The 52978-nt window shown below is 60.7% G+C and carries 62 protein-coding genes (2 of these 62 only partly in view); 35 read left to right on the top strand and 27 right to left on the bottom strand.

From position 1 onward, the window contains the following. Nucleotides 1–345, top strand: the 3' portion of a protein-coding gene (gene map, locus SynPROS71_RS09855; protein ID WP_186594821.1) for a type I methionyl aminopeptidase. 495 nt of this gene lie to the left of the window's left edge; 345 of the gene's 840 nt are visible here — the last part of the coding sequence; its start codon lies off the left edge, out of view; its stop codon occupies nucleotides 343–345. Here map and SynPROS71_RS09850 read toward each other — a convergent pair. After that, a complete protein-coding gene (locus tag SynPROS71_RS09850) occupies nucleotides 326–1108 on the bottom strand; it encodes an SDR family oxidoreductase (protein ID WP_186594819.1) in 783 nt (260 codons plus the stop codon). The genes map and SynPROS71_RS09850 overlap by 20 nt on opposite strands. A gap of 20 nt (nucleotides 1109–1128) precedes the next feature. Between SynPROS71_RS09850 and ebsA the strand changes: the two genes are divergently transcribed. Genes ebsA through SynPROS71_RS09835 form a run of 3 tightly spaced genes read left to right on the top strand, consistent with a single transcriptional unit; the run spans nucleotide 1129 to nucleotide 3175 of the window. Continuing rightward, on the top strand, nucleotides 1129–1509 hold the full coding sequence (gene ebsA / locus SynPROS71_RS09845; protein ID WP_186594817.1) for a type IV pilus biogenesis protein EbsA: 381 nt from the start codon (nucleotides 1129–1131) through the stop codon (nucleotides 1507–1509). 28 nt (nucleotides 1510–1537) lie between these two features. Then, the gene (locus SynPROS71_RS09840; protein WP_186594816.1) at nucleotides 1538–2626 is read left to right on the top strand and encodes a phosphotransacetylase family protein; all 1089 of its coding nucleotides are present in this window, start codon (nucleotides 1538–1540) and stop codon (nucleotides 2624–2626) included. 36 nt (nucleotides 2627–2662) lie between these two features. Continuing rightward, nucleotides 2663–3175 carry a DNA recombination-mediator protein A gene (locus SynPROS71_RS09835; protein WP_186594815.1) on the top strand — a complete coding sequence of 171 codons (513 nt, stop codon included), beginning with the start codon at nucleotides 2663–2665 and terminating at the stop codon, nucleotides 3173–3175. Between the two features lie 3 nt (nucleotides 3176–3178). Here SynPROS71_RS09835 and SynPROS71_RS09830 read toward each other — a convergent pair whose 3' ends face one another. Beyond that, the gene (locus SynPROS71_RS09830) at nucleotides 3179–3622 is read right to left on the bottom strand and encodes an NfeD family protein (protein WP_186594814.1); all 444 of its coding nucleotides are present in this window, start codon (nucleotides 3620–3622) and stop codon (nucleotides 3179–3181) included. A 57-nt stretch (nucleotides 3623–3679) separates the two neighbouring features. Between SynPROS71_RS09830 and SynPROS71_RS09825 the strand changes: the two genes are divergently transcribed. After that, nucleotides 3680–4594, top strand: coding sequence for an SPFH domain-containing protein (locus SynPROS71_RS09825; RefSeq protein WP_186594813.1), 915 nt, complete (start codon nucleotides 3680–3682; stop codon nucleotides 4592–4594). Here SynPROS71_RS09825 and SynPROS71_RS09820 read toward each other — a convergent pair. Beyond that, on the bottom strand, nucleotides 4591–5094 hold the full coding sequence (locus SynPROS71_RS09820; RefSeq protein ID WP_370586818.1) for an MAPEG family protein: 504 nt from the start codon (nucleotides 5092–5094) through the stop codon (nucleotides 4591–4593). The two genes, SynPROS71_RS09825 and SynPROS71_RS09820, sit on opposite strands and share 4 nt — an antisense overlap. On the opposite strand from SynPROS71_RS09820, the gene SynPROS71_RS09815 reads away from it, so the two are divergent. Both SynPROS71_RS09815 and SynPROS71_RS09810 read left to right on the top strand, forming a co-directional pair. After that, complete coding sequence (locus tag SynPROS71_RS09815; RefSeq protein ID WP_186594812.1) at nucleotides 5093–5659, top strand: CHRD domain-containing protein; 567 nt, start codon at nucleotides 5093–5095, stop codon at nucleotides 5657–5659. The genes SynPROS71_RS09820 and SynPROS71_RS09815 overlap by 2 nt on opposite strands. 25 nt (nucleotides 5660–5684) lie before the next feature. Further along, nucleotides 5685–6179 (top strand): YajQ family cyclic di-GMP-binding protein, encoded by a 495-nt coding sequence (locus SynPROS71_RS09810; protein ID WP_186594811.1) that lies wholly within the window; start codon nucleotides 5685–5687, stop codon nucleotides 6177–6179. A gap of 1 nt (nucleotide 6180) precedes the next feature. Here the strand turns inward: SynPROS71_RS09810 and SynPROS71_RS09805 are convergent, their stop codons facing one another. Together SynPROS71_RS09805 and hemL are read right to left on the bottom strand one after the other, a co-directional pair. After that, nucleotides 6181–7386 carry a carbohydrate porin gene (locus SynPROS71_RS09805; RefSeq protein WP_255442513.1) on the bottom strand — a complete coding sequence of 402 codons (1206 nt, stop codon included), beginning with the start codon at nucleotides 7384–7386 and terminating at the stop codon, nucleotides 6181–6183. A 47-nt stretch (nucleotides 7387–7433) separates the two neighbouring features. Beyond that, nucleotides 7434–8735, bottom strand: coding sequence for a glutamate-1-semialdehyde 2,1-aminomutase (gene hemL, locus SynPROS71_RS09800; RefSeq protein ID WP_186598032.1), 1302 nt, complete (start codon nucleotides 8733–8735; stop codon nucleotides 7434–7436). Nucleotides 8736–8870: 135 nt separating this feature from the next. Here hemL and SynPROS71_RS09795 point away from each other — a divergent pair, with 135 nt between their 5' ends. Next, the gene (locus SynPROS71_RS09795; protein WP_186594809.1) at nucleotides 8871–10343 is read left to right on the top strand and encodes an FAD-linked oxidase C-terminal domain-containing protein; all 1473 of its coding nucleotides are present in this window, start codon (nucleotides 8871–8873) and stop codon (nucleotides 10341–10343) included. Here SynPROS71_RS09795 and xth read toward each other — a convergent pair. After that, nucleotides 10340–11170 (bottom strand): exodeoxyribonuclease III, encoded by an 831-nt coding sequence (gene xth / locus SynPROS71_RS09790; protein ID WP_186594808.1) that lies wholly within the window; start codon nucleotides 11168–11170, stop codon nucleotides 10340–10342. The two genes, SynPROS71_RS09795 and xth, sit on opposite strands and share 4 nt — an antisense overlap. Before the next feature lie 60 nt (nucleotides 11171–11230). Between xth and SynPROS71_RS09785 the strand changes: the two genes are divergently transcribed. Beyond that, complete coding sequence (locus SynPROS71_RS09785) at nucleotides 11231–11557, top strand: hypothetical protein (RefSeq protein WP_186594807.1); 327 nt, start codon at nucleotides 11231–11233, stop codon at nucleotides 11555–11557. On the opposite strand, the gene SynPROS71_RS09780 is transcribed toward SynPROS71_RS09785, so the two are convergent. Beyond that, nucleotides 11502–12260 carry a tetratricopeptide repeat protein gene (locus tag SynPROS71_RS09780; RefSeq protein ID WP_186594806.1) on the bottom strand — a complete coding sequence of 253 codons (759 nt, stop codon included), beginning with the start codon at nucleotides 12258–12260 and terminating at the stop codon, nucleotides 11502–11504. The genes SynPROS71_RS09785 and SynPROS71_RS09780 overlap by 56 nt on opposite strands. Before the next feature lie 85 nt (nucleotides 12261–12345). On the opposite strand from SynPROS71_RS09780, the gene SynPROS71_RS09775 reads away from it, so the two are divergent. The 7 genes from SynPROS71_RS09775 to SynPROS71_RS09745 are packed head-to-tail and all read left to right on the top strand — an operon-like array spanning nucleotide 12346 to nucleotide 20495. After that, nucleotides 12346–12996 (top strand): hypothetical protein, encoded by a 651-nt coding sequence (locus SynPROS71_RS09775; RefSeq protein WP_186594805.1) that lies wholly within the window; start codon nucleotides 12346–12348, stop codon nucleotides 12994–12996. Then, complete coding sequence (locus tag SynPROS71_RS09770) at nucleotides 12996–13634, top strand: hypothetical protein (protein ID WP_186594804.1); 639 nt, start codon at nucleotides 12996–12998, stop codon at nucleotides 13632–13634. The genes SynPROS71_RS09775 and SynPROS71_RS09770 overlap by 1 nt, the downstream gene beginning before the upstream one ends. Then, nucleotides 13631–14851 carry a nickel pincer cofactor biosynthesis protein LarC gene (gene larC, locus SynPROS71_RS09765; protein WP_186594802.1) on the top strand — a complete coding sequence of 407 codons (1221 nt, stop codon included), beginning with the start codon at nucleotides 13631–13633 and terminating at the stop codon, nucleotides 14849–14851. The genes SynPROS71_RS09770 and larC overlap by 4 nt, the downstream gene beginning before the upstream one ends. After that, nucleotides 14845–15810, top strand: coding sequence for a lysylphosphatidylglycerol synthase domain-containing protein (locus tag SynPROS71_RS09760; protein ID WP_186594800.1), 966 nt, complete (start codon nucleotides 14845–14847; stop codon nucleotides 15808–15810). Before larC ends, SynPROS71_RS09760 begins: the two co-directional genes overlap by 7 nt. A gap of 59 nt (nucleotides 15811–15869) precedes the next feature. After that, nucleotides 15870–17297, top strand: coding sequence for an MFS transporter (locus SynPROS71_RS09755; RefSeq protein ID WP_186594794.1), 1428 nt, complete (start codon nucleotides 15870–15872; stop codon nucleotides 17295–17297). A 1-nt stretch (nucleotide 17298) separates the two neighbouring features. Further along, nucleotides 17299–18312, top strand: a complete 1014-nt coding sequence (locus SynPROS71_RS09750; RefSeq protein ID WP_186594793.1) for an esterase-like activity of phytase family protein — start codon at nucleotides 17299–17301, stop codon at nucleotides 18310–18312. A gap of 2 nt (nucleotides 18313–18314) precedes the next feature. Then, nucleotides 18315–20495 (top strand): PhoX family phosphatase, encoded by a 2181-nt coding sequence (locus SynPROS71_RS09745; protein WP_186594792.1) that lies wholly within the window; start codon nucleotides 18315–18317, stop codon nucleotides 20493–20495. Here SynPROS71_RS09745 and SynPROS71_RS09740 read toward each other — a convergent pair. From SynPROS71_RS09740 to SynPROS71_RS09720, 5 genes are all read right to left on the bottom strand, one after another. Further along, on the bottom strand, nucleotides 20474–21949 hold the full coding sequence (locus tag SynPROS71_RS09740) for an iron ABC transporter permease (RefSeq protein ID WP_255442510.1): 1476 nt from the start codon (nucleotides 21947–21949) through the stop codon (nucleotides 20474–20476). The two genes, SynPROS71_RS09745 and SynPROS71_RS09740, sit on opposite strands and share 22 nt — an antisense overlap. Before the next feature lie 124 nt (nucleotides 21950–22073). Next, nucleotides 22074–23117, bottom strand: a complete 1044-nt coding sequence (locus SynPROS71_RS09735) for an extracellular solute-binding protein (RefSeq protein WP_186594791.1) — start codon at nucleotides 23115–23117, stop codon at nucleotides 22074–22076. Between the two features lie 132 nt (nucleotides 23118–23249). After that, the gene (locus SynPROS71_RS09730; protein ID WP_186594790.1) at nucleotides 23250–23396 is read right to left on the bottom strand and encodes a hypothetical protein; all 147 of its coding nucleotides are present in this window, start codon (nucleotides 23394–23396) and stop codon (nucleotides 23250–23252) included. A 52-nt stretch (nucleotides 23397–23448) separates the two neighbouring features. After that, the gene (locus SynPROS71_RS09725; RefSeq protein ID WP_186594788.1) at nucleotides 23449–24510 is read right to left on the bottom strand and encodes a GTP-binding protein; all 1062 of its coding nucleotides are present in this window, start codon (nucleotides 24508–24510) and stop codon (nucleotides 23449–23451) included. 37 nt (nucleotides 24511–24547) lie between these two features. After that, entirely contained in the window at nucleotides 24548–24829 is a 282-nt protein-coding gene (locus tag SynPROS71_RS09720; protein WP_186594786.1) for a 4a-hydroxytetrahydrobiopterin dehydratase, read from the bottom strand. On the opposite strand from SynPROS71_RS09720, the gene SynPROS71_RS09715 reads away from it, so the two are divergent. The 3 genes from SynPROS71_RS09715 to lepA all read left to right on the top strand — a co-directional run bounded on the left by SynPROS71_RS09715 (nucleotide 24806) and on the right by lepA (nucleotide 28567). Beyond that, nucleotides 24806–25144, top strand: coding sequence for a hypothetical protein (locus SynPROS71_RS09715; RefSeq protein WP_370586817.1), 339 nt, complete (start codon nucleotides 24806–24808; stop codon nucleotides 25142–25144). The genes SynPROS71_RS09720 and SynPROS71_RS09715 overlap by 24 nt on opposite strands. Before the next feature lie 7 nt (nucleotides 25145–25151). Beyond that, complete coding sequence (locus SynPROS71_RS09710; protein ID WP_186594784.1) at nucleotides 25152–26684, top strand: carboxypeptidase M32; 1533 nt, start codon at nucleotides 25152–25154, stop codon at nucleotides 26682–26684. Nucleotides 26685–26752: 68 nt separating this feature from the next. Further along, nucleotides 26753–28567: a translation elongation factor 4 gene (lepA, locus tag SynPROS71_RS09705; protein ID WP_186594783.1), complete on the top strand. Its 1815-nt coding sequence runs from the start codon at nucleotides 26753–26755 to the stop codon at nucleotides 28565–28567. A gap of 35 nt (nucleotides 28568–28602) precedes the next feature. Here the strand turns inward: lepA and SynPROS71_RS09700 are convergent, their stop codons facing one another. From SynPROS71_RS09700 to SynPROS71_RS13975, 7 genes are all read right to left on the bottom strand, one after another. Then, nucleotides 28603–30411 (bottom strand): vWA domain-containing protein, encoded by a 1809-nt coding sequence (locus SynPROS71_RS09700; protein WP_255442103.1) that lies wholly within the window; start codon nucleotides 30409–30411, stop codon nucleotides 28603–28605. Next, entirely contained in the window at nucleotides 30341–30988 is a 648-nt protein-coding gene (locus tag SynPROS71_RS09695) for a Tfp pilus assembly protein FimT/FimU (RefSeq protein ID WP_186594782.1), read from the bottom strand. Before SynPROS71_RS09695 ends, SynPROS71_RS09700 begins: the two co-directional genes overlap by 71 nt. Next, nucleotides 30985–31419: a hypothetical protein gene (locus tag SynPROS71_RS09690; protein WP_186594781.1), complete on the bottom strand. Its 435-nt coding sequence runs from the start codon at nucleotides 31417–31419 to the stop codon at nucleotides 30985–30987. Before SynPROS71_RS09690 ends, SynPROS71_RS09695 begins: the two co-directional genes overlap by 4 nt. A 153-nt stretch (nucleotides 31420–31572) precedes the next feature. After that, nucleotides 31573–33207, bottom strand: a complete 1635-nt coding sequence (locus tag SynPROS71_RS09685) for a hypothetical protein (RefSeq protein ID WP_255442102.1) — start codon at nucleotides 33205–33207, stop codon at nucleotides 31573–31575. 72 nt (nucleotides 33208–33279) lie between these two features. Next, nucleotides 33280–33759 (bottom strand): type IV pilin protein, encoded by a 480-nt coding sequence (locus SynPROS71_RS09680; RefSeq protein ID WP_186594779.1) that lies wholly within the window; start codon nucleotides 33757–33759, stop codon nucleotides 33280–33282. A gap of 103 nt (nucleotides 33760–33862) precedes the next feature. Beyond that, entirely contained in the window at nucleotides 33863–34270 is a 408-nt protein-coding gene (locus SynPROS71_RS09675) for a type II secretion system protein (protein ID WP_186594778.1), read from the bottom strand. A 79-nt stretch (nucleotides 34271–34349) separates the two neighbouring features. Beyond that, nucleotides 34350–34838, bottom strand: coding sequence for a type IV pilin protein (locus SynPROS71_RS13975; protein WP_186594777.1), 489 nt, complete (start codon nucleotides 34836–34838; stop codon nucleotides 34350–34352). A 133-nt stretch (nucleotides 34839–34971) separates the two neighbouring features. Here SynPROS71_RS13975 and SynPROS71_RS09665 point away from each other — a divergent pair, with 133 nt between their 5' ends. After that, entirely contained in the window at nucleotides 34972–36258 is a 1287-nt protein-coding gene (locus SynPROS71_RS09665) for a sensor histidine kinase KdpD (RefSeq protein WP_186594775.1), read from the top strand. Here the strand turns inward: SynPROS71_RS09665 and SynPROS71_RS09660 are convergent. Next, complete coding sequence (locus SynPROS71_RS09660; RefSeq protein ID WP_186594774.1) at nucleotides 36233–36940, bottom strand: response regulator transcription factor; 708 nt, start codon at nucleotides 36938–36940, stop codon at nucleotides 36233–36235. The genes SynPROS71_RS09665 and SynPROS71_RS09660 overlap by 26 nt on opposite strands. 76 nt (nucleotides 36941–37016) lie before the next feature. Here SynPROS71_RS09660 and SynPROS71_RS09655 point away from each other — a divergent pair, with 76 nt between their 5' ends. The 5 genes from SynPROS71_RS09655 (at nucleotide 37017) to SynPROS71_RS09635 (ending at nucleotide 40594) form a co-directional block, all read left to right on the top strand. Further along, on the top strand, nucleotides 37017–37514 hold the full coding sequence (locus tag SynPROS71_RS09655) for a hypothetical protein (protein ID WP_186594773.1): 498 nt from the start codon (nucleotides 37017–37019) through the stop codon (nucleotides 37512–37514). Continuing rightward, entirely contained in the window at nucleotides 37514–37918 is a 405-nt protein-coding gene (locus tag SynPROS71_RS09650; protein WP_186594772.1) for a hypothetical protein, read from the top strand. The genes SynPROS71_RS09655 and SynPROS71_RS09650 overlap by 1 nt, the downstream gene beginning before the upstream one ends. Continuing rightward, nucleotides 37915–38442 (top strand): GspH/FimT family protein, encoded by a 528-nt coding sequence (locus tag SynPROS71_RS09645; protein ID WP_186594771.1) that lies wholly within the window; start codon nucleotides 37915–37917, stop codon nucleotides 38440–38442. The genes SynPROS71_RS09650 and SynPROS71_RS09645 overlap by 4 nt, the downstream gene beginning before the upstream one ends. Before the next feature lie 7 nt (nucleotides 38443–38449). Next, nucleotides 38450–39037, top strand: a complete 588-nt coding sequence (locus tag SynPROS71_RS09640; RefSeq protein WP_186594770.1) for a prepilin-type N-terminal cleavage/methylation domain-containing protein — start codon at nucleotides 38450–38452, stop codon at nucleotides 39035–39037. A gap of 66 nt (nucleotides 39038–39103) precedes the next feature. Further along, nucleotides 39104–40594, top strand: a complete 1491-nt coding sequence (locus tag SynPROS71_RS09635) for a HAMP domain-containing sensor histidine kinase (protein ID WP_255442100.1) — start codon at nucleotides 39104–39106, stop codon at nucleotides 40592–40594. Here the strand turns inward: SynPROS71_RS09635 and SynPROS71_RS09630 are convergent. Further along, complete coding sequence (locus SynPROS71_RS09630; protein ID WP_186594767.1) at nucleotides 40542–40913, bottom strand: hypothetical protein; 372 nt, start codon at nucleotides 40911–40913, stop codon at nucleotides 40542–40544. The two genes, SynPROS71_RS09635 and SynPROS71_RS09630, sit on opposite strands and share 53 nt — an antisense overlap. Beyond that, the gene (locus SynPROS71_RS09625; RefSeq protein WP_186594766.1) at nucleotides 40913–42322 is read right to left on the bottom strand and encodes a HAMP domain-containing sensor histidine kinase; all 1410 of its coding nucleotides are present in this window, start codon (nucleotides 42320–42322) and stop codon (nucleotides 40913–40915) included. Before SynPROS71_RS09625 ends, SynPROS71_RS09630 begins: the two co-directional genes overlap by 1 nt. A gap of 119 nt (nucleotides 42323–42441) precedes the next feature. On the opposite strand from SynPROS71_RS09625, the gene SynPROS71_RS09620 reads away from it, so the two are divergent. After that, nucleotides 42442–43260 (top strand): ABC transporter permease, encoded by an 819-nt coding sequence (locus tag SynPROS71_RS09620; protein ID WP_255442509.1) that lies wholly within the window; start codon nucleotides 42442–42444, stop codon nucleotides 43258–43260. A 20-nt stretch (nucleotides 43261–43280) separates the two neighbouring features. After that, on the top strand, nucleotides 43281–43541 hold the full coding sequence (locus SynPROS71_RS09615) for a hypothetical protein (protein ID WP_186594764.1): 261 nt from the start codon (nucleotides 43281–43283) through the stop codon (nucleotides 43539–43541). A gap of 34 nt (nucleotides 43542–43575) precedes the next feature. Here SynPROS71_RS09615 and SynPROS71_RS09610 read toward each other — a convergent pair whose 3' ends face one another. Beyond that, a complete protein-coding gene (locus tag SynPROS71_RS09610) occupies nucleotides 43576–44295 on the bottom strand; it encodes a MauE/DoxX family redox-associated membrane protein (RefSeq protein WP_186594763.1) in 720 nt (239 codons plus the stop codon). Between the two features lie 50 nt (nucleotides 44296–44345). Continuing rightward, nucleotides 44346–45035, bottom strand: a complete 690-nt coding sequence (gene trmH / locus SynPROS71_RS09605; RefSeq protein WP_186594762.1) for a tRNA (guanosine(18)-2'-O)-methyltransferase TrmH — start codon at nucleotides 45033–45035, stop codon at nucleotides 44346–44348. A gap of 142 nt (nucleotides 45036–45177) precedes the next feature. Between trmH and SynPROS71_RS09600 the strand changes: the two genes are divergently transcribed. Genes SynPROS71_RS09600 through SynPROS71_RS09590 form a run of 3 tightly spaced genes read left to right on the top strand, consistent with a single transcriptional unit; the run spans nucleotide 45178 to nucleotide 47235 of the window. Then, nucleotides 45178–45510 (top strand): glycine zipper 2TM domain-containing protein, encoded by a 333-nt coding sequence (locus SynPROS71_RS09600; RefSeq protein ID WP_186594761.1) that lies wholly within the window; start codon nucleotides 45178–45180, stop codon nucleotides 45508–45510. After that, complete coding sequence (locus SynPROS71_RS09595) at nucleotides 45510–45899, top strand: MGMT family protein (protein WP_186594760.1); 390 nt, start codon at nucleotides 45510–45512, stop codon at nucleotides 45897–45899. The genes SynPROS71_RS09600 and SynPROS71_RS09595 overlap by 1 nt, the downstream gene beginning before the upstream one ends. Beyond that, nucleotides 45871–47235 carry a 16S rRNA (cytosine(967)-C(5))-methyltransferase gene (locus SynPROS71_RS09590; protein ID WP_186594758.1) on the top strand — a complete coding sequence of 455 codons (1365 nt, stop codon included), beginning with the start codon at nucleotides 45871–45873 and terminating at the stop codon, nucleotides 47233–47235. The genes SynPROS71_RS09595 and SynPROS71_RS09590 overlap by 29 nt, the downstream gene beginning before the upstream one ends. On the opposite strand, the gene SynPROS71_RS09585 is transcribed toward SynPROS71_RS09590, so the two are convergent. The 3 genes from SynPROS71_RS09585 to SynPROS71_RS09575 are packed head-to-tail and all read right to left on the bottom strand — an operon-like array spanning nucleotide 47213 to nucleotide 50435. Beyond that, nucleotides 47213–49255, bottom strand: a complete 2043-nt coding sequence (locus tag SynPROS71_RS09585; protein WP_186594756.1) for a transglycosylase domain-containing protein — start codon at nucleotides 49253–49255, stop codon at nucleotides 47213–47215. The two genes, SynPROS71_RS09590 and SynPROS71_RS09585, sit on opposite strands and share 23 nt — an antisense overlap. Continuing rightward, nucleotides 49252–50205 (bottom strand): chlorophyll synthase ChlG, encoded by a 954-nt coding sequence (chlG, locus tag SynPROS71_RS09580; RefSeq protein ID WP_186594754.1) that lies wholly within the window; start codon nucleotides 50203–50205, stop codon nucleotides 49252–49254. The genes SynPROS71_RS09585 and chlG overlap by 4 nt, the downstream gene beginning before the upstream one ends. Before the next feature lie 11 nt (nucleotides 50206–50216). Then, entirely contained in the window at nucleotides 50217–50435 is a 219-nt protein-coding gene (locus SynPROS71_RS09575) for a DUF2862 domain-containing protein (RefSeq protein ID WP_186594752.1), read from the bottom strand. 54 nt (nucleotides 50436–50489) lie between these two features. Between SynPROS71_RS09575 and hisF the strand changes: the two genes are divergently transcribed. From hisF to glyQ, 5 genes are all read left to right on the top strand, one after another. Beyond that, nucleotides 50490–51281 carry an imidazole glycerol phosphate synthase subunit HisF gene (gene hisF / locus SynPROS71_RS09570; protein ID WP_186594750.1) on the top strand — a complete coding sequence of 264 codons (792 nt, stop codon included), beginning with the start codon at nucleotides 50490–50492 and terminating at the stop codon, nucleotides 51279–51281. A gap of 21 nt (nucleotides 51282–51302) precedes the next feature. Next, entirely contained in the window at nucleotides 51303–51572 is a 270-nt protein-coding gene (locus tag SynPROS71_RS09565) for a hypothetical protein (RefSeq protein WP_255442098.1), read from the top strand. Beyond that, nucleotides 51569–52270, top strand: coding sequence for a bifunctional demethylmenaquinone methyltransferase/2-methoxy-6-polyprenyl-1,4-benzoquinol methylase UbiE (ubiE, locus tag SynPROS71_RS09560; RefSeq protein ID WP_186598026.1), 702 nt, complete (start codon nucleotides 51569–51571; stop codon nucleotides 52268–52270). Before SynPROS71_RS09565 ends, ubiE begins: the two co-directional genes overlap by 4 nt. Nucleotides 52271–52358: 88 nt before the next feature. After that, nucleotides 52359–52706 (top strand): hypothetical protein, encoded by a 348-nt coding sequence (locus SynPROS71_RS09555; protein ID WP_186594748.1) that lies wholly within the window; start codon nucleotides 52359–52361, stop codon nucleotides 52704–52706. Nucleotides 52707–52755: 49 nt separating this feature from the next. Continuing rightward, nucleotides 52756–52978, top strand: partial view of a glycine--tRNA ligase subunit alpha gene (glyQ, locus tag SynPROS71_RS09550; protein ID WP_186594746.1) — the beginning only. 668 nt of this gene lie beyond the right edge of the window; only the first 223 of its 891 coding nucleotides appear in the window; its start codon is at nucleotides 52756–52758; its stop codon lies beyond the right edge, outside the window.

Genomic DNA, 52978 nt, shown 5'->3' with positions numbered 1-52978 from the left:
CGTGCCGGCAACACCCTGCTCGACATCGCCGGTGCGGTGGAAGATCGCGTGCGCGAGGGTGGTTTCAGCGTGGTGGAGGACTACACGGGCCATGGCGTTGGCCGCAATCTCCACGAAGAGCCCTCCGTGTTCAATTTCCGCACCGACGCTCTGCCCAATGTGACGCTCAGGCCGGGTATGACTCTCGCCGTGGAACCGATCCTCAATGCCGGTAGCAAGGCTTGCCGCACCCTGAAGGATCGCTGGACCGTGGTGACGCGAGATGGCTCGATGTCGGCCCAGTGGGAGCACACCATCGTGGTGACATCGGATGGCTGTGAAATCCTTACGGATCGGGGCGATTGAGCCTGAAACTACGGTTGTAAATCCAGCGGCCAAGCTCTGTTAAAGGCATTAAGAGGAAGGTCAGTGGATTCGGTGTGACCACGATCAGTGGCAGCCCGAGGTTCGCTTGAACGAGAACCTGCTTTGCGACAAAGTCCGCAGACATCACACCGATGGGATTGAGGCTCGAGCGAAATGGCCCAAGCACCAATTTGCGCAGGCGAGGCAGACCTGCGCGATGGCGTTCGGGGACACTCCAGCGCAGGCTGACCAATTGGCCGATCAGCCGTTTGCTCAGCTCGTAGCCGGGGCTGAGAGCCGGTTGAATTTCAGCCTCTGAGGTGTTCACCCAAAGTTCCCTTGGCCGCAGGGGTGCTTCGACGCAAATCTGCTCGAAACGCTGGATCAGGCGCCAGTGGCTTAGTGCATTGATCTCCATCGCCTTGGTCAAGGCTTCAGGAGCCTGATCTCCACCAGGATTCACCCCATGGTTGAGCACCAGGACATCCAGATCTCTCAGAATCGGATCGAGAGCCTCTTCCTCACCACTGCACCAGCACACCCAATCCTGCGCGGCTTGCAGTGGCGACGGTGTCTCCACTCTGGCGCGGTGACTGATACCAACGACCCAGGCACCGCGCTCCCTTAACTCTGCTGTGAGGGCGCGCCCCAGTTCACCATTCGCTCCAGTGATTCCCACCCGTTGCCCCTGCCACCCCTTGGGTTCCACACCGGTCTGGGGAGAGGTGCTTCTGGTCTGTGCCATCGCGATGAACTGGGGCATGCTTGAGGCACACCGACGGTATGACCTTGTCTGGCCTTTCCTGGGAGGCTCAGTTGGCGCTCTTCGCTCCCTACTGCGGGGGGCGTGAAAGGGAACCCCTCCTCCGGCAGGCGCTGGTCATGCTGCCTTCGGGGGAGTACGCCGGTGAACGGACGTTGGTCGATGCCCCTGCGCATCGTTTTTTTCTGCATTGGGATCCAGTGCAGGCCCCGCTCGAACCCTGTCGCTGTGTTCTGCGGTTTGAGAGTCGTCCCGGGGTTGATTACCGCTTCGAATGTCCAGCTCACCAGTTGCTGAGCTGGTTCATGGAGGGGCCAGTGCAGGGCCGCGGCAACGATCTTCCTGACAGCTTTTGGCAATGGCTCCTGCTCAGCCGGTTCGCCGACGACCGACCCCTTTAAATTGCAGCAAGAACCACCAAATTCCCGCATGGGCTCCACGCTGCTGATCGGATCCTGTGAACCCTTCAGTGGCAAATCAGCCCTTGTGTTGGGCCTGGCACGCCATCTGCTCTCGTCCGGTCAACGCGTTCGGTTTGGGAAACCCCTGGCCACCAGTTTCGATTGGGCGCCTGATCAGGGTGCCTTGCCTGATCCGCTGATCGATGACGATGTTCGTTTCGTTGGTGAAACCCTTGGTCTTGATGATCAGGAGTTGATTTCATCGCTGCATCTCCTCTCGCCATCCACCGCTGAGAACCGTTTAGCGGAGGGCCTGTTAACGGCAGGAGATGGTTTGGATCATCTCAGGAAGCAACTCCTCGGGTTTGACGGTGGGGTGACTCTTCTTGAGGCTGCCGGCAATCTCAACGAAGGCTTGCTCTATGGCTTGAGCCTGGTGCAGCTGGCGAATGATCTCGATGCCCCCGTTGTACTGGTGCACCTCTGGCAAGACAGCTGCAGTGTGGACGCTCTGCTGGCGGCGAAGACGCAACTCGGGGATCGCTTGCGTGGTGTAGTGCTGAATGCGGTCACCCCTGATGAGGTTGAAGGGCTCGAACGAGAGGTGGTCCCAGCCCTGCAGAGGCTTGGACTCACGGTGTTCGGGGTGATGCCTCGCTCTCCCCTGCTGCGTAGCGTCACGGTGGGTGAGCTGGTGCGGCGATTGGATGCACGGGTGATCTGCTGCCCCGAGAAGCTGGAGTTGCTGGTGGAAACCCTCAGCATCGGTGCCATGAATGTGAACTCGGCGATGGAGTTCTTCAGGCGTCGCCGCAACATGGCCGTGGTGACTGGCGCCGACCGAACTGACATCCAGTTGGCTGCTCTGGAGGCTTCCACCCAGTGCCTCATTCTTACGGGTGCCGGCGAACCTCTGCCGCAGCTGATCAACCGAGCTGATGAGCTGGAAGTTCCATTGCTGAAAGTGGATCACGACACTTTGGCCACGGTCGAAGTGATCGAGCAGGCTTTTGGCCATGTGCGCTTGCATGAGGCGGTCAAAGCCACCTACGCCTTCCGCCTGGTGGAGGAGCATTGCCGTTTGAACGACCTCATCAAGGCCGTTGGTCTCGCTTAATCGCTGCTAGTTTCAAGAGACGCATGCGCGTCGTCATTGAGCCGATCCCTCGATCTTCCTGCGCTGGACAAGGTCGACACCCTTGCTCAGGAACTGGCCTTGCTGCAGGACAAGGGTCAACGGCGCATCGCCATTCTTGGTAGCCGTCACGTTCCTGTGGTGGCGATCCACCTCATTGAACTGATTGCACGCTCCCTGGCACAGGAAGGTCATTCCCTGGTCACCTCTGGAGCACAGGGCGTCAATGCTGCGGTGATCAGGGGTGTTCTGGCCGTTGATGCTTCGAAGCTCACTGTGCTTCTTCCCCAAAGCCTCAGCCGCCAGGGACCTGAGATCCAGGATCAGCTCGAACAAGTCCTGCATCTCATTGAAAAGCCTGAGCACGACGACCTTCCGTTGCCGATGGCCAGCAGTCTCTGCAATCAGGACATCATCACCCGCTGTGATCAACTGATCTGTCTGGCATTTCATGACAGCGAAACCCTGCTCGCGAGCTGCCGCAACGCTGAGGACATGGGCAAAGTGGTCAGCCTGCTGTACTTCGACTGAAGGTCAGCGCAGCGCGTTGATCGGAAGAATTTGAAGATGGGTTCCGTCCCGCCCCATCACCAGCACCTGGTCTCCGGCCTCCAGGGGCTGCTCCAGGTCGAGGGAACTTGCGGCCCAGCTCTGGCCATGCCAACGCACCCGGCCCTCTCCACCTGGAGTGATGGTGCCGAGAACCTCCGCGGTGTCTTCCTTCAGCCTGCGGCGACTTGATGATGGTGTGCGCCTGGCGGACCAGCTGCTGAGCCAGAGGGTTCCCGCCACGGTGATCAAGATAAAAAGGCCGATCTGCAGCCAGAGCGGCAGAGGGAGGAGGGCCGTCAGCACGGAGAGACTCAGTGCCCCCAACACGGCAACCATCAGGCCGTCAAAGCCTGGAAGTGATAACTCGATGGCCAACAGAAGCCCTGCCAGCAGTAGCCAAACCAGAGGAACTGCAAGAAGAGGCATTGCAAGCGACTGACTTCTCTCACTCTGGTCTCTAGGGTCTTGAAAAACAGGAAATTCATGGAAGCTTTCTTCGGTTTACCTGCCCTTGTTCTCCTGGCGCTTCTGGGCACCGGCAGCGTCAAAGTCACCAGCGGTGGTCGATCGCGATTGGTAGAGCGTCTTGGCAAATTCGATCGAGAGCTTCAGCCAGGGCTGTCGATTGTGATTCCTGTGGTGGAAAAAGTTGTGAGCCACGAATCACTGAAAGAACGAGTGCTGGATATTCCACCTCAGCTCTGCATCACGCGAGATAATGTCTCCATCGAGGTGGATGCGGTGGTGTATTGGCAACTTCTCGAACATTCCCAGGCTTATTACGCCGTTGACAATCTTCAGGCAGCAATGGTGAATCTGGTGCTGACCCAGATCCGTGCCGAAATGGGCAAACTTGACCTCGATCAAACCTTCACGACACGCAGTGAGGTGAATGAATTACTTCTCAGGGAACTTGATGAGGCAACGGATCCATGGGGCGTGAAGGTGACCCGGGTGGAGATGCGCGATATCAATCCTTCCCCAGGGGTGAAGCAGGCAATGGAGGCTCAGATGACGGCTGAACGGGAAAAACGGGCTGCGATTCTGCGTTCCGAAGGAGAAAAGGAAGCGCAGCTCAACGAAGCACGGGGGCGGGCTGAAGCCCTTGTGCTTGATGCACGAGCACAGAAAGAGGCTCTGATGCTTGAGGCCGAAGCCCAGGCCAATCAGCAGAGCGTTTTGGCTGAAGCGAAATCCCAGGCTGCTCTCGTAGTGGCGAAAGCTCTCGCAGACAATCCGCAAACGGAGGAGGCGATCCGTTTGATGCTTGCCGAGAATTGGATGGAGATGGGACAGCGCATGGCTGATTCACCAGCCGGCAGCGTGTTGATGGTGGATCCCCAGTCCCCGGCATCACTGTTGGCGGCGTTGAAACAGTTCCAGCAGGGAGATCGCTAAGCCCCTGCAATCAGGGCCCGCAGTCCCTCCAAATACAGAATCCCCGTGCAGGACAGCCCCCCTGCCCAGCACAGGCCTCTTAGAGGTGGCACGTTGGCGACATAGGCCGGCAAGTACACCAGTCTGAGCACGGGTTGAAGGAGCGCCGCTGGAATCGCGAGTCCACCCAGCGGCCCCATTTGCAGCACAGCCAGCAGTGCCAGTAGTGCAGCCGGGGCGTGCAGGGTGAAGGCTTCGAAACTGTTCTGATGGGCCCAGCTAGCCCGCTGTCCCCAAGCGGGAAGGCGCTCGAACATGGCGCGGGGCGCTTTCATGTCACTCATGGTGAAATTGGCTTGGGAACGGGCCGCGCCGAGGGGCACGATGCTGGCGATCACCACACCACCCGACAGCACCAGCGACCAGGCGTACGGGGCAGCGGGTGTTTGGGTCAGAAGATCAATCAAGTTCACAAGGAACAGCGCGATGGCTATGACGATAGGAATCGCTTGAATCGCCATGCGCCGTGGCCTTCTGCTGTCAGGTGTTGTCGCGTTGGGCGCTGTCGCCACAGCGATGCCCGCCGTCGCTGACGTCACTGTCTTTCGTCTCACCGGAGAGCAAGGCAATGGCCTGTTGCCTGGCAACGGAGATTCCGGTAAAGGCTTTGCAGACAAAAAGGATTCATCTGCAACCGGTGGGCTGATTGATCCCAAAAGTCTTTATTACGACGCCAAGACCCGCAGGCTGTATTTCGATTTCGCCTTTCAGGATCTTTCCAGTGGCGGTCTGTTTCTCCCCGCAGTGCATGGGGGGATTCACATTCATGGCCCCACACCCCAAGGGAAGCCCGGCGCCAATGTGGGCGTGCTTTATAAGCTCAACACAACAGACACGTTTCAGCCCACCCTCAAGCTCAGCCGCGGACCCCTGCCTGAAGGGGTTCGCGCTGGTCGCCTCACAGGATCCGTGCAGATCGAGGCCAAAGATCTCAAGGCTTTGTTGGGATCCCAGACGTATATCAATATTCACTCCAAGAAATATCCCAATGGAGAAATCAGAGGAACGTTGGTGCCCCAGCGCTAGGGTGGTCGAAGTGAAGATCTGAACGATGGCAACGTATTCATTCGACGTCGTCTCCGATTTTGATCGTCAGGAGTTGGTCAACACCCTCGATCAGGTGCGCCGCGATGTTGGCCAGCGCTACGACCTGAAGGACTCCAATACTGAGATTGAGCTGGAAGACGCAGCGGTGGTGATAACAACCGCCAGTGATATGACGTTGCAAGCCGTTGAAGATGTTCTTCGTGCGAAAGCGACTAAGCGCAATCTGTCGTTGAAGATTTTTGATTTTCAAACGCCTGAGGCCGTGGGAGGTAATCGCGTCAAGCAGGTGGTTCAGTTGAAGAAAGGCCTTAGTCAGGAGCTGGCCAAGAAAATGAGCAAGATCGTGCGTGATGAGCTGAAAAAGGTCACGGTTGCGATTCAGGGCGAAAGCCTACGGGTGACCGGAAAGAGTAAAGATGATCTACAACAGGTGATTCAGTTGTTGCGTTCCAAGGAGGATGAACTGGATGTACCTCTGCAGTTTGAGAACTATCGCTGACTTAGAGATTCAGATTTAATTGAATTCCTCCGGCCCAAATGCCTTTAATTTGGCCTTCTCCGCCGGGATTGATCACCCACTGCATGACAGGTTGTAATTGTACTGTCTCAGACAAATGAATTGAATAATTGAGTTCAATCACGCCTTCATAGGTCGCGCCTGGGGACAGGGTCGGGCTGAAACTCGTGCGGCTGACCCCAAGAGCGAGAACATCGAGTGGACGGTTGGGCAGAACCCCTTGAGACAGCCAACCCCCTCCCAGAAAGGTTGGAAACGGGTTGTTGTCGGGATCGAGGCTGAAGCTTCCTGCAGCCCAGAGTCGGTTGTCCATTCCCAGAGGAACGTCCAATGGCCAGGTGAGTGAGCCGTAAATTCCACGATTCAGGCCTGATCCCACGCCTGCTGGTTCCATTGATGGAAGCTTGGTGGAAGCGAGGTAGCTTCCGAGTTGCGCCTCCGGTGCAGGCAGCATGCGCTCCACGGTGGCGTGACTGTTGTTGAGGCGAATCGGTTCAAGAAGATCCCGGCGAGACCTCAGTGGATTGGTGCTCCACTGCAGTGCCTGGACGCTTCCTTGCACCTGCGGCTGCTCAGGGTTCACGCCCAGGCTGGCAGCGATCGAAGTTTCCGGATCGAGATAGAAATATCCATAGCTCAGTGAGCCCATCGTTTCTGAGTGCGCTGCCACTTTCACGCCAGGGGTGACAAAGGGATTGATCGGCAGGCCAACCACCAGCAGGTTGAGGGTGTTGTTGAGGGTTGAGTTGATATAGGAATTCATCGCCGGTGTGACCAGAAAGTCTGGATCCATCGACAGCAAACCTGCCGATGCGCTCCACCAACTTTCGCCGCGATTGCGCTCCACACTGGCGGCGGTGATCCAGGTGCCAACCGGGTTCACCAAGGTTTGAAGCGTGAAAACTGAGCCGAGCTCTGTGTTGAGGTTGGGGTTCCCTGCCTGATTGGTGAGTTCAAGATTCACCTGCCAGTGATCCAGTTCCTTCCAGGTTGTTTCCGGCTTGTTGAGGCCGCTGCCCAGGCTCAGTCCCACAACCGTGTTTTGAAACCAGCTGCTCGCCGATGGATTGAGCCCTCCTTGGATGCCCCCCATCGGTTCAGAGGTGAACTGAATGCTGAAGTCAACCCAGTCCGGAAGACCGAGCAACGTCTGAACAGGACCTGCCTCAACAGGTGCGCCTAGCACCACAGACAACGTGGCAGCGCCGATGCACCTGATCGCAGAACGCACTGGCTTTAGGCGATTTCAGCGAATGATTCGCGGAACGCCTGAAGCGTGGCTTCGACATCGCCATCGGAATGCGCCAAGGAGGTGAATCCTGCTTCGAATGCTGAGGGGGCAAGGTAGACGCCGCGCTGAAGCATCGCCCGATGCAGCTTGCCGAAGCGCTCGGCATCGGTGGCTTTCGCTTCTTCGAAATTGCGAACCGGACCCTCACAGAGAAAGAATCCGAACATTGCGCTGACGCTGGCCCCAGTAATCGGTATGCCTGCGGTTGATGCCGCTTCCTTGATTCCAGCGATGAGTTTTTCGGTGGTCGCGGTGAGCTTTTCGTAGCTGCCTGGCTGACGGAGCAGTTCCAGCGTCTTGATGCCAGCGGTCATGGCCAGAGGGTTGCCGCTCAGGGTGCCCGCCTGGTACATCGGGCCAGCGGGAGCCACCATCTCCATAATGTCGCGCCGTCCGCCGTAGGCACCCACGGGCAGGCCGCCACCGATCACCTTGCCCATGGTGGTGAGGTCCGGTGTGACTCCGAAATGGGCCTGGGCTCCCCCGTAGCTGATCCGGAAACCGGTCATTACTTCGTCGAAAACCAGCAGGGCTCCATGCTCCTTCGTGAGCTCCCTTAGACCTTCGAGAAAGCCTGGCTCCGGTTGGATGAAACCGGCGTTGCCCACAATGGGCTCAAGGATCACGCCTGAAATGGCGTCTGGATTTTCAGCGAAGAGTTGCTTGACCGCTTCCAGGTCGTTGTAAGGAGCGGTGAGCGTGTTGGCTGTGGTGCTTCTGGGAACGCCAGGAGAGTCGGGGAGTCCGAGGGTGGCCACTCCAGAACCAGCCTTCACGAGGAACATGTCCGCATGCCCGTGGTAGCAGCCCTCAAACTTGATCACCTTGTCGCGACCGGTGAAGGCGCGCATCAGACGCAGCACCGCCATGCAGGCCTCTGTGCCGCTGTTCACAAAGCGCACCATCTCCACGCTGGGAACGGCGTCGATCACCATCTCCGCGAGGGTGTTTTCGAGTGCACAGGGAGCGCCGAAGCTCGTGCCTTTTTCGATCGCTTCCTGAAGAGCGCTAATCACCTCAGGGTGGGCATGGCCGCAGATGGCGGGTCCCCAACTGCCGATGTAGTCGATGTATTTATTTCCATCCACATCCCAGGCATACGGACCCTTGACCCGATCAAAAACGATCGGTTGCCCTCCCACGGAACGGAATGCCCTCACCGGAGAGCTCACGCCACCGGGCATCAGGGCCTGTGCGGCACTGAACAACTCCTGGGAGCGGGTGGTGTTGAGGGTGGGTGCAGTCACGGGGGCGGAAGCCAATGGGCCGATGCAAACCGTGCCACATCCTGACCCAAGAACGGCCCGAATCGCCTGAACTGTGTCGGAAGGCAGGGTTTGACAGTGTCGCTGACTAGGTTATGGGCGTCTTGCAGACCGGGAGTGGTTCACGACTGGGCAGCACTTGAGCGAGATCTGAAGCGGTTTCTAGATCCCAAAGCTGTGGTCTCGCGCCGGGAAGAACTTCTCGTTTACGACTGCGACGGGCTCACCATGGATCGCCATGCGCCGCCACTTGCTGTGCTTCCCAGAAGCACCGATGAGGTTGCAGCCATCGTGTCTGCCTGTCATCAGCATTCCATCCCCTTCGTTGCCAGGGGCAGCGGGACCGGACTCTCTGGAGGCGCCCTGGTGGAAGAGGAGGCGCTTTTGATTGTGACCAGCCGGATGCGCAGAATTCTCGAGGTGGATCTCAACAACCAGACGATCACCGTGGAACCCGGCGTGATCAACAGCTGGGTGACCCGTGCGGTGGCTGGTGATGGCTTTTATTACGCGCCCGATCCCTCCAGCCAAGTGGTCTGCAGCATCGGCGGGAATGTTGCTGAGAACTCCGGCGGCGTGCACTGTCTCAAATACGGAGTCACGAGCAATCACGTGTTGGCGATGCAGGTGGTGTTGCCTGATGGCCAGGTCACCCAACTGGGGGGAGAGCTCTCGGAGACCTGCGCCATCGATCTGCGCGGCGCATTCATCGGCAGCGAAGGCACGCTTGGCATCGCCACGGAGATCACGTTGCGTTTGTTGCCCGCCCCCCAGGAGGTTGCCGTCCTGCTGGCTGACTTCCCCTCCATGGCGGCGGCGGGTGAGGCCGTACGACGGATCACATCAGCGGGAGTGCTGCCTGCCGGTCTGGAGATCATGGATCACACCTGTATTGCAGCGGTCAATGCCGCCTTCGGCGAGGAGGAATATCCCCCAGACGCTGGTGCTGTACTTCTCATTGAGCTGGATGGCCAGGCCCTTGAAGTGAAGGAGGCTGTAACGCTGGCTATCAGCCTCTGCCGCGAGGCAGGAGCAGGGAGGGTGCGAGAGGCTTGGGATGAGACTGAGCGCGCCAGGCTGTGGAAGGGCCGTAAAAGTGCGATCTCGGCTCTGGGGCGTCAGTGCCCCAGCTACTACCTGCAGGATGGCGTCGTTCCTCGAACGGCCCTTCCGTCCGTTCTGGCTGCTATCGACCGCCTCAGTGCTGAGCATGGTCTGGTGGTGGCCAATGTGTTTCACGCCGGTGATGGCAACCTTCACCCCCTCATTCTTTACCGGGCCTCGGATCCGGGTGTGAACGAGAAGGTGAAGACCCTTGGTGCCGCCATCATGGAGCTCTGCCTTGCGGCAGGAGGAAGCATCAGTGGAGAACACGGCGTGGGCAGCGACAAGCGTTGTTTCCTTGATCGCATGTTCAGCGAGGACGATCTCGCAACGATGAAGCGACTGCGCTTGGCCTTTGATCCTGTTGGTTTGGCCAATCCCGGCAAGATCTTTCCCACCCCGAAAAGCTGTGGTGAATCGCAGCGGCGCTTCGTCGCTTTGGAGCGCTCCGGTCGGCACTTGCCCGACGAGGCCCTGGTTTATTAATCAAGCTCAGTGTCTTCGCCTTCATCGCTGAAGTCCCAGGCCAGATCCACCACCACCGGAGCATGGTCGCTCGGTTGCTCCCGGCCCCGCTCTTCTTTGTCGATGCTGCAGCTTCGGGCCAGTTCCTGCAGATCACTGCTCAGATAGATGTGGTCGATCCGCCAACCGCTGTCGCGGTTCCAGGCTCCGCTGCGGTAATCCCACCAGCTCCAGTGTCCGCTGCCCGATTCAAACAGGCGAAAGGCGTCGCCCAGATTGGAGCCGAGTATCTGCCGGAGAGCCTCCCGCTCCGCCTCGGAGGCCATGATGCCTCCGGTGAGTCGATCGGGGTCGTGGAGATCCCTCGCTTCCGGCCCGATATTGAAGTCACCCACCACACAGAGGGGTTCATCCCTGGTTTCGGCAGCGCGTAGATAGCGCTCCAGGCAGCCCATCCAGTTGAGCTTGTAGCTGTACTTCTCTGAACGCAGGCTCGAACCGTTGGGCACGTAGAGATTCACCACCCGAATGCCATCCGCCAGAGCGCTGATCACGCGCTTTTGTGCACCGAGCTCTTCGGCGTCCGCGTCGCCGGGCAATTCGCCGGTGAAGCCAAGGCGTACATCCTCGAGGGGCTGGCGACTGATCAGAGCAACGCCGTTGTAGGCCTTCTGCCCGTGGATGCTGACGTGGTACCCCCTTTCCTGGAATGGTTCCAACGGAAACAGAGGATCGTCAACTTTGGTTTCCTGAAGGGCGAGCACATCGACGCTGTTCCGATCCAGCCAGCTCAGAACATGCCCTAGACGGGTCCGCACGGAGTTGACGTTCCAGCTGGCGATCTGCACAGAACCTGTTCTTCATGGCGAATGACCCTTAGCATCGCAGTCTTGATGCGGAGTCGACCCATGCCCTCTCTGTTCAAATCCGGAGCGCTGTTGGTGGCATGGTCCGCTCTGCTGCTGGCTCCAATGCCAGCAGCAGCCCAGACGTCTCTCTCCGAGACAGGCCCGAGTTTTGAGACGAATAGCGACCGGGGAATCCTGGATACAACATCGGGCAACAACAGCGAAGGATCGGTGATCGATGCCACCAATCCAATGCAGTTGATGCAGCGCCTTCGTCAGGCCACGTCTCTCAACGATGCCACCGACCCTGTGGATGCGATCGATGCGGCACTCAAGGCTCTTGAACAGCCTGCACCTTCTGCTGGGACGGCTGGGACCCTTCCTTGATCGCTTGACGACGGTCGGTCGACTTGTTGCGCGCTGCTTCCAATGCCCAATTCAGCTTGGTGGATGCCAACTTGCGCTGATCGAGACCGCCTCTGCCTTTCAGGCTTTCAGCCTTGCGCAAGAGGGTCAACGCCTGGTCGCCCTCACCCTGATCGCGCTTTAACAGTGCCAATGCCAGCAATGGTTCGGCGCGGTCTGGGTTTTCTTTGACCAGCAGCTCATAGGTGGATCGTGCAGCTGTCAGCTCTCCTGCCTGACGCTGCAGATCTGCTAGCACTAGGCCCAATTTCAGCCGCTGCTTCGGCGTGGATTGCTGGAAGATCTTGTTCACCTGGTCCAGCGCCGGTTGCAGCTGTCCCCCCTTCAGGGCCAAAAAGCTGCTGAGTGCGATCACATCCGGGTGGTTGGGATGAAGCGCCCGCAGGCGTTTCAATGTGAGCGCTGCAGCCTCTTGATTGCCTCGGCTGAGCTGAGTTTTTGCCAGCAGAACCGACCATCGCCAATCGCGCGGATGCGCCGCAACCTGTTCGTTGATCAGCTCCAAGCTTGCGCTGGCTGGTGCAGTCCTGTTCTGATTCTTGCGATGGCTTTGGTTCGGCTGTAATCCGTTGTTGGCCACAACCCATCCGCTCAGCAGACTGAAGCCGATCCCCAGCAGCAGCAGAAGGACGTTCCGGATGCGTGTGTTGCGGAGCCCTGCCACGGGAATGCGTGATCAGGTCACAGTCTGAGGGGAATCCCCGGCGCTGGCTAGAGTCCTTTTGGGCTAGTGAATGCCCTTAATACCGATGCGCGACCATCCCATTCCCGCGGTGACTGAGCCGCTTCAGTACAGGGCCATCGGTGTGGTGCGCGGAGAATTCCGTGCTGACTCCGACGACAAGTCCACGCGCGGACAGCTCATCGATGCCGATGGCCAGGCCCTGGAGTGTGTGGTGCTCGGACGGATGCTCACGTTGATGCGTCGACATCTGGATATGAGTCAGCCCCATCTGTGGGTTGTGTACCCCCGCTGCCGAGAACAGGACCATCTGCATCTTCAAATCGCCGGGATTTGGGAACCCAGTACGTTGTCGCGCTCGGATGACACCGAGGCCAGCGCTCCCGCCGAGGACACATTGCCTGAAGGTGATGACTACTTTTCCATTCGTGGGGAGCTCGTTTACACCAAGGCCGAGACAGCTGATGTGGTGGTGAAGGTGCGTCAGCAACCCCGAGCCGATGGCTTTCGGCCTCTTCCCTTCAAGCTTCAGCTCAAGGGCGAGCTGGCTTTGGAGCATCTGCGCCATTTCGTCAGCCTTGATGTGCGCCGAAAGGGCCAGTTGCTTCAGATCGAATCTTCGGAAGTGATTGCTCCGATGCCCACACGCGGCGGTAAGGGTGGCCGAGGTGGTTCAGCCCGCCGCGGTGCCCCCAGCACGCGACCGGTCAGCAGCTGATGGAATCGTCGCCTGTGTCGACCACCACGGCGGGTCTTGCCGTTGCTGGCTGCACCGCTTTGGCTGTGTTCGGGCCGCTCGTTGGCTTGTCTCCGGCGTGGATCGCTCTTCTGATCGGTGGTGGGCTGCTTGGACTCACGGTGGATGCTTCCCAGCTTGAAGGGATGGGCGGGCACCTGGTGGCCGAAGCGCTTCCGGGGGGGAAAGCCCGGTTGCGCCGGGTGGCACGTCATGAAGCCGGTCATTGGCTCGTGGCCCGCGAGGAGCAGATGGGTGTGAAACGGGTGCTGGTTGGAACGCGGGCTTGCCTGGAGGCCGGTTTGCGTTGCAACGGGGCGACCGAGTTCGCGCTTCCAGACCATGCCCGCTTGCCTCTCGAAGAGCTGCGCCGCTGGAGTCGGATACTGCAGGCGGGCATGGTGGCTGAGGTGTTGCTCGAGGGGGCAGCGCGGGGAGGCGAGGACGACCGGGCTTTGCTCGGACGGATCTGGGGCCTTTCCGGGCAAGACGTGGAGACTGCTCAGCGGGAGCAACGCCGGGCGCGGCGAGAGGTGGAGCAATTTCTGCGCCGTCATCGCGATGATCTTGAAGCTGTGGCAGAACGGCTGCTGGAGGGCCTGGAACCGGAGCCAGCATGACCTCCTTGTTTGTGGACTGTCCCACCGGTCTCGCCGGAGACATGCTGCTGGCGGCCTTTCTGGATCTCGGCATTCCTGAGGAGGTGATCCACGAGCCCTTGCGGCAGCTTGGATTCGCGGATTCCTACCGCCTCAGGGTTGGGGAGGCGTCCAGCTGCGGCCTCCGTGGTTTGCGCCTTGTTGTTGAGAGTACGGAAGTGGAACCGCCGCATCGGCACTGGCGTGAGCTGCGGGAGCGCATCAACGGCTCCCCCCTAGCTGCACCGTTGCGCCAGCGGGTTCTTGCGGTGTTTGAAGCCCTTGCTCAGGCCGAAGCAGTGGTGCATGGAACCGACCCCGAGGTGGTCCATTTCCATGAAGTGGGGGCGATCGACAGCCTTGTCGATGTGGTGGGTGTGTGTGCTGCCCTTGAGCATCTGCAGGTCAGTTCCTTGCTTTGCCAGCCCCCACCAGCCGGTCGGGGCACGGTGACCACGGCCCATGGCGTGTTGCCTGTTCCTGCTCCTGCGGTGCTGGAGTTGGCTCGTCGCCACGGGCTGACCCTGCGCTGCGGCATGGAGTGGCCTGAAGCTGAACTCACCACACCCACAGGATTGGCACTCATGGCCGTGCAAGCGGATGCATTTGGTTGGCCAACGGCGCTTGCGCCGGTCGCGACAGGGATTGGACTGGGGCATCGCCAACTGGATCGTCCCAATCTGTTGCGTCTGATCCAGCTGCAGGCTGCTCCGCGTTCTGCGTCTGATCAACCCCAGTGGCAGGACCTGGTGGTGCAGGAGGCCTGGATTGACGATGCCTCAGCGGAAGCCATCGCTTGGTTGGTTGAGCAGCTCCGCAGCGGTGGGGCGCTGGATGTGGCCTGTGCTCCCATTCAGATGAAGAAAGGTCGGGCTGGTACGGCCGTGACCGCTTTGGTGCGAGCGGATTGTGCCGAGGTGCTGCGCAAGATCTGGTGGAGGGAGAGTCCGACTTTGGGGCTAAGGGAACGGCACCAGGGGCGCTGGGTGCTTCCCCGGCGCAGGGGAACGCTCTCCACGTCCTGGGGGGACCTGGCGGCCAAGCAGACCCGGCGTCCGGATGGATGTCTCGAGGTCAAGCCGGAACGCGATGCTCTGCAGCAGCTGGCCGACCACAAGGGTTTGCCCCCTGCGCGGCTGCTCAGTCAGCTGCAGCTGGACGGTGAGGGGTTCGAGCCCTGTGAGGACTGGCGATGCTGAAGCTGCGACGCTTGCCATGGTCTGTCTCCCTGCCCGGTGGCCTGAAGCTGTGGGTGACGCTGCTGACCCTCTCGTTTGTCGCGTGGGCGCTGAAGGGGCACCTGGCAGGTTTGCGCAGCCTCACGATTTCGGCCCTTGGCTGGTGGTGGCTGATGCTGGCCCTCGGGCTCAGTTGGCTCAGCCTCGTGGTGAATGCTGTCAGTTGGAGAGTTCTTGTGCTCTGGCTGGGACATGGCACTGGCCCGACCCCCTTGTTGCCGCTCTATCTCAGCAGCAATCTTTTCAAGTACCTCCCCGGTGGGATCTGGCATTTCGTGAAGCGCGTGAGGGCACTTGCCCCCTCCATCGGGACGGGGCCGGCTCTGGTTTCCGTGTTGCTTGAGCCCATGGTGATGGCTGTCGCCGCCCTGCTCTGGGTTCCCTTTGGAGGGTTCCAGGGGGGGCTCGCGCTCCTGGCTCCCCTGCCGGCCTTGCTTCTCTTACCTCGCTGGCGGGAGCCGCTGTTGCGTCGCCTTGAGCGTCAGCGGCTGCGCCAGCTCAATCGGGTGCAGGACGATTCGTCAGGTGTTTTGGCTGAACCCGAGCAGTACGGAAGCGGCCGTGATGGCTACCCGTGGCCCCCCTTGCTGGCTGAGCTGCTGTTTGTGGCCTGCCGTTTTTCAGGATTCTGGGCCTGCTTGCAGGTTTTCGGCCTCAATCAGGTGCTGCCGATCACCGCTTGGCTGGCGGCCTTCGCCCTGGCCTGGACGGCTGGATTGGTGGTGCCGGCCGCCCCGGGAGGCTTGGGTGTCTTCGAGGCGGTGCTTCTGCTGAGGCTGGGTCAGTCAGTCCCTGAGGCGCCGCTTTTGGCTGTGGCCTTGAGTTACCGCCTGGTGGTCACCCTGGCGGATGTTTTGGCTGCCGGGGGCGTGTGGGCGGATAGGGCTCTGTCGGCGCGTTGGCTGGTGGCCAAGTCTTAATCGGTTCCTAGTGCGGACTTGTTGCGCCCTTCGCAAGGTGGGGACGTTTGGGGTTGGGTATGTCGAAACGCTCCGTTCAAGCGCATATCGAGGACATTCCCCGCTGGGAGGATGGGGCGCCTCTGGCCAGCCCGCCACTTTCCAGCATGCAATGGCTGGTTTGGTCTCTGGCCACGGCAGGGAAGTTTTTCGAGGGCATGATCGTGTTCATGCAGGGGGTGGGCTTGCCTTTGATCTCCAGAGACTTTGATCTCAGTGATCTCGACAAGGGCTTCGTGACGGCCGCCACCTTGGCCGGCATCCTGTTTGGCGCACTGCTGCTCGGCGGACTGGCGGATCGCCTCGGTCGCAAGCCCGTCTTCATCGGGGAGATGGTGCTGCTGCTTGTGGCGTTGATCGCTGCTGCGACGGCACCGTCCAAGGAGATCCTCATTGGCAGCCTGTTTGTGATCGGTCTGGCGTTGGGCGCCGACTACCCAACGGCGCACCTCGTGATTTCAGAGAGCATCCCCTCCGCCATCCGCGGGCGACTGGTGCTGGGTGCGTTCAGCTTTCAGGCGATCGGCGCGGTATTGGGCACAGCGATCGCGGCGATCATCCTCAGTGCGATGCCCAGCGTGAACGACTGGAGACTCTTTTTTCTGGTGCCGGTCGTTCCTGTGGCGGCGGTGGTGTGGGGGAGGTTTTTCCTGCCGGAAAGCAGTCACTGGTTGGTGAGTCGCGGGTTGCCAGAGAAAGCGGAAAAACAGTTGCGCAAGTTGCTGAACCGTCAGAACCTCTCCCTCGCCAGCGTGGATCGTCTTGAGGAGGTCGCCCCAGAGCAGCGCAGTCGCGATTGGATGAAGTTGTTCCGCGGTAAGTACGTTCGCGCCACCATCCTCACGTCCGTTCCCTGGTTCCTCCAGGATCTCTCCACCTATGGGATCGGCATCTTCACGCCCGTGATCATCGCCATGGCCTTCGGGGAGATGAACCAGGCAACCACCGTGGGTGACCTGATCCAGAACGACATGATCGGGGCCAAGGGCACGGCCTTGATCGATGTGGGCTTCCTCGTGGGGATTGCGGCCGCCATCGTCCTCGCCGACCGTTGGGGGCGTATTCCGCTTCAGATCACTGGCTTTATCGGTTGTGCGGTTGGCTTGATCCTCGCGTCTCTCGGTGGTGCGGGTGGCCACACCAACCTCACCCTCACTGTGGCTGGATTCCTGCTGTTCCAGTTCATGACCAATCTCGGCCCGAATGCCACCACCTATCTGATGGCCGGGGAGGTGTTTCCCACCAAGATCCGTGGGCTCGGCGCCGGTTTTGCTGCGGCATCCGGCAAGGTGGGAGCGGTGCTAACGGCGTTTTTCTTTCCCACACTGATTCAGGCCTGGGGAACAGAGAAGGTGTTGTCCGTTCTGGTGATCACGTCCCTGCTGGGCGCAGTGATCACCTGGCTGTACCGCATCGAACCCAAGGGCCTGGATATGGAGAGCCTCTGAGATGGAGACACCGCCCACGGCTGCTCAGGTGTTGCCTTGTCCACTGGCCGCTGGTTGGGAGCTGCTGCGCACGATTCCACTGCCGCGTACGGGCTCTGATGGACAGCCAATGGGGGGCTTCTCAGCAGCGGCTTATGACCAGAACGATGATCGGCTCTGGCTTCTCAGTGATGCTCCCCGAGGGCATCTGGTGCCGTTCAGCGGTTTGCGGGCCCAGGTGACAGGGAGAGGTGCTCTGCGAGCCGGCCCCCGCTTGCTGCTGAAGGACGGTGCCGGCGAGCTGCTGCCTGAAGGGTTTGATGGTGAAGGCCTGGTGCTCGCCGGAACTGGGGCCTGGATCGTCAGTGAAGGCCGCCGCACCCCAGAGCGGCGCGCGAGGCTGCAGCGTCATTCTTTGCGCAACGGTCGTCTTCTGGAGGAGCGTTCGCTTCCCGCAGCCTGGCAGGAGCGGCCTGGGCAGGGATTGAGGGCCAACAAAGGGCCTGAATCGCTCATGCGCACACCGGCCGGTGATCTGGTTCTGGCTGCCGAAGCTCCTCTGGTTCAGGACAGCCCTCTGGCGGACCAAGACCTTGTGCCACTGGCGGTTCAGGCAACCGATGAGCCGCCGCGCACCCTGGGGCGGATCGCGCTTGGCCCCGCTGGGGCCGCGGCATCCCGCTCACTGGGCCTTACGGAGCTTCTGGCCTTGGATGCTCCACCGGCTTTGCTGGCTCTTCTGCGCAGTTACGCGCCGCCCCAGCGTTGGACTGCGGAGCTGCAAGTGCTGCCCCTGCCCGCGTCCCCTCGGGAGGAAGCGCCGCCCTTGGTCCCGTCCCAAGGCTGGGATTTGCTGGAGGCCGGGTTGCCTGCCGATAACTGGGAAGGGATGGCCTGGGGGCCCCAACTTGATGACGGCCGGGTTGTGCTTGTGCTGGTGAGTGACGACAATTTCAATCCGCTTCAGCGAAGCTGGGTGTCGCTGCTTGCGCCGCGTCGCGGTTCAGGCTGCCCGTCCGGTCGCTTTCAGTTTTGATCATGACCCTGCCTCGCCGTTCCGTTCTTGCGTTGCTGGGTCTTGGAGCTGCCGGTCTGGTGGGATCCCGGCCCCGGGGCCAAACCGCTGCGGCCGCTGATTCGGCACTGCCGGTTTCGTCTGCATGGCCTTTCAAACCGGTGCCGACTCCCCTGCCGGTGGACAGTGATGGGCTGACGGCTGCACAGCAGCAGCAGGTGTACCGGCGCATTGCGGTGGAGGACCGCTTGGTGGTTCCCGAGGGGTATCGCGCCGATTTGATCGCTGCCTGGGGAGATCCGATGCCCCAGGGGCGCTTCGGCTTCAACAACGACTACCTCGGCTTTGTGTCCCGCGGACCGGACGAGGCCTTGCTCACGGTGAATTTCGAATACATCAGTGCCTTGCCCTGGACCGAGGGCTTCCGCGAGGTGGTCGGCCGCCCGCTTCCCTGGCAGCAATTGGTCGCAGCTCTCGCCCCTCGCGATGGGGTGATCGATTGCACCGCCTTGCAGGGCAATGAGCGGTTGCTGGCTCTGATTCGCTCCGTCAGCGATGAAGCCATGGCGGACCTCGGGCTGGGGGTGATCGCCATCAGCCGCAATGGCGAGGGCCAGTGGGTCCGCCGCAGCGATCCAGTGGAGCGCCGGGTGGACGGTCTGGCTGGCTGGACTGAACCCTCCCAGCGCCTGCAAAGCACCGGGCCAGCGGCCGCGGTGTTCCGCCGCGCAGAGCGGATGGGCTACGACGACGGTCTCGGTGATCAGGTGATCGGCACCTTCGCGAACTGTGCCGGTGGCACCACGCCCTGGGGCACGGTGCTCAGTGCGGAGGAGAACTTCCAGTCCCAGGTGCCGGAGCCGGTGTACGCCGATGGCAGCGCGGTGTCTCCCTCTGAACGCCCCTTCGTCTGCCGGCAGACCCGCCTGGGGGGACTGGGCAATGTGTATGGCTTAGCTGGCAACAAGTACGGCTGGATGGTGGAGATCGATCCTGCAGCCCCCGACACGCCCGTGCGCAAACACACGGCGCTGGGGCGTTTCCGCCATGAGGCTGTAGCGCTTCGCGCTGAAGCCGGTGCTCCGCTGCGGGTTTACTCCGGTTGTGATCGCCGGGGCGGCCACCTCTACCGTTTTGTTAGTGCCGATCCGGTCACAAGCCCTGGAGATCGAGGCAATTCGCGGCTGCTTGAGAACGGTGAGTTGCAGGTGGCCCACTTCCATGCGGATGGCACTGGTGAATGGCTTCCTCTGCGTGCGGATGCACCCGTGCGGCCCTTCCTGCCCAGCCGCTTCACCCAGGCTGGCCTGAGTTGCCCGGTGGAGCTTCCCCATTCCGATCGCCGGCGCGCCGGTGCGGAGTTCTTTCGCGAGGACGCCGCGGTGCAGGCTTACGCGAAGCGTTTTCCAACCCTTGGCAGTCTTTATGCGGGGGAGGGAGAACTCCTGCAGGGAGCGATCCTGGTGGATGCCCACCTGGCGGCCCGAGCGGCAGGGGGAACACCCACGGCCCGCCCTGAAGACACGGAGATCGATCCGTTAACGGGAGACCTTCTGGTGGCCTTCACCTCCGGCTACCCCAGCACCACCGGTGGGCCGGACCCCGCCATCTTCCGCGGGCCCAATGGGGAAGCGATCTGGGGCCATGGCTGGGTGATGCGTCTGTCGGATGATTCGGCCCGCAGCGGCGAGGCCAGCGGTGGTGCATTCCGTTGGCGCATGGCGGCCACCGGCGGGGAACCCTGGGCTGGCGGTCTGGGGTTCACCAATCCCGACAACCTGGCGCTTGATGGCCAAGGCAACCTCTGGATCGTGACCGACCGCTCGGCCAAATCTTCAGCGAGCGATCAGTTCGGCAACAACAGCTGCTGGTTTGTGCCCCGAACCGGCGATACCGAGGCCGAACGGGCCGCCTGCTTCGCGACCGGGCCGATGGAGTGTGAGCTCTGCGGCCTGAGTCTGGATGACCAGGAACGGGCCCTGTTTCTGGCCATTCAGCACCCTGGTGAAGTCCACGGTGCCCGTGGGCCCAGGGACCAGGAAATGCAAGTGCACACGTTGCGTGACCGCGATGGAGGGGTGATCGAACAGTTGCGCACGGTGGCGATGGGCTCGAACTGGCCGGCCCAGGCACCTGGACGTCCCCCCCGCCCTGGTGTGGTGGCGGTGCAGCGACGCAACGGTCAGCCGCTGCTGGAGGGCTGATCTGTTTCCCGACTGAGCTTGGGAATCAACGCCGTTGCCGCCAGCAATCCCAGGGTGAGGATCATCAGGGCCGGCCAGAGGGCGGCGGCGAGGCGTTCATCACTGGCGTACTGAAACACCCGGATGGAGAGGGTGTCGAAGTCGAACGGACGCACCGCCAGGGTGAGGGGGAGTTCCTTCACGGTGTCGACGAAAACCAGGAGGCTTCCCACCAGCAGCGGCCCGCGCAGCAGGGGTAAGTGCACGCGGCGGAGCACGGCCGGCCAGCGCAGACCCAGGCCCGTGGCCGCTTCATCCAAATTGGGCGAGAGCCTCTCCAGGGCCGCGTCCAGCCCCCCTTTGCCCACGGCGAGGAAGCGATCGCTGTATCCCCAGAGCAGCAGCAGGATCGGCGAGAGTTGCCAGGGGCCGCCCAGCAACAGCAACGCCAGGGCCAGAACGGCTCCTGGAATGGCGTAGCCCATTCCGGCGAGGAAAGTCACGCTTCCCAGCCATCGGGAGCGACTCCAACGCTTGGCGATCGCGAGCAGTAAGGCCGCCAGGCCCGTGAGCACCGCGGCAGCGAGGCCAAGGGAAAGGCTGCGCGCCGTCAGAAGCAGCAGTTCCGGTTGCCAACCAGCGGCCAATTGCCCCAGGTTGTGGCACGCCCAGACCAGGGGAATCCCCAGGCTCAGCAGCGGTGGGATGCCCCCGAGCACCTGAGCCAGCACAGCCCGTAGCCCCTCCAGTGGCCAGGCGGGGGATTCACCGCCGGCGACGCCCTCGGCCCAACGGCGGCTGCGCCGGCGCAAGCGCCGTTCTCCGAACACCAGCAGCATCACGATGCAGAGGGTGATCAGTGCCAGCCCGACGGCACCCGCGGGATTGCCATCCATCTGCCAGGCCTGAAGGATGCCGGCCGAGAGGCTGGGAATCCCCAGCAGCTGAACGGCTCCGTAGTCGTTCACCACTTCCATCCCCATCAGGGCAATCCCGGCGCCGATGGCCGGCAGGGCCAGGGGCAGTGCAATACGGCGGAAGCTGTTCCAGGGCCCGACACCGAGGCATCGACAGGCTTCGAGTTGCCGACGCCCGCAAATGGTGAAGCTTTCAGTGCTCAGCAAGAACACGTAGGGGTAGGTGCTGAGGGCCATTACGGCCACACCCCAGCTCAAGCCATGGATGCGTAGGCCATGCAGGCTTCCTAGATCCACCAGCGTGGCGGCCAGCAAATAGGAGGGGCTGGCCAGGGGCAGCAACTGGGCGATCCGCAGCCAGTGCCGACCAGGGAAGCGGCAGTTCGCCAGAAGCCAACCATTCACGGTTCCGAGCAGACCTCCGGCTAAGCCGGTTCCCACCAGAAGCACAAGGGTGCCGCGCAACTGGCTGACGCCGTCGGAGCCGAGGCTGGCGTTGCCGTTTCTGAGCCCCTGCAGGCCTTCCCCCACCAGTCCGAGCACCGGTAGCAACGCCATCACTGCAATCAGCAGGGCACCGGCCACCAGCAAGCGCCGGCCCGGCACCCATCGGCTGCCCTGTGGGCTTGTGCCCTGGGGCAGGGGGCAGGGAATGGAGGGACTGACGCTCTTCACCCGTTGATCATTGCCAACCGTTGGCACTCATCAGTTCCAGAGCCTTGCTGTTCAGTTCACCAAGGCGTGCGGCAGACACATCAGCCTGGCGGAAGGGGCCCCAGGCCTTGAGCACGGGATCGTCCCCCATGCCCTTGATGGGGTACTCGTGGTTGGCCGCGGCATAGCCCCCCTGGTTTTCGCTGGCGACCAGGAAGGCCAGGAAGCGGGTGGCTGCTTCGGGATTGCGACTTGAACGGGTCACGCCGCCGCCGGTGATGTTCACATGAACCGGTTCGGGCCAAACCACGGTCACCGCTTCACTGAGCTTGCGGTCCGCTTCGCCTTTGTCGCCAGCCTGCAGACGTCCGAGGTAGTAGCTGTTGGCGAGCGCCACACCGCAATTGTTCTGTGCCACGGCCCGAATCATTGGGGTGTCACTGCTGAAGACCGGCTGGGAGAGATTGGCGACCATGCCGCGGATCCACTTGGCTGTTGCCTCTTCTCCTTCCCGGTCGAGCATGAAAGCCACCAGCGACTGGTTGTACACGCTGCGGCGGTTGCGCAGGCAGAGGCGACCTTTCAAGGCCGGAGCAGCCAGCTTCTGGTACTGATCCACCTCTTCGGCTTGCACCGAGGCGGTGTTGATCATGGGGGTGCGCAGCCTGCGGGTGAGTCCGAACCAGCGTTGCTTGGGATCGCGCAGCGCTTCAGGGACCGCCGCATCCAGTTGGTTGGAACGCACAGGTTGGAAGAGATCGAGATCGGCCGCCTGATCCAGGCGTGCGGCATCAGCAAGAATCAGCACGTCGGCGGGTGAGGTGTCGCCTTCGGTGCGCAGTCGCTGAATCAAGGCGTCATCTTTGGCCTCCAGCAGCTTCACCTTGATGCCTGTTTCGGCGGTGAAGCGGTCGTAGAGCTGTTGGTCAGTGTTGTAGTGACGGCCGGAATACACGCCGATCTCAGACTGCTGGCCTTGCTGGCTGCAGGCGGCCAGGAGGGTTGTTGCTGCCAGGAGCAGGGGCAGGCCAGCGGCTCGGCCGCGGTTCAAGCCCCGGGGAAGCTTGCGCATGGAGAAGCGACTAATGAATTTGAGAATCGTACTCAATAAGGGTGCGGTTGTTGCCTGTTGGCTTCCGGGCCCGTGCCTAGCCATAAAAAAACCCCGACCATGGTCGGGGTTGCTCAAGCTTTTGATTGGCGATCAGCGGTCACTGCGCCGAACAGGGATGGGCACAAGGGTGGGCTCCATCAGGCCGCCGCCGCCGTTGTCATCGTCGGAATCAAGGAGAAGCCAGAAGGCAAGCCCTAAAGCAATCAGCAAGCCGCCAGCTGCAAGAAGTTCCACCATTCCTTCTCCACGTTGGTTGTCAGCCTAATCACATTGTTTGAAAGTGGTGCATTTAGCCGAAGCCCTGACCAGCGTCCTTGGCGACGCAGGCCTGGAGTTGTTTGCGCAGGGTGTCGTGGTCGAGATCGCGACCGATGAGCACCAGTTGATTCTTTCGCTCCCCAGTCCAGTCGCTGTCGTCGATGGAAAAGCGCTTGCCAGCCAGGTGGAAGACATGCCGCCGCTCACTTTCGTTGAACCAGAGAATGCCCTTGGCCCGAAACACGCTTTCCGGAAGCTGGTTGTCGAGAAAATTCTGGAACTTGCGCAAACCAAAGGGGCCGTCACTGCGGAAGGACAGGGAAGTGAAGCCTTCGATCGCGAGGTGATCTGCCGATTGATGGGCGTGGCTGGGGTCATGCTCGTGGTCATGGCTGTGCCCGTGGTCATGGTCATGGGCGTGATCGTGGCTGTGCCCGTGGTCATGAACCTCAGCAGCGCTCACAACGCGATCCGATTCGAACAGGCCCACGCTCAGGAGCAGCGGTAGGGGAACCTCCCCCTTCTGTGAGCGCAGAATCCGCGCGTCGCTCTTCACCTCCCGGAGCGTGCTCTCAATGGCCTCAAGGCGCGCTTCGTCGACCAGGTCGGTTTTATTGAGGAGAAGGATGTCTCCATAAATCACCTGGGAGCGCCCCACTTCGCTGGCGAGAATCTCCTCGCCGAAATTTTCCGCGTCGATCAGGGTGATGATCGAATCCAGGCGCGTCTGATCCCGCAGTTCGCTGCCAAGGAATGTCATGGCAACGGGGAGGGGATCAGCCAGCCCGGTGGTTTCCACCACCAGATAATCCAGATCTTTGGATTGTTCGAGGATGCGATCAACGGTCTCCAGCAGCTCGCCGTTAATCGAGCAGCAGATGCAGCCGTTGCTGAGCTCCACGATGTCGTCGCCGGTGCTCACCACCAGATCGTTATCAATCCCGATCTCTCCGAATTCATTCACCAGAACGGCTGTCTTGAGGCCGTCCTGGTTGTTGAGAATGTGGTTGAGCAGCGTGGTTTTTCCAGCTCCGAGAAAGCCTGTGAGGATGGTTACTGGCACGGTGCTGGCCTGCTGAGCTGTGCCTGTCATTCAGGGGTCTCTGCGCGTCACACCATCGTGGCAGCTGTCAGCTGAGGGCGTCGATGGACCGGGCCAGCTGAACATCCAGATCACTCAGCCCGCCCAGGTCGTGGGTGGTGAGTTCGATCGACACCCGGTTGTAGACGTTGCTCCAGTTGGGGTGGTGCTGCATCGTCTCGGCCAGAAGGGCTACCCGCGTCATGAAGCTAAACGCTTCGCTGAAATCCTTGAATCGCCAGTCTCGCTTGAGGCGATCAGCCTCAAGCTGCCAGTGAGGCAGGGTGCTGTTGAGGTTGTCCCGTTCGTGCTGCGGCAGCAGGGAGGCCATGAACTCGATGTGATCCTGACGTCACCCCTAGCGTGGCTGCCGAGGAGTGCGTTGGGACGTCGGGTGAACAACATGATGCAGAGGCTGTTGATCGCACTGCTGATTCCGGCGGCTTTCGTGGCCGCGGCTCCCCGCGGGCAGGCCCAGAGGGTCGTGAAGCGCATCGCCAGCGAGTGCCCGATGGGTTACATCGATATGGGAAATGGCAAGTGCAGTGCCCTTGGGTTGATGACCTACACCCTCAGGCCAGCGATGGGGGAGGACTGTCCGGCAGGCTGGACGGATGTGGGTGGTGGCTACTGCCGCCGGGACTGATGGCTGAATGACGCGCGACGTTCCTTCCTCGGCCTGGACTTCGCTGGGTGATTACCTCCGGGAAACCCAGCTGCTTGGGTCGATTCAGAGCACGCTCTACTGGGATCAGAACACACGCATGCCTAGTGGCGGTGCGGCCTGGCGCGGAGAACAGCTCGCTCTTCTGGCCCGTCAATTGCATGCGCGGCAAAGCTGTGAGCGTTACGCGGCCTTGATCGGGGAGGCTCGGCAGGCCTGGCAGGCGTCGCCATCAGCTACTTCTGCAGCAGACCGAGCAGCCCAGGCCAGAAATCTGGATCTGTTGGAGCAGGAGCTGCGCAGGCAGCAGGCCCTCGACCCCGATCTGGTGTCGGCGATTGCTGTGGCCAAGTCGGAGGGCTACGAGTGCTGGCAGCAGGCCAAGGCTGCCTCAGCGTTCGGCCAATTTGCCCCTGCCTTGAAGCGCATGGTGGCTCTCCGCCAGGAGCAGGCGCGCCAGCTGGTGGAACCCCGCTCCTGCTGGGAAACCCTGGCCCAGCCGTTTGAGCCCGACCTCACCCTGGCCCGGCTGCAGGAGCTGTTCGCACCGTTGCGCCAGCGCCTGCCTGAGCTGCTCGGCCAGCTGCAGGGCGGGCCTCGGCCCACCTCGTTGAGCTGGGATCTGGAGGCCTCCACCCAGCAGGATCTCTGTGATCAGTTGCTCAAGTGTTGGGGACGGGACGAATCAATCACCTGCGTGGCGGCTTCGCCCCATCCGTTTTCGATCACTCTGGGGCCACGGGACTTCCGGATCACAACCCGGGTGGTTGCCGGTCAGCCCCTCTCCTGCTTTTTGGCCACCGCTCATGAGTGGGGGCATTCCCTCTATGAACAGGGCCTTCCCCCCTCCAGCCACCAGTGGTTTGCCTGGCCCCTTGGCCAGGCCACCTCAATGGCGGTGCATGAAAGCCAGTCGTTGTTCTGGGAAAACCGGGTGGCTCGCAGCCAGCCGTTTGCTGAGCACTGGTGGCCACGTTTCGCCGCTGCGGGAGCGCCGATCGCGAACGCCATGGATCTCTGGCGCGCCATGAATCCGATGGCACCCGGCTGCAACCGGGTGGAAGCGGATGAGCTCAGCTATGGCCTGCATATCCTGATCCGCACGGATCTGGAACTGGCCTTGCTTGAGCAGGGGCTGGAGGTGGAAGCGCTTCCGAGCGAGTGGAACCGCCGTTACGGCGAACTGCTGGGGGTGACACCAGCGGACGACGCTGAAGGCTGCCTGCAGGATGTGCACTGGAGCGAGGGCTTGTTCGGCTATTTCCCGTCGTATCTGCTGGGCCATCTGATCAGTGCCCAGATCAGTGAGGCGATGGAGACGGCGATCGGGGCACCGGAAGAGCATGTGCGCCGGGATGATCTCCAGCCTGTGCTCAGCTGGCTGCGGGAGGCGGTGCATCCAATCGGCCGGGCGCTCAACGCCGAGCAGCTGGTGGCCAGCGTCACAGGACGCCCTCTCTCGAGTGATCCGTTTCTGCGCTATTTGGAATCCAAGATCGAGCGTCTGGTGACGTCGCCTTGATCAGCGGAACGGCTCTCTAGGATTGGGTTATTGACAAGAACAGCCCGAGCCGGGATTCCGCCAACCGCATGACCGACGCCCCCGTCTCACGGATCCGCAATTTCTGCATCATTGCCCACATCGACCACGGCAAGTCGACCCTGGCCGATCGCTTGCTGCAGGACACGGGCACGGTGGCCAACCGGGACATGCAGGAGCAGTTTCTCGACAACATGGAGCTGGAGCGGGAGCGGGGGATCACGATCAAGCTTCAGGCGGCGCGGATGAATTACACGGCGGCCGATGGGGAGGAGTACGTGCTCAACCTGATCGACACCCCCGGCCACGTGGACTTCTCCTATGAGGTGAGCCGCAGCCTGCAGGCCTGTGAAGGCGCGCTGCTGGTGGTGGATGCAAGCCAGGGGGTGGAGGCTCAGACCCTGGCCAATGTGTATCTGGCGCTGGAGAACGACCTCGAGATCATTCCCGTGCTCAACAAGATCGATCTGCCGGGTGCCGACCCCGAGCGCATCAAGGAAGAGGTGGAGGCGATCATCGGGCTTGATTGCAGCAAGGCCATTCCCTGTTCGGCCAAAACAGGGTTGGGTGTGCCCGAGATTCTTCAGGCCGTGGTGGACCGGGTGCCGGCTCCCAAGGATGCGGTCGACGAGCCCACCAAAGCACTGATCTTTGATTCCTATTACGACCCCTACCGGGGGGTGATTGTGTATTTCCGGGTGATGAGCGGCCGGATCAGCTGCAAAGACAAGGTGTTGCTGATGGCCAGCAAGAAAACCTATGAGCTCGACGAAATCGGGATCATGGCGCCGGATCAAAAGAAGGTGGATGAGCTGCATGCCGGCGAGGTGGGGTACCTGGCGGCCTCGATCAAGGCCGTGGCCGATGCCCGCGTGGGCGACACGATCACCCTGCTCAATGCTCCGGCGGATGAGGCCTTACCCGGTTACACCGAGGCCAAGCCGATGGTGTTCTGTGGCCTGTTCCCCACCGAGGCCGACCAGTATCCGGATCTGCGCGAAGCGCTCAACAAGCTGCAGCTCTCCGATGCAGCTCTGCAGTTCGAACCGGAAACCAGCAGCGCGATGGGCTTTGGCTTCCGCTGCGGCTTCCTGGGCCTGCTGCATATGGAAATCGTGCAGGAGCGGCTGGAGCGGGAGTACGACCTCGATCTGATCGTCACCGCACCATCGGTGATCTACAAGGTGAACATGATCGATGGCACGGAAGTGATGGTGGACAACCCCGCCACCCTTCCCGATCCGCAGAAGCGTGAGTCGATTGAAGAGCCCTACGTGAAGATGGAGATCTATGCGCCGAATGAATACAACGGTGCGCTGATGGGCCTGTGCCAGGAACGACGCGGTGAGTATCTCGACATGAAATACATCACCACCGATCGGGTGACCTTGATCTATGAATTACCACTGGCGGAAGTGGTGACCGACTTCTTCGATCAGATGAAGACGCGCACCCAGGGCTATGCGTCGATGGAATACCACCTGATTGGTTACCGCAAAAATGAATTGGTGCGCCTGGATGTGCTGATCAATGGAGAGCGGGCTGATCCCCTCACCACGATCGTGCACAGGGATAAGGCCTACAACGTGGGCAAGGCCCTGGTGGAGAAACTGAAGGAACTGATTCCCCGCCAGCAGTTCAAGATTCCTTTGCAGGCCTCGATCGGCAGCCGCATCATTGCCTCCACCAGCATCAGCGCCATCCGCAAGGATGTGCTGGCGAAGTGCTATGGCGGTGATATCTCCCGGAAGAAGAAACTATTGAAGAAGCAGGCCAAGGGCAAAAAGCGGATGAAGGCCATGGGCAAGGTGGATGTGCCCCAGGAGGCCTTCATGGCGGTGCTGAAGTTGAACGATGGGGGTTGAGCTGCGAGCGGCTCAACCCCTTGCTTTTAGGACGATCAACTGATCTCCTCTTGTCCCTCTTGCAGGGAATCCTTGTCAATCTGGTTGTAGTAACCCTGGGTCAGCTCGGAGAGTTGTTCCAGCCAAGGAGACTCCAGGCCGAGTGAGGTTGCATTCACAATCAGGGCGCGGTCTTCACCGTCATGCTTGCGATTGTTGTTTTCCCCGGCGTAGTAATTCGCTGTGTCTTGGTGATCCCAGCTTGACCATTGACCACCCCTGCGATCACGGTTGGGTCGACCGTCTGACATTAAATAGAGCGTATCGGTTTCCGTGTCGTCAAAGGCTGATTGAATTGCATTCCAGGGATCGGTCCCTCCCCACCGGGTCACTTTGGCGTTGTCGAGAGTGTTGACAAACTGAATGGCAGAGTCGCGCTTGCCTTCATCCCCCAAACGCACTAGCCCACTTGTCGATTCACTCCACTCTTTGTGGTTTCCGTAACCACTGGAGCTGAAGGAGGTGAGCCCAACTTTTGTGTTGTTTGGCAGTTGCTCAAGAATCATGGTCATTTCGCTTATTAGGGCTTCCATGCGGGTCAGCGCGCAAATCCGGCGGGTGTCCCGGTAGCGCCCTTGATTCGGATCGTAGAAGGTGCGCCAGGAGCCGTAGCCGTCGCCCCACATCACGCAGGCACTCATTGAGCCTGATCCATCGATCACAAAGCGCACATTGCTGCTGGTGATGTTCTGGAAGAAGGCTCCGTTGAGTGGCCCTCCCTGGCCCTCACTGCCGAAGTTGTCGAGACGTTTATCGGCACGCGCGAAGGCGGTGAAATAGAGGGGTTGGGAGGTGACCTGCCTGTCCCCTACCCCCAGCTTGTTGATGAAGCTATGGGTGATGGTGTCTTCATCCTGCCCGTCTCCTGCTGCGGTCGGGCCGATGAATTTCACCAATTTGTAGTTGGTGTCGGTTTCAACCCGCAGTGCGGGTTGACGTTCCGTTCGGCTCGGTGTTTTTCCTGCCGTGAAGGTGAAATCCGTGGTGTTCAGAATCTCGGCCTTGGTCGGGCCATCCTCTTCACATACTGTTGCCAGACTTTCGCCTTCCTTGAGTTCGCTTTCCTTGCGGCAGGGGATGGCGCCGATATCCTCGATGACCGTATTCAGAAAGACATTTGTTGTTTCACTGTATTTACCTTCTGGATTGAGTGGTGCACCGCACCTCACGATCGAGTAACTGGTGCCTCCTTCTTTCTTGCTATCATCGTAAATCTTGGCTGCTCCTAAACTCATTCCATAGACAATTGGCTGATTTAATTCAATCATCTTTACGCCAAAAATTGGCTTAAATTGTCTGCTTCCAGCCAATGACTTGCATTCGTCAATGATCGAAGCATAACGACTATCACCCATGTCAATGTGAGACTTACTGCTGTCAAGTCCTTCTGCGCTATTGATAATGAGGTGCATGCTCCTTTCGACTTCTGCACGCAGCAGTCGAAGCCCATTGGTTGTATTTTGGCGCAGTCTTGTCTTCACTTCAGTGTCTTTGATCAGACTGCCTGTGGATTGCAGCGCTACCCCAGAGGCCAAAATCAATAATGTTCCCGCCCCCGCCGCAACCACCAGCTCGGTCATTCCAGCAAAACCATTCTGTTCCGTGGTGTGTGTTTTTTTAAGCAGCTTGATTCTTGGGCTCATGAACATAAAGCTGATCTTTTTATTATTGATTGCTTTGTCGCGGTTAAGCTTAGGCTTGCTTGTTGATTGGATGAGTGCTCGGTGAGAGTATTTATTTCTCACAGCTGGAGTCCAAAGGGTTCCAGCTTCCTCGAAAAAGGTATCCAGTGCTCGAAAGCACAACGCATCGGGTGCGCAGTCTTTCTTCCTGGGTGTTGGTAGATCGGATCAGGAAAATCAAGTCGTCCGGCATGGTGCTGGTGCCTGGAGGCGTGAGCTCATACTTGGCCAGATTCACGCTCATGACCACGACCTCTGATTCTGGTGTCCCTTCACGATCAAGTAGACGCAGCGAACGGTCGCGGATGATTTTGTCTTTTTCCGCTCCGCTGGAATCTCCAGCTAGCAACGTCCCAATCTCAGGCCCATAGGCGCAGCCGCTGGGTCGGCCTGCAGCTTCAATATCGCTGTTGCAGCATTCGATCCGCTCAGGATGGTCTTTCATCTCCACCACATCGGCGGGTGCGGCGAAATTGTTGAGCCCACTGATGTCGAAGTTCAATGTGCAACTGGTTTTCTGCTGGCCGAGCTTGGCGCGCAGGCCAAAAAATCCGGCTTCCAATTGTTGGGTGTAGCGGTCGACTTCTCCCTGTCGCATGTTGCGCAGATAGGACGGAATTGCTGCCGATAGGCCGATGGTGACGATCACCATCCCCACAAGGAGTTCAAGGAGTGAAAAACCTGCTGATTTGGTTTTCATCGTGTGCTGTAACACTTGGCTGCAAAGTTTGGGGTCATCTCAATAACTCGTTGTTCTGCTTTGACCTGTTGTTCGGGGCCTTCAAAGCTATAGACAATGCGCAGAATTCCAGGAATTGAATCAATGTCAAATGTGCGTGTGATGGCTGCGAGACGAGGCTCTGGTGCAACCGTTTGGAGGTGATTACTCAGTTTTTCTGGAGGGTTTGTGCAAGCACTTTTTAGGGCTTCTTCTCCTCCATTGTCGATAATCCGCTCAGCGGTGTAGTAGGAATCTTCTTTTTGCATGGCTTGAATATTGTCATTAATGGCGGCTTCAATCCTTGCCCGCTCCGAAAGGTTGGCACTACCACTTAAAGCTGCTACCGAAATTCGACTCACCGCTGCTAAGGCAGAGGCGAGAAGAATTCCTGCGATCAGCACCTCGACCATAGAAAAACCATCATCTGGATTTCTTGGTCGCTTGTGTCGATAGCGATGTCTATGCTTCACTCGATGGTGTTACTCAATCACAATTGAAGTGCTTTAAATAGCAATCTTGATCGATTTGTGTTGTCTGGAACTGAGTGGTGGATGAGCATTGAGTTACCAACGCCTGAACGTATCGAGGCCTGTGCCGCGGATCCCACGGGTCACCATCTGGCCATAACCCGGAAAGTTCTGGCTTTCCCAATCCCACTGTTCATTGAGATCACGCACAACAGTGCTGTCGCCACTGGTTCCGGTGATTAAGTCGAAGGGTCCTGCATCGGTGCAGACGCCATCGGCCCAGATCAGCCCATTCAGGCTGGTGCTGCTGGTGCCTGTTTTCACAATGCCAGGAATCAGATGCACGCTGGCAGCAGGCAGACTGTCGCCATCAAAGGCGAGCACATACTTATCGCTTACGGGTGATACCCCGCAACTGCGCACGCCGCTGGGTTTTGGTGCAGCAGACAAAATGATCAATTGTTCCGGCTTGCCATTGCAGGTATTGCTGCCGGCGTTGACGCCGCAGAGCTGAGCGCCACTGCCAAGGTTGATGCTGCCGGTGATGCCCGGTTCTGAGGGGGCCACGGTGGAAGTGCCGGGGTATTCCAAATGCAGAACAACAGGGCGGTTGGCACTGGTTTCAATCAGCAGTCGCGTGCTGGTGAGGTTGATGTGTTCCACAAAGACATGGCAATCGTCTCCCGTGCCCTTGCAGAGTTCGCTCGTACTCAGACGGATGACAGAACCGCTACTTTCTTCCAGGTCACCACGTTCGACGGCGTCTGCAGAAGTGGACTCACGGCTGCAGGCAATGGCATCACAGTCTGCCAATGAGTTGGTGTCGTCAAAGCTCCAAATCCGCACCTTGTCTGAGTTACTTGCCTGGTCTTGGGTTAGGCCAAGGTTCCATAAATTGCTGGTTGGCAAACCTTTCTCGAAGATAGGCACAATTCTGTTTTCGAGATTGTCGTTGGTGTTGCTGGCTCCCACATCCTCGAGCAGGTTGGAGGGCAAGCATCCGTTGGCCGTGAGATAGCGATCGGCCGAGTTGACGTTTAGCAGCACTTTGCCCTCACCTGTGTTTCCATTTTTGTCGAGAATTTCGGTGTCTCCCAGCGAGAGTGTTTGGCCCGCCAATACCGCCCAATCCCCTTCTCCGGCAACAATCGAGTTCACATAGAGCGAACGCAGCAGCAGGGTTCTGGCGAGGTATCCCTTGCCTGGATCATCTCCATTACGTGCAACAAGGCCTTCGATTTGAAAGCGTCCTTCCCCTGAACCATTGTTGCTGGCCGTTGCCGTAGTGGTGTATCCCCGTAATCGATAGTGAAGCTGAATGTTGGCTTTTCCATCATCCCGTTGGCTGGATGTGCTTTCCGTCAGTGCTACGTGGGGAGGTTCTCCCGTGCTTGCGCTGGCTGGCACGGCCTCTGGCAATTGGCTGCGGTTGGTGCACAGTTCTCTCAAAGGAAAATCAGCTTGATTGGAGGCGTTCCAACCCCATTTCTCGCTTCCAGAACTGTCAATATCCCCGCCGTGGTGGTCGAGGGTGAACAGGTAGCCCTTGTAGGCCGTGTTGTCATCGTTATTGAGTTCTCCGAGGATCCTGTTGAATCCGTTCAAGGCAGCCGTTTCGGCCATCTGTTGATAACTTTCCGCGCCGCCCAGCTTGCGGCTCATCAGTTGCCGAAGCAGTAATCCAGTCACGCCCGCCATCAGCACCATCCCCATCATCAGGGCAATCAACATCGAAAGACCCTGCTCCTGCTTGGGGATCTTTCTTGATGGATGCTTCTTGTGGGAGGAGCGGGGGAATTTCATTTATCCGCAGTCAGGGGCTGATGCTTTAGCAGCTTTTGTGCCTTGGTTGATGCCGCTGGCGCCGTTGGTGAGATTCACACAAGCAATGATATTGAGATTGGAGTTGTCATCACTTGTTGCTGTTGCTGTGATCGTGAACCGGTTGTCTTTGTTGCTGATAGCAACGTCGTAATACCCTCCTGCCAGCGTGATTGCTTGAAAGTTGTCTTGGGTGGCTGGTCCATCGTCGGTCATTATGGCGCTAGTGTCGTTGAGCTCGGCCCAGCTTGTTGGTAATACGCCAAATTCATCGGCATAGGATGCGATGGTGGTTTGGATTTGAGCGATTGTTGAGGCTGCTTCGTTCTGGCGAGATCGATTGACTTGGTTGAGGTAGTTCGGCAACGCCGTTGCTCCCATTATTCCAAGAATCGCAACAGCAATGAGAAGCTCCGTAAGAGTGAATCCAGTTTTTTGGATTGGTCTATTTAGGCTATCCATCTTTTCATTTTAGGTCTTTTGTGCGTAAATTTATTAGGGGATTCTAAGATCTTGCTAATAATTGGCTGAGGTTTTTACTTTTTATTCTATTGACGTTGAATTTTTATAGTCCAGTGGCTACGCCTTGAGTTATGGATCCATTGGTTCGGTTGAGGCTCCAGGTTCCAGTTGAAAGGGTTGTTGGGATGTTGGGATTTGAGCCTTTGCCTGATGCTTTGATTGTGAATATTTCTCCCTCAAAGTCGCAGGTTATAATCCAGTCGTTTAAGCCTTTGCTGTCAATAGCAGGAACATTGCAGTCGTTTGTTGGTGTATATCCAGGCTTTTGACTTTCGATGCCGGCTATTTTTAGGCCGGTAGCGATGAGTGTTGTTGCTTCTGCTAGATGAGCTCTTTTTGTTTGTTTTGAGATTGTTGTAAGTGATAGGCTGATTAGGATGCTTGTAATGGCTACGCTTGCCATCAGCTCGGTCAGTGTGAATCCTTTCTCTTTTTTTTGGGTTAAAAGCATTTGACTTGCTGATCATTTGGTCAAAAAAAACTGGCTGCGAGCCAGTTTTGAAGTCAGAGTATTTGATTGGGTTTTGTAATCACCCATCATCCCCCTCTTCTGCTGCGCAGTTAGCGGCAACATCAAATGCTGTTTGAACATCGCGTTTGCCAGTCGTCGTGTTCACGCACGCAGCAAGCGTTTTTCCGTCTAGATCTTTGTCAGGTGCACCTGTCGCTAGGGCATTGAAAATATCGTCGGTGACGCTTGTTTCGTATGTGCATTCCCCATCGGCATTATTCGCGGTCGTGACGGATCCAGCGTCGAGCTCCGTCTTGACTTGTGCAATTGTGGTCCCTTGTGAGAGCGCATATCCTTCTTTCGTAATCGCCCCAAGTTGTTGCACGCACTCAGAGGCTTTCGCTTTCTGTGTTTGGCTGAGGAAGTTTGGAAGCGCGACTGCCGACAGAACGCCAACAATCACAATCACGATCATCAGCTCCACAAGGGTGAAGCCCTTCTCGAGCAGATTGCGTGATTTCTTGCGGTTGAGCATGGCCAGCTGTAGCCGGCTGTTGAGAGTGGTCATGGCTGGTCCGTGGATTGGGTGAAGGTCTTGGCACCTGTGGTGCTCACGGATTCACCATCTCCTTTTCTCATGGTTCGTACAGGAAGGAACGGCTAAAGCTTCCTAAGAAGGTTCTTAGGGTTGCTCTCAGCTTTTGCGGCGCACCGTTCTGCCATCACTGCGCGGTTGGCTTCAGTCCACCGCTCTGCTCTCGGTGATCGCCGGCTATTTGCTGCTGCTGGTGGTGAATGCGGCTTTGGGGGACCTGCAGCGCAAACAGCAGCACCTGAAGCTGGCGGCATCCCTGCTGCAGGAGGCTTCCTCCGGTTCCTTGGATGCTGGCCCACTCCTCTCCCTGGGTCTGGAGGCGCGTGTTGTTGATGATGGTGACTTGCTGGTGCCCACGCTCCAATCAGGGCCATCCGGTCAGCAGTGGTTGCTGAGCCGCTCCAGCTTTCAGCTACCCAATAGCGAGCGCCGTCTTCTTGAGCTGCGCCAAGACGTGACGGCCTCCCTGCAGCAGCAGCAGTTCTCACAAATGCTGTTGGTGGCCGCCGCTGGTGCCTCCATCCTGTTCACCTCCCTGCTCCTGCGGCCCGTGTTGAAGCGCGGGCTGGTACTTCCCCTCAATGATCTCGATCAGGAGCTCCAGGCTCTCGAGGCCGACACCCTCGGTGAGCACCTGCTCGATCCCAGCCGTCAGCCCCAGGAACTGCGTGCGATCGCTGAGGCCTTCAACAATCTCCAGCAACGCCTAGCTGCGGCCTGGCAACGGGAGCGCTCGTTTGTGGATGGCGTGGCCCATGAGCTGCGCACGCCGATCACGGTGATCTCCGGCCACAGCCAACGGTTGCAGCGCCAGCTGCTCTCCGATCCGGCCCAGGACTCGGTGAATTCCATCTCCGCGGAAGCTAGGCGGATGGGCCACTTGCTCACCTCCCTGCGTGAACTGGCCCGCTGCGACGGCGGCCGGCTGCAACTGCAGCCGGACCTTCTTGATGCTGATGAACAGCTGCTTCTGGCCTTTGAGCAGGCCTGTGCCCATGCGGGGGAGCGCCTGCTGTTGCCGCTTCCCTCCGCGCAACGGCTGCCCCAGTTTTCTGCTGATGCCACCCGTCTGCAGCAGAGCCTGCAGTTGTTGATCAGCAATGCGCTCAGCTTCAGCACCGGTTCTGTGCGTTTGCTGGCTGAGGTGGTGGCTGATCAGCTGGTGTTGCATGTGCAGGATTCCGGCCCGGGTATTGCCGAAGCCGAGCGGGCGCTGGTGTTGCAGCGCTTTCAGCGCGGATCCACAGCCGCCGGGCAACGGGGGCCCGGCATCGGCCTGGCGCTGGTGGATGAACTCACGCGGGCGATGAACGGCGAGGTGGTAATTGCTGAGGCACCCGGCGGTGGGGCCGATCTGCAGCTGCGCTTCAAGGTTGCGCCAGCCGCGCCATGAAGCCAACCCCGCGCACGGTGTGCAGCAGCCGGGGACGATCGGGGCCTTCCAACTTGCGGCGCAGATAGCCCATGTACACATCCAGAGTGTTGGGGTCACCCACAAACGGCGCCCCCCACACGCTGTCGAGGATGTGTTGGCGGGCCTGCACTTCGCCGTGGTGCTTCACCAGAAAGGCGAGCAGATCAAATTCCCGCTGGGAGAGGGCCAACTCCCGTTCGCCCTGCTGCACTTTGCGGCTCATCAGGTCCAGCTGCAGATCGCCGAGGGTCAACGTTTCGGCGGAAGCATCTGGGTTGGCGTAGCGGTTGCGCCGCAGCTGGGCGCGCACCCTGGCGTGCAGTTCCGGCAGCTCGAACGGTTTGGTGATGTAGTCATCGGCTCCCAGATCCAGGGCTTGGACCCGATCATCCAGATCGTGGTGGGCCGTGAGCATCAGCACCGGTGTGGTGTCGCCGCTGCTGCGTAGGCGCCTGCAGATTTCGATGCCGTTGAAATCAGGCAGGTTCCAATCGAGCACCACCAGTTCAAAACGCTGTTGGCGCAGCAGCAGCAAAGCCTCGGCTCCGCAGTTGGCCCCTTGGCAGACGAGGCCGTCTTGGCTGAGTTCTTCGAGCAGAAACTGCAACAGCTTCGGGTCGTCGTCGACGATCAGCAGTTGGTCGCTGGGCTCCTCGGCCATCGCGAACAAGTCGTTGCCGTCACCTTATGGCTGGCGGGCGGGGAATGCTTCAGCCAGTTGTACTGCTCCCGTTCCCATGCTCTGTTGCGAACCGCTACGGCATCCGTTCAGGCCGCAGGTCCAAGGCTTTGTGATGCCCCTAGCCCTGGGTGTGTCATCCCTGCTTCTCCTGGGCAGTGCCTCCATTCACACCCTCAGCCTTCAGGGGCGCTTGCGGGCGGCGGCCCATCAGCAGCGCGCCGCCGGCGCGGATCAGTTGCGCTCGGCGGCGCAGGCGTTTGCGGCGGCGGCCCAGGGCCCCCAGGCCTGCCTGCTGCTCTTGCCGTCTGCGGCCTGGGAGGCAAGGCCCTCCGCCTGCCCAGAGGCGAACCCCCAGCACTTAACGAACGGCGTTGTGGCTGGGGAGCCCTGGCGGCTGATCAACTGGCAGCCCGCTGCCAGCCGCGGAACCCTGCTGCTGGCCACCGCGAATGGCCGCCAGGCGCAGGTGCTCGTGCATCTGCTGGATGGCGTAGGCATCACAGCGCTCGGGGAGCCCCAGCTGCTGGGCCGTCCCGCTCAGGAGGAGGCCTGATGAACCTGGTTGAAGTGTTGATCTCCAGCCTGCTGCTGGCTGGAAGCAGTGCCGCGGCTTTGGGGGTGTGGAGTCAGGCAGCAAGCGAAGTGGCGGCGTCCACTCGGCTGGAACAGCAGGGTGATCAGTTGGAACAGCTCCGCCTGGCGAGCCATCGCTGGCTGATCGCCGAAGCCGGGGCCCACACCCTCACCAATGGCTCCTGCCGCTTTGCTGTGAGCAGCCTGAGCGCAGCCATGGATGAAGCGTTGCCGCTGCCAGAAGGGATACGCCGGCACCTGAGTGCCGATCCCGATGGCATTGGTCTTTGGCAGGAGCTCGAGGCGCACCCACCCCAAGGCCCTGCTGGTCCGCAGCGGCGCCAACTGATCACCCCCGCGGCCTACGGCCTGTGCCAGCCATGAAACGCGTTCGCAATGGATTCACCCTGGTGGAGGTGATGGTGGTGGTCGCCATCGTGGGCATCACCTGCAGCATTGGCCTGGTGCATGCCGGTGCCGACCGGGATCGGTTGCAGCTCGATGCGGCAGCCCGTCGCCTGCGCCTGGGACTTGAACGCGCCCGGCTCTCTGCCCGCCGGCATCAGCAGGCCTGTGCTGTGGCCCTTGGTCCCGAGGCCTGGCTGGCGGCCGAAAGCGACGCCTTGCCTCCGTGCAGTGGTGCAGCGCTTTCGCTCCAGGAGGGCGCAGCCCAGACCGGAATCAAGGTGCACACCAATTTGCCCTCTGTGGTGCGTGTGTCGGCGAACGGGTTGCTGCTCGATGGCGGCACCACGGTGCTGCGCCATCCCCGGGTGTCCGCCAGCCCCTGTCTGGTGGTGAGCCTGCCCTTGGGGATCAGCCGAATCGGCCGCTATGCGGCCTCTCCCCCAGTGGAGGGAGAGGCGTTGCGCAGCAGCCAGTGTTTGCCGTTGCCTCAGGAGGGCTGAACCGGTGATGGATCGCCAATGCGCCAGGGGCTTCACCCTGTTGGAGCTGTTGCTGGCTTTGAGTTTGGGCACTGCGTTATTTGCAGTGTTACTGCGCTTGATCGGAGCCGATCTGAGGCTGGGTTCGGCCATGGCCGAGCGCCTGCAGACCACAGGGCTGCAGCGCCGCACGTTGGCGCTGATCAAAGCCGAGATCGCGACCGCTCAGGGCTGGATGGTCGATCCACCTCCTTCATCCTCCTGGCCCTGTCGTCTCAGCGGACGGCGACCCGTGCTCGCCATCGCCATGGCGGCCGGCGATCCAGATGCCCGGGGCAGCGCTGTGATCGTTTACTCCGTTGGCCAGGCACCTTCTGCGATCTGGCGGGGACAGGTGCTGATGCGCTGCGGTCCGTCTTACGGGCTCGATGGCGTGATTAATCTTGAAGGGGCCTATCAAAATCGGGTGTTGCTGGATGCATTGCCCGATCGTTCCGTTCCTGGATTCAGCGCCCAGAACCATCCCACGCTTCCGCTGCTCCAACTGCAACTGGAGCAGGAGCTTCGTGATGGGTCTGGCCAACACCGGCGATTTCAGAGCCGTCTGGATGCCTGAGCCACGACGGGTCTTGCTCGGTGATCCCCTAGTTGGGGGACGACAAGGTCTTGGCTCTGCCTTGAAATGACTGTGTTGTTCCCAGGTTGGCTGATGCCCTGGCGGCCACGCCTGTTCACAGCACCATCCACAGCGATTCAGCGGCGTTTGGAACGCACAAGCCTGGTGGCCGTGTTGTTGGGCTACGGATTGCTGCTGGTGGTGAACCTGCAGGTGTTCGCCCAGCAGCGTTATCAACGCCAGCTGGACATCATGCGCAGGGCCGAGCGTGTCGTCCTGCGCAGCAGTGCCGAGCAGGTGGATGCGCAAACGCTGCAGCGCACCTTGAGCCACTTCTCCACCTTTGATCTGGCCCTCTGGGGGCATCCCACGGGCTTTCCAGCCGGCATGGTGATGCCCCAGCTCAGCAGCAACGATCTGATCGTCTCCACGCCGGCGCTGCGTTTTCAGGCCGAAGAACAGGTGCGCCGCATGTCCCGTCCGCAGACCTTTGAGGCCGAAGGCCGCACCTACATGGTGAGTGGCACGACCCTCACCCTGGGCAAAACCCCCTGGAGCCTCTATCTCCTGAAGGACGTGAGCGAGGACGTGGCCCTGCAGCGCCAGCTCAATGGGATCCTCACCGTGGCGGCCCTGTTGGCGTCGTTGCTGACGCTGATGATCAATCGCCGCGGAATTCAGCGCAGCCTTCGCCCCTTGCGCCGTTTTGGTGACACCCTCAGCGCTGTGCGCTCCAGTTCGCTGCAACAGCAACGCTTCACGCCGGGCCAGGAACCAGACGAGCTCCAGCCCCTTGCCCATGCTTTCAACGAGCTGCTTGATCGCCTGGCCCAGTCCTTTGAGCGACAGCGCCAATTCGCCAGCACCGTGAGCCACGAACTGCGCAATCCGATCACCTTGATCGCCGGCTACAGCCGCCGTCTGTTGCGTCGTTCCGACAACCTCTCCGAGGACCAGCGCCATCAACTGGCGATCGTCGAGGAGGAGAGCCGTCGGTTGGGGCGGCTGGTCACGGGCTTGCTGGCGCTCACGCGAGCCGAAACCGGCAGCCTGCAACTCGAGCTCCAACCCTTGAGTGTTTGCGAGGCGGTGCAGCAAGCGATTGCCCTGGCCGAGGGGGCTGGCGAACGCCAGTTTCTTTTCTGCCCTGCTGACGGCATCGATCCCCACAGCCTGCAGGCCTGGGCGGATCGCGACCGGGTGGTGCAGTGCCTCGTGAATCTGATCGAGAATGCATGCAAATACAGCCCCGCTCACACACCGGTTGAGATTGGCTGCTCCAGCACACCGTCGCGGGTGGAGTTGCGCGTTCGCGACCATGGCCCGGGAATTCCGCTGGACGAACGCAGCCTCGTGTTCGAGCGGTTCCGCCGTGGGCAACACAACACCGGCATCCCTGGCAGCGGCATCGGCCTGGCGGTGGTGTCCACCCTCGTCTCACAGATGGAAGGAGAGGTGTCCGTGGAGGACGGCGAGGGCGGAGGAGCCGTGTTCGTGATCAGCCTCAGGCGATGCCCTCGTTCCTCGGATCCACGGCTCCAGCCTCATCGCCAGTGAGGAGATAAAAGGCGATCACGGCGAGGCAGGCGATGGTGAGAAACAAATGATCGATCCAGCCAAAGCGCACGCCCATGCCCATCAGGGCGATGTGAGTGTTCACCACCACCAGCACAACGGAGAAGGGAGCGAACAACAACGCGGGCAGCGGCTGGACGCTGCGGCGTTGGCGCCACAGGCTCACTAAGGGGGGGATCAGCACGGCGGTTGAGAGCGCATGCAGCAGGCGCATGCTCACCTCGCTGTGCAGGTGGGGGGTGATCGTGGCCCAGAGGTTGGCCGGCACCAGCAATGTGCAGAGGATGAGGTAAGCGATCATCAAGCCGATTGCAGAAGGATGCGGAAGCGGCTGCCCATCCCGGGTTCACTGGCCACAGTGATGGATCCCCCCATCGCCTCCACCAGTAATTTCACCACGGAGAGACCGAGGCCGCTGCCGCTGTAGCCCCCGGTGTTCGACCCGCGATGGAAGCGTTCAAAGATGTGGGGTTGGTCGGTGCTGGGAATGCCGATGCCATGGTCGATCACCTCCAACTGAAGTCCCTCGGCAACCCGCCCCAGGGTGAGCTGGATCGGCTGATCCGGCGGTGAGTATTTGTGAGCGTTTTCCACCAGGTTGACCAGCACCTGATGCAGCCGGGATGCATCGGCCAGGGCGACGAGAGATGCCTGATCGTTGATCCCTTGGACTTCAATCGTGCGGCCATAGGCAGGCTCCTGCACGCGCACGATGGTCTCGATGAGTGGCTGCAGGGGCACCGCTTCCTCCTTCACCTGCAACCGGCCGGAATCACTGCGGGAGAGATCCAGCAGGTCGTTGAGGAGCTGCTGCATGTCGGTGGTTTCGTCCTGGGCGTCTTGGAGGCGTTGCATCAATGCCGGATCCAGATCCGGGGCCTTGCGCATCACCCGTTTCAGCGAACCAGACACGAGGGTGAGTGGCGTTTGCAGTTCATGGCTCACCGCGCTCACGAATTGGCGCTGCTGACTCCACGACCACGCCAGCCGCTCGATTAGGGCGTTGTAGGTGCGCGTGAGGCGGGTGAGCTCCAGAGGCCCCGTGGGGACCGGCAGAGCTGCCGATTTCAGCCCGTCGGCGGTGAGTTCAGCGCTGCGGTCGCTCAGATCCTGCAGTGGCTTGGTGATCCGTCGCACCAGCAGGGTGACCAGCGCCAGGGAGCCCCCGAGGCAGCTTCCCCAGATCAGGATCATCCAGCCCAGGAATTCTGTTTGTGATCGGCCCAGCCCGGTGATTTCCGTGCTGCTCCAGAGCAGGGCACCGGAGTTCAACTTGCGGTCGAGCAGGGTGAGGTAATCGCGCCCACTCACCTCGATCACATGGGCCTGTCCTGGCGTGCGCGTGCTGTTGGCGGCCATGGCTGTTTGCAGCAGGCCCTCTGGTAATGGCAGGTGCGAGCGCTCTGGGCTGAGCACTGAACCATCTGGCTGTTCCAGCCAGAGTTGAGTGCGCACGCTGGAGTGATCCTGCAGTTCTCTGCGGATCACATCCTCTCCCTCGCCGCCGTGGGCCACCAGGCAGAACGCCAGCGATTCCGAACCAGCCCGGAGCTCCGCTTCCCCCACCTGCAGGCGTGTGCGCTCGCTCAACCAGAGCCCTGTGCTTGTGGCCGCTGTGAATCCCAGCAGCACGGCGGCATAGGTGGCCAGCTGCAACTGCCCCAGCATGCTGCCGGTGAGGCGTTGCTTCCAGGGGCGCGACGGTTGCATAGGTCAATCCTGCTCGTTGCCGCCCAGGCAGGCAAGAATGCACCCCATCACACGCTTGCGCTGACGTGAGCTTTGCGTCGTCTCCCTTGGGCACCGCCCGGCCGAGCCTCTCGGGCCGCATGGCGCGCTGGGGTTTGGTGATCGTGGCGATTTATGTGCTCGTGGCCTTGGTCACCCCGCTGTTGCTGGCCGCTGGAGTGTTGCCCGACCCCAATGCCGGGCTGGACAACCCCATCTATGCACCCCCGTCCCTGCAGCACTGGTGCGGCACGGACCGGCTGGGGCGGGACGTGTGTGTGCGCACGTTGCAGGGCAGTGGGGTGGCGTTGCAGGTGGTGCTGCTGGCCGTCGCCCTTGCCCTTGTGATCGGGGTGCCCCTGGGCATGGTGAGCGGGTATCTCGGCGGCGCTGTGGACCGGATCCTGGTGTTGCTGATGGACACCCTGTACACACTGCCGGTGCTGCTGCTGTCGGTGGTGCTGGCCTTTCTGCTCGGTCGGGGCATCCCCAACGCCGCGGCAGCCCTCTGCGTGGTGTATGTACCGCAGTATTTCCGCGTGGTGCGCAATCAAACAGCCCAGGTGAAGGCGGAGTTGTTCGTGGAAGCCGCCCGCACCCTGGGGGCGGGGCCGGTCTGGATTCTGCGCCGTTATTTGCTGCGCAACGTGATCACCTCCGTTCCGGTGTTGCTCACGCTCAATGCGGCTGATGCGGTGTTGGTGCTGGGTGGCCTGGGATTTCTTGGCCTTGGTTTGCCGGAAACGGTTCCGGAATGGGGCAGTGATTTGAACCTGGCCCTGGCTGCTGTCCCCACGGGCATCTGGTGGACAGCCCTGTATCCAGGGCTGGCGATGTTCATCCTGGTGCTGGGGCTCTCCTTCCTGGGTGAAGGGTTGGAGGCTTGGGTGAGCAGCACGGGCCGAGACGCGGCACACTGAAAGCAGCGCTTGAACCATCCATGCCGTTCTGGGCCACGCTCGTCTTGCTGTCGCTGATGGTGACCCTCTGGGTGTCGGGCCGCGGCAATCCCGACGATGTGATCGGCCTGCTCGAGCAGATGCTGGCTATCACCCTGGGGCTGGTGGTTCTGTTCATCGGCCGTAGCCTGCTGCTTGAGGTGCTGGCGCTGGTGTTTGCGCTGCGCTTGCCTGCAGCCCGTCGCAACCATCCGGTTCAACAGCGCACCCAAGGCAGCAAAGACGTGTTGATGCCGTTCTGATTGTTGGCGTTCTTAAGCAACGAAAAGACGATCCTCAGAACGCCAGCTGAAACGCCACGAGCAAGCCCATCACAGTGAGGATGGCGTATTCCGAGAAGCTGATAATCCCTAGAGGCGTTTTGGTGTTGCCTCCCACGCAGGCGCAGTTGAGGGCGAGCTTGTCGACATACACCGCCTTGATCACCGAGGCCATGCCGGGCAGACCCACCACCAGCGCGGCCCAACCGGCCAGAGGCAAGGGCGAGTTGAGCAGAAATCCAAGGCCGATCAGCAGCTCAATGCCGGGATAGAGCTTTCCCCAGGGCCGCCAGCGCTGGGTGATGAGGTCGTATTTCACGAAGCTGGCCGCGAACGACTCCACATCCATCAGCTTGAGCATCGCCAGCGCGCAGATCGAAAAGCCCATGAAGTGCTGGATGATGCTGTCGCCTAGCACCAGGGCCATCAACAGAGCCGTGCCAAACACGGCGACCACGGGTGTGTAGGAGTAGTCAGCGCTCTCCGGCTCTTCTCCCAACGCAGCGGCGAGATCGCTGTAGCCCCCGATGCGCTTGTCGCCCGAGAAAATCTGCGGCGTGGTCGGCACGTTGTGTCGCTGCTTGAAGGCGTTCACCTCCTCTTGGCTGCTGAGCAGGTGGTCCTGAAAGGCGATGCCCCGGCTCTTCAGCAGCGCGATGGCCTTTAGTCCCCAGGGGCACTCATGCTCCGGCAGCGACATGCGATAGAGATGCACATCACCCAGTTCGATGGCCATCGCGGGGCGGTCGCATTCACTGATTCGGACCGTAGCCGCTGGCTCGAAGGTCAGCAGCGCAATCTGGCGGTGCGCGGAAGATCCTCAAGGATCTCTCCATCCCCGCTCAGTGCTGGATAGCTGCGTTCCTGCTCTCGGCACCAGGCGGCCACCTGGGGATAGGCCCATTCGAACAGCAGATCGCCGTATTGCTCCGCTGGGATGCCTTCACCGTTGTGCGGTGCCACGCCCGCTGCCTGCCGTTGACGCAGCGCTTCGAACAGCAGGGTGGCCGTGGCCACCGACACATTCAAAGACTGCACCATTCCCCGCATGGGGATGAATACGGCCTGGTCCATCAAGCCCGTGGCCTCCTCGGTTAGACCCCACTTCTCAGCGCCGAGCACGAAGGCGCAGGGCCCGGTGAAGTCGCAGTCGCGGTAATCACGAGCATCCACGCCCAGGTTGGTGCCGTAGAGGCGGAAACCCCGCTCCTTGAGATGGCGCACCGCTGAACCGATATCGGCGTGGTCGCGGAGGGGAACCCAGCGCTGACTGCCCTGGGCAGTGCTGTTGAAGGTTCTCGGTCTGCCTCTGAAGCTCACCGCATGGGCTTCCAGCACACCCACCGCATCGCAGCTGCGCAGGATGGCCGAGAGGTTGTGGGGTTTCTCAACATGCTCCACCAGAACCGTGAGGTCGGCCATCCGTTGATTGAGCACGGTGCGCAGGCGCTCGAAGCGGCGGGGGAGCAGGGGCATCAGCCGATGGGGGAATGCATGGAGCCTGCTTCGAGGGTATGCAACGCCCTGCCCAGTCAAATTCCGACGCAACCTTGAGGCCGATCAGTCATGAATCGGCGTTGAAGCGATTCAGCATCAAGGTGACTTCACAAGCACTGGCATGAAGCGTTCGTTCGGCACCGGCATTGCTGTGGTGATCGCCCTGGCGACCACGGCACCTGCGTTCCATCCCCCGGCTGCGGCTGCACCCCTCACGGTGTATGACTACGACAGGGATGATGTTGATCGCCGCTATGGGCACGCAGGGCGACCGGTGCGATCCAGTGCAGCTGCCGACACTGATACCAATAGCTGCGTGGAAGGCAGCGTGATTGGCGGATTGCTGGGGGCCGGTCTGGGCGCTGCTCTGTCTCGAGGCAATGGTCGCTGGATCGGTGTGCCGGTGGGAGGCGCTGCCGGTGCCCTGATCGGCTGTCAGGTGGATGGTGGTTGATGGCAAAGGCGCCCTCCTGCCTTGGCTTTGATGGGCGTGTTTATGCCGTCGTCGCCCTCCTTCCCCATGGACGGCTGGCGACCTACGGGCAGGTGGCTGACTGGATCGGCGCCTATGGCTGTGCGCGGCAGGTGGGTTGGGCCCTGCGCAGGCTCTCTCTTCCATCGCCCATCCCTTGGCAGCGGGTGGTGAATGCCCAAGGAAAGATTTCGATGAGCCTGAGCCGCGAGGGCTCTGATTGGATCCAGCGTGAGCTGCTGATCAGCGAAGGCATTCCCGTGGATGACGAGGGGCGGCTGCCGCTGCGCCGTTTCCTCTGGGAGCCGGATCCCTTGGCGTTGCGCGAGGCGCTAGGTCTGGATGCTGTGTGGCCTGACATGCGTGAGTGAGTCGCCGTCTCGATCCGAAACGCCCGGGCTGCCGTCGCGCCGTGTCGCCTTGGAGGTGCTGGAAGCTGTTGCGGCTGGGGCTTACGCCGATGTCGCCCTCGAGCGGGCACTGCGCCAGCACCCCTTGCAGGCCGCTGACCGCGGCCTGGCCACCGAATTGGCCTATGGCGCGATTCGTTGGCGTCAGTGGCTGGACGCCTGGCTCGACAAGCTTGGAAAAGTGCCAGCACGCAAACAGCCTCCACGCCTGCGCTGGCTGCTGCATCTCGGGTTGTACCAGGTGCTGCGCATGGAGCGGATCCCTGCCGCCGCTGCGGTGAATACGTCGGTGGAACTGGCCAAACGCGGCAAGCTGGCGCGCCTGGCGCCTGTGGTGAATGGTCTGCTGCGTGCAGCGCTTCGGGCCCGTGAGGCGGGCGACGGTTTGGTCCAGCCGACTGATCCTGCGCTGGCGCTGGCTCAAGACCAGTCGCTGCCGCTCTGGTTCACCCGGGATTTGTTGCGTTGGTGCGGCCCGACTCAGGCCGCTCAAGTGGCGCAGGCCTGCAATCAGGTGCCGCTTTTGGATCTGCGCATCAACCGGCTGCGCTCATCGCCAACAGAGATGGCCGCACGTCTGGCGGAACGCAGCATGCCCACGGCCGTCATCCCCGGCTGTCCGGATGGCTTGCAGGTGTTGGAACCGGCAGGGGATCTGCGTCAGTGGCCGGGGTACGACGAAGGCCATTGGTGCGTGCAGGATCGTGCGGCCCAGTGGGTGGCTCCGTTGCTGGCCGCAGAGGCAGGGCAGCGGGTGCTGGATGCCTGCGCCGCGCCCGGCGGCAAGGCCACCCATCTGGCGGAATTGATGGGTGATCAAGGTGAGGTTTGGGCCGTGGATCGCTCTGCCGGGCGCCTGCAACGGGTGGCCGCCAACGCTGCTCGACTTGGCTGTGGCTGCATCAACGCCTTGGCGGCGGATGCAGCGCAGTTGCTTGAGGAACGCCCGCAGTGGCGAGCTTCCTTTGATCGCATTCTGTTGGATGCCCCCTGTTCAGGTCTGGGCACCCTGGCCCGTCATCCTGATGCTCGCTGGCGCATCACCGAAGCTTCGATTGCAGATCTGGTGCAGCTTCAGGCCGGCCTTCTCGATGCATTACTGCCGTTACTCAAGCCTGGCGGACGCATCGTGTATGCCACCTGCACCGTCCACCCTGCCGAGAACACCGATCAGATTCATGGCTGGTTGCAGCGCCATCCCCAGCTTGTACTCGCATCTGAGCAGCAGCGCTGGCCTGATCCGCTGGGGGGAGATGGGTTTTATGCGGCCGTGATCACTGCACCGGCAAGGGCCTGAAATTTTCATCCACCGGAGGTCCCCCCGCTGGGGCGACGTAACGGGGCTGCGGCGCTGCCGGTGCAGCCGGCGGTTCCGTTCCCCCCATGAAGGGCTCTTCACCGGGCGCCCAGAGATCAGGCCCTGGAGTGAAGTCGTATCCCTGGTATGGGGCTTCGTCTCGTCTCCCGGAGGGTTTGGCTTTGCCGGGAGGCTGGAACGTGCGTGTGAGCACGGGCTTGGGAGGGAAGTTCTGCACTTGGTAAGTGCCCTTCACCTCCTCCATGAACTGCTTCCAGGCCCAGGCCGCTTCCCCGCTGTTGCTGTTGGTTTCGTTGTTGTTGTCGTAGCCGAACCACACCGCTGTGGTGAGTTGTGGAATCGATCCGATGAACCACAGATCCCGCGCCCCCTCCGAGGTGCCGGTTTTGCCGGCCACAGGACGGTCATCCAGGCGGGCGGCGGCGCCGGTTCCTCCGGTCACCACCCGTTGGAACATCCAATTCATGGCGTCAGCGACGTCGCTGTCGAGGGCCCTCCGTCCTTTGTCGCCATCCACGCGACGGCTCCAGAGCACGTTGCCGTCGGGGCCTCGGATTTCTTCAAATGCCGAGGGAGTGACGTACACCCCGCGATTGGCAACAGCGGCATAGGCGGCCGTCATGTCAAGAACGGTCTGCTCGTAGGCCCCGATGGCCATGGGGTAGTACTTGCCCAGTGGGCGCTGATTGCCAATGCCCAGCTTGTTGGCGGTGCTGATGATCGCGTCAAACCCGACCTTGTCCTGCAGTTGCACGGCCACGGTGTTCAGTGAGTTCTGCAGAGCGTCAGCCAAGGAAATGGTGCCGAAGTATTTGTTGCCGAAATTCTTGGGGCAGTAGCCGGCCCAGCAGCGGGGGGCATCCACGAAGGTGTCTTCCGGTTTCACGCCAGCATTGATTGCAGCGGCGTAGGGGAACAGCTTGAAGGTGGAACCAGGCGAGCGCAGGGCCTGGGTGGCGCGGTTGAACTGGCTGCTGCTGAAGTCTTTGCCTCCCACCATCACGCGCACCAGACCTGTGCCCGGCTCCATCGAGACAATCGATCCTTCGGTGTCGAACGGTGCAAATTCACGCACCACGGCTTGTGCTTTCTTCTGCCACTTCAGATTGAGGCTGGTCCGGATTTTCAGGCCACCCACTTCCAGCTGTTCCGGGGTCAGCAGGCGGGGCAGTTGCTGGGCGACCCAGCTGGTGAAGAAGGGCGCTGCACTGTTGAAATACTTGGGAACAGCAGGTTTGAGCGCCAACGGGCTGTTGCGGGCCTGCTCGGCTTCGCTTGCGGTGATGAAGCCCGCCTGACGCATGCGGTCGAGCACCAGACTGCGCCGTTCCAGGGCTAGTTTCGGATTCACCAGAGGGGAATACACCGAAGGCGCTGGGGGCAGGCCGGCGATCAAGGCGGCCTCTGGAAGGTTGAGCTCGTCGGGAGTTTTGGAGAAGTACACCCAGGCGGCATCGGCGAGGCCATAGGCGCTGGAGCCGAGATACACATAGTTGAGGTACTGCTCAAGGATCTGCTCCTTGCTCAGTTGGCGTTCGAGCTTGTAGGCCAGGGCCGCTTCCTTGAGCTTGCGGGTGAGCGTGCGGTCCTGGCTCAGGAACACCGTGCGGGCCAGCTGCTGGGTGATCGTGCTGGCTCCTTCGCGCACAGCTCCCTGGCGGACGTTGCGCACCAAGGCTCGGCCGATTCCCCAGAGATCCACACCGTCGTGGTCATAGAAGCGGCGGTCTTCAGCGGCGATGAAGGCCTGCTTCACCAGCAGGGGCATCTGTCCCGGCTCGATTTTTTCCCGTGTGGCAGGTCCGAGCTTCTGGATGACTCCACCGTTGCTGGAGAGCAGGGTGATCGTGCCCGGACGGTTGAAGCGACTGATGCCGCGGGCATCGGGGAGGGTGGCGTCGAAGGCGCGGGTGACAGCGGCCTGGGCGAGGGCCACACCAACACCCACCACGACGGCAGAGCCACCGATCAGAGCCCAGTGACGACGGGTGCGGGTCACATCCCCGGGGTCAGTGAGCTATGGCCTATCGCCAGGGCCGTCACCAGCATGCCGAGCACCAGGAATGGCTGGGCGCTGGCTTGATATTTCACGTCGTAGGCCACGGGGTCCCGTAGCAGCCAAATGTCCTGGAAAGTGATCTGAGGCACGATCAGCAGCACAAGCAGCACAGCAGCGAAATGCTGCCCGATGGCGATCAGCACGGCAACCATCAACAGCTGGAAGATATCGATCATCCCTGCGCTGATCCAGCTTGCTGGCCGAATGCCGAATGCAACCGGAAGTGACTGGAGCCCAAGAGCACGATCACCTTCCACGCTCTTGAAATCGTTAACCACGGCGATGCCGAGTCCTGCAAGGCTGTAAGCCAGCGTGAGCAGTGCTGTGGCCCAGGTCAGCTGACCGAACAGCGCTTGTCCGGCCCACCAGGGAAGAGCGATGTAGCTCGCTCCAAGGGCGTAGTTGCCAAGCCAGCCGTTTTGCTTGAGCTTTAAGGGGGGAGCGGAATAGATGAAGCTCACAAAGGATCCACCCAGTGCAAGCAGCAAGAGCACCGGGGTGGAATGCCCGGCCCAGAGATCCAGGGCGTAGGCCACGGCGAGTCCCGCCAGCAGCAACACCCAGATCTGCAGTTTCACCTGGCCCAGAGGAATGGCCCCTGATGGGATCGGCCTGTAAGGCTCATTGATCGCGTCGATCTCGCGATCGTAGTAATCGTTGATGGTTTGGGTGTAGCCAGCCAGCAAGGGACCACTCATCACCATGCAGGCAAGGGCTGCTGCGAAATGATCCAGGCGCCACTCGTAATGACCGCTGGCCGCTGCACCACAAACCACACCCCAGATCAGCGGGATCCAGGTCACGGGTTTCATCAGCTGCAGGCGCAGCTTCCAGATGTTGGTGGTGCCGCTGGCACCTTTCATGCCGAGCAGCTGACGGGCGTCACTCACGCGTTGAGTCCTCAGGCGGGAGCAATTTCATCTTCAAAGAACCAGTTGGTTGACCCATCACTGAGCTTTACAACCACACCGATTCCTTTGCCATCCACGGTCCGAAAATCAGTCACGGTGCCGTTGGCATCGGATTTCAGCAGTTCGACAAGAGCTTTGGGAATGCGATCACGAACGCGGGTGACGCGCACCTTGGAGCCGATGTCGATGGTGACTGCCTGCTGTGACATGGCCTGCGAGGCTTGGAAAGTGGCCGCAACCCTAACAGCCGCAAATCAAACGCCATGGTCGCTCTCCGCCTGATTCCCTGCCTCGATGTGGCCGCTGGTCGGGTGGTGAAGGGCATCAATTTTGTGGGATTGCGCGATGCGGGAGATCCGGTTGAGCTTGCTTGCCGTTACAGCGAGGCCGGAGCCGATGAGCTGGTGTTTCTCGACATCGCGGCCAGTCACGAAGGGCGCGCCACTCTCGTAGATCTGGTGAGGCGCACGTCCGAGCAGGTCACGATTCCATTCACTGTGGGTGGAGGGATTGGCTCTGTGGAAGGCATCACGGAACTGCTGAGGGCCGGAGCCGACAAAGTCAGCCTCAATTCATCAGCGGTTCGGCGTCCTGAACTGGTGAAAGAGGGTGCGGAACGTTTCGGTTGCCAGTGCATCGTTGTGGCGATCGATGCCCGTCGGCGTGATGGCGGCGGTTGGGATGTGTACGTGAAGGGTGGTCGCGAGAACACCGGCCTTGATGCTGTGGACTGGGCCCGGGAAGTGGCCAGGCATGGAGCTGGAGAAATCCTGCTCACATCCATGGATGGGGATGGCACCCAGGCGGGATACGACCTCGACCTCACCCGTGCTGTCGCACAAGCGGTTCCGGTTCCAGTGATTGCCTCAGGTGGAGCCGGGACGCTCGATCACATTGCGGCGGCCCTCGACCAGGGGCCGAGCGGTGGACAGGCATCGGCCGCGTTGCTGGCGTCCCTGCTTCACGACGGCGTGCTGTCTGTTCAAGAGATCAAAACCGACTTGTTACGACGTGGTTTGGCAATTCGCCCCCTTGAGTTCGCTCCGGATTATTAAAGTTTTTAAACGCGATGCGAAGTGGCCAGCGCCGTGCTGCTCCCAGGATCCAACCCCACTGTTCCGAGTGCACTGTTGTTGCCGGTGGAGGCTCCATGGTCGCCGGCTCCCTGGATTGGCCTCGCCCTGGTCAGCGTCGTGATCGCTTTGGTGGCCTGGGGGTTGCAGCTCATGCAATCGGCGGTTGACCAACAGGAGTTTTCATTGATGTTGGCTGGATGTCTGGTGTGTTCAGCTGCGGTTGGACTGGCCACGGTGATGGTGATGACCCTGAACGACTTCTTGCTTTGAGACCAGGAGATCCAGACGCTGTTGAACAGCTGTTCAATGACGCAGCGCCGACCTACGACCGGCTGAACGACCTGCTCAGTCTCGGGTTGCATCGTCAATGGAAACGTCAGCTGATTCGTCACCTGGATCCGCGTCCGGGTGAGGTCTGGCTGGATCTCTGCTGCGGCACCGGCGATGTTGCCCTCGCTCTGTCTCGTCGGGTTCGCCCTGGAGGCCAGGTGGTTGGGGTGGATGCGGCCGAGGCGCCACTTGCGGTTGCGCGCAGTCGTGCAGGGCGCGAGCCCTGGTTGCCTGTTGAGTTCCAGCAGGGCGATGCCCTGGACCTGGATTTCGAAACCGCTTCGGTTGACGGGGTGGTGATGGCCTACGGGCTGCGCAACCTTGCTGATCCGGCGGCTGGCCTCAGAGAGATCAAACGGGTGCTTCGGCCTGGGGGCCGGGCAGGCCTCATTGATTTCAATCGTTTGCCGTCCACCTCCTTGGCGGCACGCTTTCAGCGGGCGTATCTGCGGCGTGTGGTGGTGCCTGTCGCCGAAGGGCTTGGCCTCAAAGACCATTACGCCTATCTCGAAGCCAGTTTGCAGCGCTTTCCCGATGGGGCTTCCCAGGAACTGCTGGCGAAAGAGGCAGGCTTCTCGCGTGCCTGTCATCGCGCCATTGCCGGTGGGCTGATGGGGCTTTTGACCCTGCGTGATTGAAGAGCCATAACACCTCATGTTGTATCGCTTGCGACAGGCGAGACCGATGGCTTATGAAAGAAATGATTAAGAAACGGGGGAATGCACGTTGGCCTTTCCGCTGCCATCGCTGTTGTCGTCAATCGAAGATCTCCTGGATGAAGTCCAGTGGTTGGACGGGATGATCCTTGTGACCGACTCGCAGAAAGCAACATTCGTGTCGTTCTCGCAGGTGGATCCCGTTTTGCGCCGACTGCGGTCCCGTCCCAGGGGAGCGGAGGTCGCTGAACAGCTCTGCATGTCCCTGCTTGAGACCCATGGGAAGGGGGCGTCCAAGCCTGTGCTCGTGTTTCAGGGAGATGGCAGTTTCTGGCTGGGCATGATGGGTCCAGGCCATGGCCATCCCCATCGTCACCACGCCATCGCCCATCTCCACCGTTGCCTGTCCCTGAGTTGAGCCGGGAAGGCCTTTGAGGAGAATGCCTTGCAACGGCTCCAACGCACGGATGCATTTTCAAGACATCATCAGCACCCTCAACCGTTTCTGGTCTGAGCAGGGATGTCTGTTGCTCCAGCCCTACGACACCGAAAAGGGGGCTGGAACCATGAGTCCGCACACTGTGCTGCGCGCTATTGGGCCTGAGCCTTGGGCTGTGGCCTATCCAGAACCCTGCCGCAGGCCGACCGACGGGCGCTATGGCGATAACCCCAACCGAGCTCAGCACTATT

The organism is Synechococcus sp. PROS-7-1, assembly GCF_014279795.1.
Lineage (GTDB): Bacteria > Cyanobacteriota > Cyanobacteriia > PCC-6307 > Cyanobiaceae > Synechococcus_C.
The sequence above is the reverse complement of the archived record's forward strand: the minus strand, read 5'-3'. Positions and strand labels throughout refer to the sequence as shown.

Excerpts from the sequence above, each read along its gene's own strand:
- SynPROS71_RS09850 (WP_186594819.1), bottom strand. The coding sequence starts at position 1,108 with ATGCCCCAGTTCATCGCGATGGCACAGACCAGAAGCACCTCTCCCCAG.
- ebsA (WP_186594817.1), top strand. The coding sequence starts at position 1,129 with ATGACCTTGTCTGGCCTTTCCTGGGAGGCTCAGTTGGCGCTCTTCGCT.
- SynPROS71_RS09840 (WP_186594816.1), top strand. The coding sequence starts at position 1,538 with ATGGGCTCCACGCTGCTGATCGGATCCTGTGAACCCTTCAGTGGCAAA.
- SynPROS71_RS09830 (WP_186594814.1), bottom strand. The coding sequence starts at position 3,622 with ATGCCTCTTCTTGCAGTTCCTCTGGTTTGGCTACTGCTGGCAGGGCTT.
- SynPROS71_RS09825 (WP_186594813.1), top strand. The coding sequence starts at position 3,680 with ATGGAAGCTTTCTTCGGTTTACCTGCCCTTGTTCTCCTGGCGCTTCTG.
- SynPROS71_RS09815 (WP_186594812.1), top strand. The coding sequence starts at position 5,093 with ATGCGCCGTGGCCTTCTGCTGTCAGGTGTTGTCGCGTTGGGCGCTGTC.
- SynPROS71_RS09820 (WP_370586818.1), bottom strand. The coding sequence starts at position 5,094 with ATGGCGATTCAAGCGATTCCTATCGTCATAGCCATCGCGCTGTTCCTT.
- SynPROS71_RS09810 (WP_186594811.1), top strand. The coding sequence starts at position 5,685 with ATGGCAACGTATTCATTCGACGTCGTCTCCGATTTTGATCGTCAGGAG.
- SynPROS71_RS09785 (WP_186594807.1), top strand. The coding sequence starts at position 11,231 with ATGCCCTCTCTGTTCAAATCCGGAGCGCTGTTGGTGGCATGGTCCGCT.
- SynPROS71_RS09775 (WP_186594805.1), top strand. The coding sequence starts at position 12,346 with ATGCGCGACCATCCCATTCCCGCGGTGACTGAGCCGCTTCAGTACAGG.
- SynPROS71_RS09770 (WP_186594804.1), top strand. The coding sequence starts at position 12,996 with ATGGAATCGTCGCCTGTGTCGACCACCACGGCGGGTCTTGCCGTTGCT.
- larC (WP_186594802.1), top strand. The coding sequence starts at position 13,631 with ATGACCTCCTTGTTTGTGGACTGTCCCACCGGTCTCGCCGGAGACATG.
- SynPROS71_RS09760 (WP_186594800.1), top strand. The coding sequence starts at position 14,845 with ATGCTGAAGCTGCGACGCTTGCCATGGTCTGTCTCCCTGCCCGGTGGC.
- SynPROS71_RS09755 (WP_186594794.1), top strand. The coding sequence starts at position 15,870 with ATGTCGAAACGCTCCGTTCAAGCGCATATCGAGGACATTCCCCGCTGG.
- SynPROS71_RS09750 (WP_186594793.1), top strand. The coding sequence starts at position 17,299 with ATGGAGACACCGCCCACGGCTGCTCAGGTGTTGCCTTGTCCACTGGCC.
- SynPROS71_RS09745 (WP_186594792.1), top strand. The coding sequence starts at position 18,315 with ATGACCCTGCCTCGCCGTTCCGTTCTTGCGTTGCTGGGTCTTGGAGCT.
- SynPROS71_RS09740 (WP_255442510.1), bottom strand. The coding sequence starts at position 21,949 with ATGGCGTTGCTACCGGTGCTCGGACTGGTGGGGGAAGGCCTGCAGGGG.
- SynPROS71_RS09735 (WP_186594791.1), bottom strand. The coding sequence starts at position 23,117 with ATGCGCAAGCTTCCCCGGGGCTTGAACCGCGGCCGAGCCGCTGGCCTG.
- SynPROS71_RS09730 (WP_186594790.1), bottom strand. The coding sequence starts at position 23,396 with ATGGTGGAACTTCTTGCAGCTGGCGGCTTGCTGATTGCTTTAGGGCTT.
- SynPROS71_RS09725 (WP_186594788.1), bottom strand. The coding sequence starts at position 24,510 with ATGACAGGCACAGCTCAGCAGGCCAGCACCGTGCCAGTAACCATCCTC.
- SynPROS71_RS09720 (WP_186594786.1), bottom strand. The coding sequence starts at position 24,829 with ATGGCCTCCCTGCTGCCGCAGCACGAACGGGACAACCTCAACAGCACC.
- SynPROS71_RS09710 (WP_186594784.1), top strand. The coding sequence starts at position 25,152 with ATGACGCGCGACGTTCCTTCCTCGGCCTGGACTTCGCTGGGTGATTAC.
- lepA (WP_186594783.1), top strand. The coding sequence starts at position 26,753 with ATGACCGACGCCCCCGTCTCACGGATCCGCAATTTCTGCATCATTGCC.
- SynPROS71_RS09695 (WP_186594782.1), bottom strand. The coding sequence starts at position 30,988 with ATGAAAACCAAATCAGCAGGTTTTTCACTCCTTGAACTCCTTGTGGGG.
- SynPROS71_RS09690 (WP_186594781.1), bottom strand. The coding sequence starts at position 31,419 with ATGGTCGAGGTGCTGATCGCAGGAATTCTTCTCGCCTCTGCCTTAGCA.
- SynPROS71_RS09685 (WP_255442102.1), bottom strand. The coding sequence starts at position 33,207 with ATGTTGATTGCCCTGATGATGGGGATGGTGCTGATGGCGGGCGTGACT.
- SynPROS71_RS09680 (WP_186594779.1), bottom strand. The coding sequence starts at position 33,759 with ATGGATAGCCTAAATAGACCAATCCAAAAAACTGGATTCACTCTTACG.
- SynPROS71_RS09675 (WP_186594778.1), bottom strand. The coding sequence starts at position 34,270 with ATGCTTTTAACCCAAAAAAAAGAGAAAGGATTCACACTGACCGAGCTG.
- SynPROS71_RS13975 (WP_186594777.1), bottom strand. The coding sequence starts at position 34,838 with ATGACCACTCTCAACAGCCGGCTACAGCTGGCCATGCTCAACCGCAAG.
- SynPROS71_RS09660 (WP_186594774.1), bottom strand. The coding sequence starts at position 36,940 with ATGGCCGAGGAGCCCAGCGACCAACTGCTGATCGTCGACGACGACCCG.
- SynPROS71_RS09655 (WP_186594773.1), top strand. The coding sequence starts at position 37,017 with ATGCTCTGTTGCGAACCGCTACGGCATCCGTTCAGGCCGCAGGTCCAA.
- SynPROS71_RS09650 (WP_186594772.1), top strand. The coding sequence starts at position 37,514 with ATGAACCTGGTTGAAGTGTTGATCTCCAGCCTGCTGCTGGCTGGAAGC.
- SynPROS71_RS09645 (WP_186594771.1), top strand. The coding sequence starts at position 37,915 with ATGAAACGCGTTCGCAATGGATTCACCCTGGTGGAGGTGATGGTGGTG.
- SynPROS71_RS09640 (WP_186594770.1), top strand. The coding sequence starts at position 38,450 with ATGGATCGCCAATGCGCCAGGGGCTTCACCCTGTTGGAGCTGTTGCTG.
- SynPROS71_RS09635 (WP_255442100.1), top strand. The coding sequence starts at position 39,104 with ATGACTGTGTTGTTCCCAGGTTGGCTGATGCCCTGGCGGCCACGCCTG.
- SynPROS71_RS09630 (WP_186594767.1), bottom strand. The coding sequence starts at position 40,913 with ATGATCGCTTACCTCATCCTCTGCACATTGCTGGTGCCGGCCAACCTC.
- SynPROS71_RS09625 (WP_186594766.1), bottom strand. The coding sequence starts at position 42,322 with ATGCAACCGTCGCGCCCCTGGAAGCAACGCCTCACCGGCAGCATGCTG.
- SynPROS71_RS09620 (WP_255442509.1), top strand. The coding sequence starts at position 42,442 with ATGGCGCGCTGGGGTTTGGTGATCGTGGCGATTTATGTGCTCGTGGCC.
- SynPROS71_RS09615 (WP_186594764.1), top strand. The coding sequence starts at position 43,281 with ATGCCGTTCTGGGCCACGCTCGTCTTGCTGTCGCTGATGGTGACCCTC.
- SynPROS71_RS09610 (WP_186594763.1), bottom strand. The coding sequence starts at position 44,295 with ATGGCCATCGAACTGGGTGATGTGCATCTCTATCGCATGTCGCTGCCG.
- trmH (WP_186594762.1), bottom strand. The coding sequence starts at position 45,035 with ATGCCCCTGCTCCCCCGCCGCTTCGAGCGCCTGCGCACCGTGCTCAAT.
- SynPROS71_RS09600 (WP_186594761.1), top strand. The coding sequence starts at position 45,178 with ATGAAGCGTTCGTTCGGCACCGGCATTGCTGTGGTGATCGCCCTGGCG.
- SynPROS71_RS09595 (WP_186594760.1), top strand. The coding sequence starts at position 45,510 with ATGGCAAAGGCGCCCTCCTGCCTTGGCTTTGATGGGCGTGTTTATGCC.
- SynPROS71_RS09590 (WP_186594758.1), top strand. The coding sequence starts at position 45,871 with ATGCTGTGTGGCCTGACATGCGTGAGTGAGTCGCCGTCTCGATCCGAA.
- SynPROS71_RS09575 (WP_186594752.1), bottom strand. The coding sequence starts at position 50,435 with ATGTCACAGCAGGCAGTCACCATCGACATCGGCTCCAAGGTGCGCGTC.
- hisF (WP_186594750.1), top strand. The coding sequence starts at position 50,490 with ATGGTCGCTCTCCGCCTGATTCCCTGCCTCGATGTGGCCGCTGGTCGG.